General features: G+C 71.1%; 50 protein-coding genes, 1 tRNA gene, 1 pseudogene and 1 riboswitch (1 of these 53 running past the window's edge). Of the genes and pseudogenes, 20 read left to right on the top strand and 32 right to left on the bottom strand.

The window, feature by feature from the left end:
- The 3 genes from ACGFX9_RS03280 to ACGFX9_RS03270 form a co-directional block, all read right to left on the bottom strand.
- On the bottom strand, positions 1-486 hold the 5' portion of the coding sequence (locus ACGFX9_RS03280; protein ID WP_393463793.1) for a bifunctional 4-hydroxy-2-oxoglutarate aldolase/2-dehydro-3-deoxy-phosphogluconate aldolase. 177 nt of this gene lie to the left of the window's left edge; the window shows 486 of its 663 coding nt (coding positions 1-486); the start codon lies at positions 484-486; the stop codon falls past the left edge of the window.
- A gap of 24 nt (positions 487-510) precedes the next feature.
- A complete protein-coding gene (locus ACGFX9_RS03275) occupies positions 511-1,074 on the bottom strand; it encodes a DUF4383 domain-containing protein (protein ID WP_393463790.1) in 564 nt (187 codons plus the stop codon).
- An 82-nt stretch (positions 1,075-1,156) separates the two neighbouring features.
- Complete coding sequence (locus ACGFX9_RS03270) at positions 1,157-2,626, bottom strand: hypothetical protein (protein WP_393463787.1); 1,470 nt, start codon at positions 2,624-2,626, stop codon at positions 1,157-1,159.
- Positions 2,627-2,816: 190 nt separating this feature from the next.
- Here ACGFX9_RS03270 and ACGFX9_RS03265 point away from each other — a divergent pair.
- Positions 2,817-2,891: transfer RNA gene (locus ACGFX9_RS03265), tRNA-Val, on the top strand.
- Between the two features lie 103 nt (positions 2,892-2,994).
- On the opposite strand, the gene ACGFX9_RS03260 is transcribed toward ACGFX9_RS03265, so the two are convergent.
- Together ACGFX9_RS03260 and ACGFX9_RS03255 are read right to left on the bottom strand one after the other, a co-directional pair.
- Complete coding sequence (locus ACGFX9_RS03260; protein WP_393463784.1) at positions 2,995-3,732, bottom strand: helix-turn-helix domain-containing protein; 738 nt, start codon at positions 3,730-3,732, stop codon at positions 2,995-2,997.
- Positions 3,733-3,803: 71 nt separating this feature from the next.
- A complete protein-coding gene (locus tag ACGFX9_RS03255) occupies positions 3,804-3,983 on the bottom strand; it encodes a helix-turn-helix domain-containing protein (protein ID WP_393463781.1) in 180 nt (59 codons plus the stop codon).
- A gap of 1,527 nt (positions 3,984-5,510) precedes the next feature.
- Between ACGFX9_RS03255 and ACGFX9_RS03250 the strand changes: the two genes are divergently transcribed.
- Complete coding sequence (locus tag ACGFX9_RS03250; protein ID WP_393463778.1) at positions 5,511-5,708, top strand: antitoxin; 198 nt, start codon at positions 5,511-5,513, stop codon at positions 5,706-5,708.
- 99 nt (positions 5,709-5,807) lie between these two features.
- On the opposite strand, the gene ACGFX9_RS03245 is transcribed toward ACGFX9_RS03250, so the two are convergent.
- From ACGFX9_RS03245 to ACGFX9_RS03225, 5 genes are all read right to left on the bottom strand, one after another.
- On the bottom strand, positions 5,808-6,197 hold the full coding sequence (locus ACGFX9_RS03245) for a peptidase inhibitor family I36 protein (protein WP_393463775.1): 390 nt from the start codon (positions 6,195-6,197) through the stop codon (positions 5,808-5,810).
- Between the two features lie 45 nt (positions 6,198-6,242).
- The gene (locus ACGFX9_RS03240; RefSeq protein WP_393463772.1) at positions 6,243-6,764 is read right to left on the bottom strand and encodes a hypothetical protein; all 522 of its coding nucleotides are present in this window, start codon (positions 6,762-6,764) and stop codon (positions 6,243-6,245) included.
- 9 nt (positions 6,765-6,773) lie between these two features.
- Positions 6,774-7,160 carry a hypothetical protein gene (locus ACGFX9_RS03235; RefSeq protein WP_393463770.1) on the bottom strand — a complete coding sequence of 129 codons (387 nt, stop codon included), beginning with the start codon at positions 7,158-7,160 and terminating at the stop codon, positions 6,774-6,776.
- 144 nt (positions 7,161-7,304) lie between these two features.
- Positions 7,305-7,625: a hypothetical protein gene (locus ACGFX9_RS03230; protein ID WP_393463767.1), complete on the bottom strand. Its 321-nt coding sequence runs from the start codon at positions 7,623-7,625 to the stop codon at positions 7,305-7,307.
- 40 nt (positions 7,626-7,665) lie between these two features.
- Positions 7,666-8,013: a hypothetical protein gene (locus ACGFX9_RS03225; protein ID WP_393463764.1), complete on the bottom strand. Its 348-nt coding sequence runs from the start codon at positions 8,011-8,013 to the stop codon at positions 7,666-7,668.
- Between the two features lie 130 nt (positions 8,014-8,143).
- On the opposite strand from ACGFX9_RS03225, the gene ACGFX9_RS03220 reads away from it, so the two are divergent.
- Positions 8,144-8,434 (top strand): DUF2277 domain-containing protein, encoded by a 291-nt coding sequence (locus tag ACGFX9_RS03220; RefSeq protein WP_393463762.1) that lies wholly within the window; start codon positions 8,144-8,146, stop codon positions 8,432-8,434.
- On the opposite strand, the gene ACGFX9_RS03215 is transcribed toward ACGFX9_RS03220, so the two are convergent.
- Positions 8,431-9,075 carry a DedA family protein gene (locus ACGFX9_RS03215; protein WP_393463759.1) on the bottom strand — a complete coding sequence of 215 codons (645 nt, stop codon included), beginning with the start codon at positions 9,073-9,075 and terminating at the stop codon, positions 8,431-8,433. The two genes, ACGFX9_RS03220 and ACGFX9_RS03215, sit on opposite strands and share 4 nt — an antisense overlap.
- A 232-nt stretch (positions 9,076-9,307) precedes the next feature.
- On the opposite strand from ACGFX9_RS03215, the gene ACGFX9_RS03210 reads away from it, so the two are divergent.
- Entirely contained in the window at positions 9,308-9,880 is a 573-nt protein-coding gene (locus ACGFX9_RS03210) for a superoxide dismutase family protein (RefSeq protein WP_393463756.1), read from the top strand.
- Positions 9,881-9,972: 92 nt separating this feature from the next.
- Here ACGFX9_RS03210 and ACGFX9_RS03205 read toward each other — a convergent pair whose 3' ends face one another.
- The 4 genes from ACGFX9_RS03205 to ACGFX9_RS03190 all read right to left on the bottom strand — a co-directional run bounded on the left by ACGFX9_RS03205 (position 9,973) and on the right by ACGFX9_RS03190 (position 15,228).
- The gene (locus ACGFX9_RS03205; RefSeq protein ID WP_393463753.1) at positions 9,973-10,425 is read right to left on the bottom strand and encodes a DoxX family protein; all 453 of its coding nucleotides are present in this window, start codon (positions 10,423-10,425) and stop codon (positions 9,973-9,975) included.
- Between the two features lie 61 nt (positions 10,426-10,486).
- The gene (locus ACGFX9_RS03200) at positions 10,487-12,499 is read right to left on the bottom strand and encodes an FAD/NAD(P)-binding protein (protein ID WP_393463750.1); all 2,013 of its coding nucleotides are present in this window, start codon (positions 12,497-12,499) and stop codon (positions 10,487-10,489) included.
- A gap of 216 nt (positions 12,500-12,715) precedes the next feature.
- Entirely contained in the window at positions 12,716-14,437 is a 1,722-nt protein-coding gene (locus ACGFX9_RS03195; RefSeq protein WP_393463748.1) for an alkaline phosphatase D family protein, read from the bottom strand.
- Between the two features lie 143 nt (positions 14,438-14,580).
- Positions 14,581-15,228: an HNH endonuclease family protein gene (locus ACGFX9_RS03190; protein ID WP_393463745.1), complete on the bottom strand. Its 648-nt coding sequence runs from the start codon at positions 15,226-15,228 to the stop codon at positions 14,581-14,583.
- A 507-nt stretch (positions 15,229-15,735) separates the two neighbouring features.
- Between ACGFX9_RS03190 and ACGFX9_RS03185 the strand changes: the two genes are divergently transcribed.
- Both ACGFX9_RS03185 and ACGFX9_RS03180 read left to right on the top strand, forming a co-directional pair.
- The gene (locus tag ACGFX9_RS03185) at positions 15,736-16,314 is read left to right on the top strand and encodes a TMEM165/GDT1 family protein (protein ID WP_393463742.1); all 579 of its coding nucleotides are present in this window, start codon (positions 15,736-15,738) and stop codon (positions 16,312-16,314) included.
- Between the two features lie 165 nt (positions 16,315-16,479).
- Complete coding sequence (locus ACGFX9_RS03180) at positions 16,480-17,145, top strand: HAD-IA family hydrolase (protein ID WP_393463739.1); 666 nt, start codon at positions 16,480-16,482, stop codon at positions 17,143-17,145.
- An 81-nt stretch (positions 17,146-17,226) separates the two neighbouring features.
- Here the strand turns inward: ACGFX9_RS03180 and ACGFX9_RS03175 are convergent, their stop codons facing one another.
- Complete coding sequence (locus tag ACGFX9_RS03175) at positions 17,227-18,231, bottom strand: peptidoglycan-binding protein (protein ID WP_393463736.1); 1,005 nt, start codon at positions 18,229-18,231, stop codon at positions 17,227-17,229.
- Between the two features lie 133 nt (positions 18,232-18,364).
- On the opposite strand from ACGFX9_RS03175, the gene ACGFX9_RS03170 reads away from it, so the two are divergent.
- Positions 18,365-20,434 (top strand): DHA2 family efflux MFS transporter permease subunit, encoded by a 2,070-nt coding sequence (locus ACGFX9_RS03170; RefSeq protein ID WP_393463733.1) that lies wholly within the window; start codon positions 18,365-18,367, stop codon positions 20,432-20,434.
- Positions 20,435-20,469: 35 nt separating this feature from the next.
- On the opposite strand, the gene ACGFX9_RS03165 is transcribed toward ACGFX9_RS03170, so the two are convergent.
- The 3 genes from ACGFX9_RS03165 to ACGFX9_RS03155 form a co-directional block, all read right to left on the bottom strand.
- Positions 20,470-21,021, bottom strand: a complete 552-nt coding sequence (locus tag ACGFX9_RS03165; RefSeq protein WP_393463731.1) for a GNAT family N-acetyltransferase — start codon at positions 21,019-21,021, stop codon at positions 20,470-20,472.
- Positions 21,018-21,728, bottom strand: coding sequence for a LysE family translocator (locus ACGFX9_RS03160; RefSeq protein ID WP_393463728.1), 711 nt, complete (start codon positions 21,726-21,728; stop codon positions 21,018-21,020). The genes ACGFX9_RS03165 and ACGFX9_RS03160 overlap by 4 nt, the downstream gene beginning before the upstream one ends.
- A gap of 68 nt (positions 21,729-21,796) precedes the next feature.
- Complete coding sequence (locus ACGFX9_RS03155) at positions 21,797-22,123, bottom strand: antibiotic biosynthesis monooxygenase family protein (protein WP_393463725.1); 327 nt, start codon at positions 22,121-22,123, stop codon at positions 21,797-21,799.
- Between the two features lie 208 nt (positions 22,124-22,331).
- On the opposite strand from ACGFX9_RS03155, the gene ACGFX9_RS03150 reads away from it, so the two are divergent.
- Positions 22,332-22,724: a hypothetical protein gene (locus ACGFX9_RS03150; protein WP_393463722.1), complete on the top strand. Its 393-nt coding sequence runs from the start codon at positions 22,332-22,334 to the stop codon at positions 22,722-22,724.
- 83 nt (positions 22,725-22,807) lie between these two features.
- Here ACGFX9_RS03150 and ACGFX9_RS03145 read toward each other — a convergent pair whose 3' ends face one another.
- Positions 22,808-23,476: an O-methyltransferase gene (locus ACGFX9_RS03145; protein WP_393463719.1), complete on the bottom strand. Its 669-nt coding sequence runs from the start codon at positions 23,474-23,476 to the stop codon at positions 22,808-22,810.
- 136 nt (positions 23,477-23,612) lie between these two features.
- On the opposite strand from ACGFX9_RS03145, the gene ACGFX9_RS03140 reads away from it, so the two are divergent.
- Entirely contained in the window at positions 23,613-24,713 is a 1,101-nt protein-coding gene (locus ACGFX9_RS03140; RefSeq protein ID WP_393463716.1) for a serpin family protein, read from the top strand.
- 502 nt (positions 24,714-25,215) lie between these two features.
- Here ACGFX9_RS03140 and proP read toward each other — a convergent pair.
- On the bottom strand, positions 25,216-26,565 hold the full coding sequence (proP, locus tag ACGFX9_RS03135; RefSeq protein WP_393463713.1) for a glycine betaine/L-proline transporter ProP: 1,350 nt from the start codon (positions 26,563-26,565) through the stop codon (positions 25,216-25,218).
- 578 nt (positions 26,566-27,143) lie between these two features.
- Here proP and ACGFX9_RS03130 point away from each other — a divergent pair.
- Positions 27,144-29,210, top strand: a complete 2,067-nt coding sequence (locus tag ACGFX9_RS03130) for a bifunctional glycosyltransferase 87/phosphatase PAP2 family protein (RefSeq protein ID WP_393463710.1) — start codon at positions 27,144-27,146, stop codon at positions 29,208-29,210.
- Here ACGFX9_RS03130 and ACGFX9_RS03125 read toward each other — a convergent pair.
- Positions 29,164-30,789 carry a hypothetical protein gene (locus tag ACGFX9_RS03125; RefSeq protein WP_393463707.1) on the bottom strand — a complete coding sequence of 542 codons (1,626 nt, stop codon included), beginning with the start codon at positions 30,787-30,789 and terminating at the stop codon, positions 29,164-29,166. The two genes, ACGFX9_RS03130 and ACGFX9_RS03125, sit on opposite strands and share 47 nt — an antisense overlap.
- A gap of 164 nt (positions 30,790-30,953) precedes the next feature.
- Positions 30,954-32,198 (bottom strand): cytochrome P450, encoded by a 1,245-nt coding sequence (locus ACGFX9_RS03120; RefSeq protein ID WP_393463704.1) that lies wholly within the window; start codon positions 32,196-32,198, stop codon positions 30,954-30,956.
- 282 nt (positions 32,199-32,480) lie between these two features.
- On the opposite strand from ACGFX9_RS03120, the gene ACGFX9_RS03115 reads away from it, so the two are divergent.
- Positions 32,481-33,650 carry a steroid 3-ketoacyl-CoA thiolase gene (locus ACGFX9_RS03115; RefSeq protein WP_393463701.1) on the top strand — a complete coding sequence of 390 codons (1,170 nt, stop codon included), beginning with the start codon at positions 32,481-32,483 and terminating at the stop codon, positions 33,648-33,650.
- A gap of 80 nt (positions 33,651-33,730) precedes the next feature.
- On the opposite strand, the gene ACGFX9_RS03110 is transcribed toward ACGFX9_RS03115, so the two are convergent.
- The 7 genes from ACGFX9_RS03110 to ACGFX9_RS03080 form a co-directional block, all read right to left on the bottom strand.
- The gene (locus ACGFX9_RS03110) at positions 33,731-34,186 is read right to left on the bottom strand and encodes a transglycosylase SLT domain-containing protein (protein ID WP_393463698.1); all 456 of its coding nucleotides are present in this window, start codon (positions 34,184-34,186) and stop codon (positions 33,731-33,733) included.
- 348 nt (positions 34,187-34,534) lie between these two features.
- Entirely contained in the window at positions 34,535-35,368 is an 834-nt protein-coding gene (locus tag ACGFX9_RS03105) for an ECF transporter S component (protein WP_393463696.1), read from the bottom strand.
- Positions 35,365-37,050 carry an ABC transporter ATP-binding protein gene (locus ACGFX9_RS03100; RefSeq protein ID WP_393463693.1) on the bottom strand — a complete coding sequence of 562 codons (1,686 nt, stop codon included), beginning with the start codon at positions 37,048-37,050 and terminating at the stop codon, positions 35,365-35,367. The genes ACGFX9_RS03105 and ACGFX9_RS03100 overlap by 4 nt, the downstream gene beginning before the upstream one ends.
- Entirely contained in the window at positions 37,047-38,231 is a 1,185-nt protein-coding gene (locus ACGFX9_RS03095; protein WP_393463690.1) for an energy-coupling factor transporter transmembrane component T, read from the bottom strand. Before ACGFX9_RS03095 ends, ACGFX9_RS03100 begins: the two co-directional genes overlap by 4 nt.
- 8 nt (positions 38,232-38,239) lie before the next feature.
- On the bottom strand, positions 38,240-38,914 hold the full coding sequence (locus ACGFX9_RS03090; protein WP_393463687.1) for an SCO2322 family protein: 675 nt from the start codon (positions 38,912-38,914) through the stop codon (positions 38,240-38,242).
- Complete coding sequence (locus ACGFX9_RS03085) at positions 38,911-40,128, bottom strand: prenyltransferase/squalene oxidase repeat-containing protein (RefSeq protein WP_393463684.1); 1,218 nt, start codon at positions 40,126-40,128, stop codon at positions 38,911-38,913. The genes ACGFX9_RS03090 and ACGFX9_RS03085 overlap by 4 nt, the downstream gene beginning before the upstream one ends.
- A gap of 144 nt (positions 40,129-40,272) precedes the next feature.
- A riboswitch (cobalamin riboswitch) is annotated at positions 40,273-40,343 on the bottom strand.
- Positions 40,344-40,423: 80 nt separating this feature from the next.
- Complete coding sequence (locus tag ACGFX9_RS03080; protein ID WP_393463681.1) at positions 40,424-41,473, bottom strand: MBL fold metallo-hydrolase; 1,050 nt, start codon at positions 41,471-41,473, stop codon at positions 40,424-40,426.
- Between the two features lie 217 nt (positions 41,474-41,690).
- Between ACGFX9_RS03080 and ACGFX9_RS03075 the strand changes: the two genes are divergently transcribed.
- The 6 genes from ACGFX9_RS03075 (at position 41,691) to ACGFX9_RS03050 (ending at position 50,224) form a co-directional block, all read left to right on the top strand.
- Positions 41,691-43,157 carry an aldehyde dehydrogenase gene (locus ACGFX9_RS03075; protein WP_393463678.1) on the top strand — a complete coding sequence of 489 codons (1,467 nt, stop codon included), beginning with the start codon at positions 41,691-41,693 and terminating at the stop codon, positions 43,155-43,157.
- Entirely contained in the window at positions 43,157-43,387 is a 231-nt protein-coding gene (locus tag ACGFX9_RS03070; protein WP_393463675.1) for a ferredoxin, read from the top strand. Before ACGFX9_RS03075 ends, ACGFX9_RS03070 begins: the two co-directional genes overlap by 1 nt.
- Positions 43,388-43,595: 208 nt before the next feature.
- Positions 43,596-46,232, top strand: a complete 2,637-nt coding sequence (lanKC, locus tag ACGFX9_RS03065) for a class III lanthionine synthetase LanKC (RefSeq protein ID WP_393463673.1) — start codon at positions 43,596-43,598, stop codon at positions 46,230-46,232.
- 49 nt (positions 46,233-46,281) lie between these two features.
- Entirely contained in the window at positions 46,282-46,407 is a 126-nt protein-coding gene (locus tag ACGFX9_RS03060; protein ID WP_135335021.1) for a SapB/AmfS family lanthipeptide, read from the top strand.
- A 167-nt stretch (positions 46,408-46,574) separates the two neighbouring features.
- A complete protein-coding gene (locus tag ACGFX9_RS03055; protein ID WP_393463671.1) occupies positions 46,575-48,338 on the top strand; it encodes an ABC transporter ATP-binding protein in 1,764 nt (587 codons plus the stop codon).
- Positions 48,335-50,224: an ATP-binding cassette domain-containing protein gene (locus ACGFX9_RS03050; protein ID WP_393463670.1), complete on the top strand. Its 1,890-nt coding sequence runs from the start codon at positions 48,335-48,337 to the stop codon at positions 50,222-50,224. The genes ACGFX9_RS03055 and ACGFX9_RS03050 overlap by 4 nt, the downstream gene beginning before the upstream one ends.
- On the opposite strand, the pseudogene ACGFX9_RS03045 reads toward ACGFX9_RS03050, so the two are convergent.
- Together ACGFX9_RS03045 and ACGFX9_RS03040 are read right to left on the bottom strand one after the other, a co-directional pair.
- A pseudogene (locus ACGFX9_RS03045) lies at positions 50,150-50,392 on the bottom strand (LuxR C-terminal-related transcriptional regulator); the annotation flags it as partial. The gene ACGFX9_RS03050 and the pseudogene ACGFX9_RS03045 overlap by 75 nt on opposite strands.
- Positions 50,393-50,976: 584 nt before the next feature.
- The gene (locus tag ACGFX9_RS03040; RefSeq protein ID WP_393463668.1) at positions 50,977-51,615 is read right to left on the bottom strand and encodes a TetR family transcriptional regulator; all 639 of its coding nucleotides are present in this window, start codon (positions 51,613-51,615) and stop codon (positions 50,977-50,979) included.
- Between the two features lie 221 nt (positions 51,616-51,836).
- Here ACGFX9_RS03040 and ACGFX9_RS03035 point away from each other — a divergent pair, with 221 nt between their 5' ends.
- From ACGFX9_RS03035 to ACGFX9_RS03025, 3 genes are read left to right on the top strand one after another with little or no spacing between them, the layout of a single operon-like run.
- Positions 51,837-53,198, top strand: a complete 1,362-nt coding sequence (locus tag ACGFX9_RS03035) for a glycosyltransferase family 4 protein (RefSeq protein WP_393463666.1) — start codon at positions 51,837-51,839, stop codon at positions 53,196-53,198.
- Entirely contained in the window at positions 53,198-53,956 is a 759-nt protein-coding gene (locus ACGFX9_RS03030) for a methyltransferase domain-containing protein (protein WP_393463664.1), read from the top strand. Before ACGFX9_RS03035 ends, ACGFX9_RS03030 begins: the two co-directional genes overlap by 1 nt.
- Complete coding sequence (locus ACGFX9_RS03025; protein ID WP_393463662.1) at positions 53,953-55,041, top strand: prenyltransferase/squalene oxidase repeat-containing protein; 1,089 nt, start codon at positions 53,953-53,955, stop codon at positions 55,039-55,041. The genes ACGFX9_RS03030 and ACGFX9_RS03025 overlap by 4 nt, the downstream gene beginning before the upstream one ends.
- Positions 55,042-55,124: the final 83 nt, after the last annotated feature.

Below are 55,124 nucleotides of genomic sequence, written 5' to 3'. Positions count from 1 at the left end.
GCCCACCGGCACGAAGGGCAGGTCGGGGAAGGGGGCGCGCAGGGCCTTGAGATAGGCGGGGCCGCCCATCGCCGAAGCGGGGAAGATCTTCAGCGCGGTCGCGCCCGCCGCGCTCGCCGCGATGACGTCGGTGGGGGTCAACACCCCGGCGGCGACGGGAAGTTCACGCCGCAGGGCCTCGTCCACCCCGGCGCCGAGACCGGGCGTCACGATGAGATTCGCCCCCGCGTCGGCGGCTCGCCGGGCATCGTCCGCGGTGAGTACCGTGCCGGCGCCGAGCCATGCCTCGCCGCCCAGCTCGGCGCGCGCCCGGCGCAGGACGCCCAGCGCGTCGGCGCCGCTGAGGGAGACCTCGACGAGCGGGACACCGGACTCGACGAGCGCCATCACCGTCCGGAAGGAGGCCTCGGCGTCGGCGCCGCGCACGATGGCGACCAGGCGCTGGGCCCGCAGATCGGTACTGAAGGCAGTGGTGAGGTCCGACATGCCCTCAAGGCTCGCACAGGGGGTTCAGCGTGCCTGTTCAGGGTGGCGGGCCCGGTGCCCGCGCTCGGCGTGCCGCGTCTCCTGGGGGTGGCGTGACTTCCAGTAGGGGTTGTCGTGTGGCAGGGCCGAGCCGACCCGCCCGTACATCCCGAAGATCATCAGCAGGATGCCCACCACAAAGCTGAACAGCACGTTCGGGATGCGGAAGGCGAGGAAGTTGAGGCTGGTGTCCAGCAGGGCGAGGTTGACGAAGCCGCTGAGGACGAAGGCGCAGCCGAGGACCATGTTCAGCGTCGAGGCGAAGTTGCCGCCGATGACCATGCCGACGAAGAGGAGCAGTCCTACGCAGATCGACAGGACGCTGAGCGCGCCGTTGGTGTTCAGCCCGGCGACGGTGTCACCGCCGGTGTCGAAGAAGCCGACCTTGTCGATCAGGCCCAGGATGCCGAACGCGAGCAGGACGAGGCCCATCAGACCGGCGCCGACGCGGTAGATCGTGCTGAGGTGGTGATCGACGGGCAGATGCTCGTCGAGGGAAACGCGCCGCCTGGGCCGCTTCGCCCCGGGGTGGAGTGCGTGCGTGGCCATGTCCGCCTCCCTCTGCGTACGTAACTCAAGGATCCGCCCGCGAGCCACGGACCGCCAACAGACGATGCCGCAGGGCCGCCGCTCAGGCCCCTTGCCCCCGCTCCTCCCGGATCTGGGTGACCACACGCGCCACGGTCTGCCGGACGGCTTCGGTCTCGGTCAGGAAATGCCAGTAGTCCGGGTGGCGGCCCTCAAGGGAGGCGACCGCGCGGTCCAGGCGGGCGACGGACTCGTCCAGGGGGCGGGCGTGCCGCTGCTCCGGGGTCTGGCGCCCCGCCATGGCCAGACGCTGGGCGTCACGGATGGCGAAGCGGGTGCGCTCGATCTCGTGCTGGGGGTCCTTCGCCACCGCGTTGAGCCGCTGCAGCCGGTCGCCGGCGGCCGAGACCGCCTCGTCCGTCGAGTTCAGCAGGGCGCGGACGGTCGAGAGGAGCGAGGTGGCGTCGGGCCAGCGCTGCTCGTCGCGCGCCTGCTTGGCCTCCTTGAGCTTGGTCTCGGCCTGCCGTACGTTCTCCGACGCCTGGTCCGGTACGTGCTGAAGGTCCTGCCAGCAGGCGACGGTGAAGCGCCGCCGCAGCTCGCTGAGGACGGGTTCGACCTGACCGCTGCGGGTGGTGAGCGCCTGCGCGCGCGTGCGCAGGGTGACGAGGCGCCGGTCTATCTCGGTGGCCCGCTCGGGCAGCCGCTCGGCCTCGGCCCGCACCGCTTCGGCGTCCCGCAGGACGCGGTCGGCGCGCTGCAGGGTCTCCGGTACGCCGTGCTGGCCCGCGCCTTGATTGAGCTTGGTCAGCTCAGGCCCGAGGGCGGCGAGGCGGGCGGCCAGATCATCGGCCTTGAGCCCGGCGCCCCGTACGGAATCGAGGGCGTTGCTGGCGGCGAGGAGGGTCTGCCGGGCGCGCTCGACGGCGGGGGCGAGCCGAGCGAGCTGGGTCTCCGCCTTGTCGAGCAGCGGTCCGAGGCCCTGCTGGAAGCGGTCCAGGTCCTGCTTGGCCTTGTCGAGCTCGCCCTTGGCCTCGGTGAGTTCGGTACGCGCGCGGGCGGCGACGGAAGCCTCGAGGTCGTCACGGTCCAGGTCGTGGGCGTCCACGGCGCCGATGTACTGACTGCTGGCCTCGTCGATCCGCCGCCCGATGGCCTCGAAGTCGGAGACGGCCCGCTGTGCGGCGGGCGTGGAGTCGACGGCGACGATGGTCTCGATGGAGATACGCAGATCCCGCTGGGCGGTGTCCAACTCGTAGAAGGCGGCCGCCGCCGCGTCCTTGGCGGCCTGGGCATCGGCCCGCACACTCTCTCCACGCCCACCGAACCACCGCCGGGTGCCGCCGCCGGCGAAGGCTGCGGGGAGGGTGAGGGCGAGAAGGGGAAGAGGCAGGAGAACCAGGGTCAGGGCGTCGCGCAGGGGCGCTACAGCACCGCGGAAGGGGGCCCGGCGGGGACGCGGCCGCACGCTCCCGCAGCGACGTACATCCTCATCCGGCACAACTGACATATCCGAGGTCTCTGACGTGCCCGACGTGTCCGGCGTGTACGGCTGCGAAGGTGTCGCCGTCACTATCCCTCTCCCGTGCTGTCATCCGCCTTGCCCGGTGTCACATTCTCCCACCGGTTAATGACGAACACACGGGCCGGTTAGTTCGCGCCGCGCGGGGTGACTTTGCCGCCTTCGCTACGGGCGGACACCGGCGACGTCTTACGGGTTTGTGAGGCGGCCCCACCGGCAGGGTAGGCTGTCGAAACATCCCGGGCGCGTAGCTCAGCGGTAGAGCGCTGCCCTTACAAGGCAGATGTCGGCGGTTCGAAACCGTCCGCGCCCACCAGGACGAAGACCCCCAGCCGATCAAGGCTGGGGGTCTTTGACATCCGGATCTGACATCAACGGCCATGGTCATCTGCGGTCGATCCGTCTTTTGGGCCTGCGGTCTATGTGGCTGCCCCCGCAGGGGTGGCCGTCTCGAAGATGTGGTCCAGCGCTGTCAGATACCCCGCCGTTAGTGGCGCCGGGCCGACGCGGCGCAGGTGGAGCACCGGAGACAGGGCTGGGGTGAGTCCATCCACAGGAGTGGTGACCAGCAGTTCGTCGTCGGCGCGATAGAGGTCGGCCCGTAGCCCAGGATGGGTTACCAGCTTGATCCCGGGGGTGTCTGCCAGCGAGGGGAAGACGTCCATCAGCGTCACGTGCTGGTCGGCACCGGCGGCAGGAGTGGCGATGCGAACCCGTACACCGGCCTCGGACTTCGCCACGAGCATCGCGTGCAGGTCGAAGACGGCGTTGGTCAAGAAGATCAGGTTCGAGATCGCGAGGTCGATCACGCTGGTTGCTTCGAGCAGCGTTCCACGCCACAGGCCGTGTGGAACGGCGCCGCGGCTCGGGTAGCAGGCCATGAGCTCGTCGCGTGGGCTCACACTGGAACGATGCCGCTCGTCGAGCATGGGCCACAAGTAGTACGGGTCGATGCGGAGCACCTTGGCCACCGCGTGCGCGTTCCGGGCGTGCGGGATGCGCGTTGTAGTGATCCACCGATCCACGCTCTTCGGGTCTATCCCCAAGTGGTCTGCCAGTCCTTCCGTAGTGACGTTGGCAGCGACCATCGCCGCTCGCAGACGCTCGTTCGCGAGCCCTTGATCTTCTGCCAGGATTGAAGGGGATCGATTCGGCATGGCTTCGACTCCTTCGAATCGGTCAGGCCGCGTCCGCTGCAATCGGGCGCGGCCCTCTTGTTTCCCGTCCGTCAGGCCCCAGGGTCGTGCTTGCCCCAGCGGGCGACAGTCGCACGGGAGATGTTCGTGAGCTCAGCGATGCGCCGGTAAGGGACGCCTGCATGGACGGCCTGGACGACAAGGGGGCGTAGAGCCGTGTCCAGTCGGTCCAACTCAGCTACGAGCCGCAGACGTTGCTCACCAGGAGTCATCAGCTCCCGCACGGCCTTGGCGCGAGCATCTTCAGGCGTCCCGGTGCGGGCATCGATAGAGGGCGTGGCGCCTACGGGAGACTGACGCTGCTGAACGCCCTTGCTGCGACTACGAGTTCGCCGAGTGGACATGGCTCCATAGTCCCGATTCGTCTCGCATGAGACAACCTGTCTTGCGGGACTCGCATATGCCAGTTCGGGACGGCATCAAACCAGCAGGTCATGAGGGACGCAGGCCAAACGAGCAGGCTGCGAGGCGAGCTGCGCGGTAGAACTTTCTCTACTTCATCAAGGCCCGCCCGCAACGCGGGCGTGCGCCGCCCTTCGCGCTTCCCGCCTCATGCCTTCGGCCCGGCGGTACGCGCAGGCGACGCGCCATATGCGCGCGGCGGGCCAGAGGGGGGATACCCGCTGCGGCTGGGGCGGTCGGCTCCACGGCTTTAGGCAGCCACCATGGGGCGAGCCTCGAAGATCATGGCCCCAACGTCGTGCTTTAACGGGCAGGTCCACAGACCGCCCGACTCGCCGGAAGCTTAAGGGGCCATGATCACTCGCCCCATGGCAGCTCCCGCCCAAAGCCGCTCCACCGACCTAAGCGTATTCGGGACCGCTTCTATTGATGTGAGCTTGGCCACAGCATAATATCGGTATTTTCAGCGTTATATCAGGTGGTTGCGCTTCGCGTGTGCACGCTAAGCTTTTTGCTGTAACCAGGGCACCACGGCGGTTGTGCTATGGAGAAGCTATGGAGAACGTATCTGTGCAGGTCCGGGGCATTTACCTCGCTGTACTATTACGCGCTTTAAACGCCTGTCCTGCTCGGTGGCGGTCCGCCAATTTCAAGAAATTCTCCGGCTTGGCAGTTGCTCACTTACATCTCCATCATGGGCGCACAGCAATGCCCACCCCGTCGCACAGGCTTCCCGGCGAGGCAACGAGGTGGGCTTGAACCCTTTGGAGGTCCAAGGATGAGTGTGTCCCTCAACCCGTGGGAATTGTCAAACACCAGCTTGCAATCACGAGTGATCGCGGTCCTGGTGATCATCGTGGTCCTGTGGGATGTAGCTGCCGATGTTGTTGGTGCGTACGTAGACGTCGCCACGGCCATCTCACTGTTCATCGCGCTCAGCAGTACAGCAGCGAAGTACCGCAACCTAAGCGATCGTCGACGAGCTACACCGTCCGTGTAGGGCGTTGACGCGCCTGCTCTGACCGCGTTCGACCGACCCACATAGAGCTACGGAATCAGAAGATGCCTGACATCCACGGCTGACATCAACAGTGGCGGATGTCGGCGACGTCGAGCGGTCAGCGACAGGGCCGGAGCCGCGGGCGGGAGCAGCGTCAGAGCCCGCCCGAAGGAACTTACAAGGCAGATGTCGGCGGTTCGAAACCGTCCGCGCCCACCGGTGCGAAGACCCCCCAGCCGATCAGGCTGGGGGGTCTTCGTATGCCTGCCTGCGGATGCAGCTTGGGGCGAGGGCGGCGATGCTGGGAGGGGCGGGAGATCCAGCTAGGAGGACTCGCATGTCTGTGATGGACAAGCTCAAGCAAATGCTGAAGGGCCACGAGGACCAAGCCGGAAAGGGCATCGACAAGGGTGGTGACTTCGTCGACGACAAGACCCAGGGCAAGTACAGCGGCCAGGTCGACACCGCCCAGGACCAGCTGAAGGATCGGTTCGGTGGCCAGGACCAGGGCCGGGACAATCCGCCTCGGCCGTAGGTATCCGGTGGAGGTGGAGGCGTAGTTGTCGGTGTCGGCGTGGGTCGGCCCGGGGTCCCTCAGGGGCCGCGGGCCGGCGCGCGTGTGGTCAGGTTGCGGCTAGCACTCCATCTTCCATGTGTGGGAGTCGCCGCTGTCGTTCGCCCATCCGCTGGGGGCGGCGATTTCCTGGCCGGGGGCCAGACAGACCGTGCCGAGGCCGACCAGGCCCGGGTTCTCGTAGACCTGGACGTGGTCCTTGATGCCGGGGCCGGAGATGCCGTGGTTGGCCCAGGAGGAGTCCTCGTCCTGGATGGGGTCCTCCCAGTCGTGGTCGTCGCCCGACCAGTTGGTGCGCTGGCCCCCGAAGTTCTCATCCGTCCAGGCGCAGAACTGGCCGCTCGGGCACTGGGCCGCCTGTGCGGCGGTCGAGGTGGTCATGGCCGTTCCGAGGGCCAGGAGCGTCGCGGTCACGGTCAGGATGGTGACGCGCTTGGGCTTCTTCAGCATGAGGGGCTTCTCCGTTGTGCGGGTATGACGGGGCAGTTGAGGGAGCTAGTGGTTCAGGATCGACGTCGCCCGGGTCAGGGCCCGCGCCCGTAGCCTGTGCCACGTCGTCAGTTCCTTACGGTGCTTCGCGCGGACCTCGGCGAGGGTGCGGTGCGTGTGTCTTGCCTCCGGCCCGAGGTTGTTGGCGATCGTCGAGACCTCGAACCAGCGCCGCTGGTCGCCGTAGAGGCTGCGCTGTGCTGAGGCCAGGCAGCCGTCCGTGTGCGCGCGCACGGTGTAGCCGGTGGGGAGTGCCAGGGAGAGCTCCGTGCGGCCCGTGCCGAACAGAGCCGCTGTCGTGTGTTCCCGCTCAGCCGGGGCGCCGGGCGCCGCCCCCGGTCGAGGCGGCGTCAGGCCCTGTCGCTTCAAGCAGGCGTCCGTCAGGCGTTGTTGGGCGGACCTGATGACGTCGCCCGGAGGGAGAACGCGTGCCCGCGGCGGCGACGGTGCGCACGCGACGCACGCGCCCAGGAGCAGCGCGGGGAGGAGGAGCAGGGCGGCCGTAAGGCGGCGTGGGCGGTGCTGCATCTACGTACGTCAGCCCTGTTCGCAGCCCATGGTGGAGTCACTCACGCCGTCCAGCTTTTTGGCCCAGGCCGTCCAGTTCTCGTCGTAGTCGTCCCTGCGGATCTCCCGGTGGAAGCAGCCGCCTCCGGGGCCGTAACTGATGGCGTAGACACTGCCGTTGACGCGCGACTCGAAGGAGTAGGCGTGGCGTTGTGTGCCGTTCTCCGCCTCCGCGTAGCCGGGCGGGCCGTAGCACCAGGCGTGGCCCATCATTCCCGGCTCGGACCAGAAGCAGACCTGCCCTGGGGCCGCGGCGGCGCGCGGCGGGGTGGCGTGGGGTGCGGCCGTGACCGAGGGGGAGGCCGCGGTCAGGAGGGCCGCTAGGGCGGCGGTGGCCGCGGCGTGGGTGAAGCGCATACGGGCGGGCTCCCGGAGGTCGTCGATGCGTTGTGCATGACCTCAATCCCCACCGTCTGCGCAGGTAAGCGCCCTGTCACCCGGGAGGGTGACAAGTCATATCGGCGCGTACGGGGGCGGTCGCCTCTCGGCGGCCGTCCCCGCTCAGCGACCTGACCCCGGGTGTGTCCGGCGGTACCTGCGGTCCCAGCGCTCCTGGCGTTCCTTGCGGATGCGGTAGTCGCGGTAGGTCTTGGGGAGGCCTCCGCCTCCACCTCCGCCGCCGCTCCCGGCCCCGCCGCCACCACCGCCACCCGCGCTTCCGCCCGCGCCGCTCCCGCTGCCGCCGCCGCCTCGCTTCGAGCCCCCACGGTCGTACTGCTGGACCATTAGGAAGATGATTGCCGCGGCCGCGAGCCACAGAAGTGGCTGGGTGAAACCCAGGCCGACCAGGGCAAGGAGCAGGACGACCAGTAGACCGTTCATGGCTGCACCTCCTCGGCGTAGAGGGAGTCAACGCCCGCTCTCACCCGGTGTCAATGGATTTCTCGTGTACGTGTTTGAGCCGTGCGCGGGCCGCCACGACGTCGGGGCCCGTCACCTGGTCCCAGAAGCGATGGCAGGTGACGAAAACCGCCAACTCCCGTTCCCGCTCACGGAGTTTCTCCACCTCCGCCTGCTCGTCGGGAGTCCAGCCGGGGGACGCGGGGCGCTCCACCCTGCGCCAGCCGTGGTCGTCGCTGAAGGCGTCGAGGGGCGTGACCGACCAGGGGAGCCGCTTCAGCAGGGCCAGGAGTTCGGACCGGACCTGGTGCAGTTCCTCCTGGCCCGCGAGGAGGTCGCTCGGGAAGTCGTATGCAGGGGTAGCAGGCACAACATAATGCTACTCCTGTTCGAATTTCGAGAGCGAGAGCAACCACGAAGCGAATACGGCCGCCACGAAGCGATCACGGTCGCCACGAAGCCACTTCCCGTCCGCGCCCCCTTCGCGGCAAGCTGTAAGCATGTGCCGCAGCATCAAGACGCTCCGTCCGCCCGCCATCCCCGAAGACGCCACCGAGGAGGAGATCCGGGCCGCCGCGCTCCAGTACGTCCGCAAGATCTCGGGGTTCCGCGCCCCCGCCGCGCACAACCGCGAGGTCTTCGACCGCGCCGTGGACGCCGTCGCCGAAGCCACCGCCGAACTGCTCGCCGGTATCGAGGTGCGCGGGGCCAAGCCGAAGACGGCCGAGCCGAAGACGGCCGAGCTGAAGGCGGCCGAAGAGGAGTCGGCCGAAGAGGAGTCGGCGGCCTAGCTCGTCGCCGTACGCGGACGCCGCACCAGGAACGCCGCCCCCGCGCCCGCCGCGAACAGGGCGATCAGAGAGACGCCCGTGGCCAGCCACGACGCGCCGAGCCACTGCCCGCCGAAGTAGCCGAGCGCGACGCTGTACCCGGCCCACGCCACGCCCGCCAGTGCCGACCAGGGCAGGAACTCACGCACCTTGCGGTGGGCCGCGCCCGCCGCGAGCGAGACGATCGAGCGGCCCGCCGGGGCGAAGCGCGCGATGACGACGAGCGCGCCGCCGCCCCGGGAGAGCGCCGTACCGAGACGTTCCTGCGCGGTGGTGAGGCGGCGCGAGCGGGCGATGGCGCGGTCCAGGCGATCGCCGCCGCGCCAGGCGATGCGGTAGACGGCGAGGTCGCCCAGGACCGAGGCGGTGGCCGCGCAGAGCATGAGGACCAGGATGTCGGGGACCTCGTGCGGGACGCTTCCCGCGCCGGTGCCCGTACCCGTGCCTGTACCGGCCGCGGCGGCCGCGGTGGCCGCGGTGATGACGAGGACGCCGCTCGGCAGCACGGGTACGACGATGTCGAAGAGCACGGAGAGTGCCACTACCGCGTAGATCCATGGGCTGCTGGTCAGTGAGCCGACTGAGCCCAGATTCTCAAGCACCGAAATCCCCGTAACTCCCCGGCCGACGACGTGACTGCCGCGACGTCGCGGGGGAGCGGCAGGGGCGGCTTGTGACAGCTGTACAGCGTACGCCGCGCCCTCCGCCGGAGATCCACGGGGGGCTCATATGTTCGCTACGTCACGTTCACCCGGCTGCCGCCTCCGACGGGGCGTTCCGTGCCGATCTCCCGTACGAACAGAGGAAGGCAAAAGGTACGGAAGGAGCGGGGCGATGGTGGCAGGGATGCTCGCGGGCGCGGTGGCGACGGCGGTGCTCGCCGCGGGTGGCGGCGTGGTCGGCGGCGCGGTCGGCGGTGACGCGGCGCACGGGTACCGGGTGCGGGAGGAGGCGCGGTTCGCACCGCCCTCCGCCTTCGTGCCCTCGTCGGCGGTCACGTACGACAAGAAGCTCGTTCCCGCTTCGTCGTGGATCGAGGTCGAACAGCGCGGCGGGCCGGGCGGCATGTCCGTCACGGTGCGGGTGAAGGGGCTGAAGGCGGGCCACGCGTACGGCGCGCACGTGCACCAGAAGCCGTGCGGGGCCGAGCCGGCCGACGCCGGCGGGCACTATCAGGACCACGAGGACGCGGTACAGCCCTCGGAGAATCCGGACTATGTGAACCCGGACAACGAGGTGTGGCTGGACTTCACCGCGCGCCGGGACGGCTCCGGCGCGGCGAGCGCGCGCCACGGCTGGGAGTTCCGGCCGGGCGGGGCCGCCTCTGTCGTACTGCACCGCGAGCAGGGCGGCGCGGGGGACCGGCTGGCGTGCTTCACGGTGCCGTTCGCTCCCACCGGCCACTGAGTGTGGCGGCGCTTCTGCAACGTGGCGGCGCCCCCTCCTTCGTACGCACAAGCGCACGAGGGAGGGGGCGCCGTCACGCAGACGCGTATCCGTCAGGCCGCCACCGGCGTCCGCTTCTCCGGCGACGTGTTGTCGGCGCCCTCGCCGCGTGAGGCGAAGAGGCGGTCGAGGCCGAGCGCGCCCGAGCCGGTGAAGACGAGGAGAAGCATGGCCCAGCAGAAGATCGCCGAGGCCTCTCCGCCGTTCTGCATCGGCCACAGGGCCTCCGGCTGGTGCACCTTGAAGTAGGCGTACGCCATCGAACCGGACGAGATGAACGCCGCGGCGCGGGTGCCGAGGCCGAGGGCGACCAGGCCGCCGCCGACGAGCTGGATGACGGCCGCGTACCAGCCGGGCCAGGTGCCCGCGTCGACCGTTCCGCCGCCCGCCGCGCCACCGAGCACGCCGAAGAGCGAGGCGGCGCCGTGGCAGGCGAAGAGCAGGCCGATGACTATGCGGAACAGCCCGAGGGCGTAGGGCTGGGCGCTGTTGAGACGTCCAGTCATGTGGGGGACTCCTTCGGTTTTTGGGGACGGTAACCGAGCGGAGGCCCAAGGTTAGGGGAACCTAATCGATGCTTGCAAGTTCAACATTTGGCCATTCGGGCGATTCCACTTCCGGCCCGGAGGGCGCCGCTCCCCTCGCGGACGGGATCCCCGCCACGCCCGCCGCCGCCCGCAGTACGGCCCGCGCCACCGCGTCCGCGTCCGACAACGTCACCGAGTCGACGCCCGGCCTGGCGCCCGCGGCCGTCACCCAGTGCACGCCTTCCGTGGGCACTCCGAACGCGAACCGCCTTGCGTGCGGCCGACCTTGACGGTCGATCAGGTGATAGGGGCGGGCCGTGACGTCGAGGCCTCCGGTTTCGTGGCCGTCGACGACATGGGGACGGCACTGCCTCGTCCGCAGGAGCCGGCCGAGCAACTCGTCCGCGGTCTGCCGCACATCCGGTTCGGGCAGCCGCGCCTCGATGAGTGTGGTGACGCGCACATCGGAACCCGGTACATCGGGCGAGTGCGCGAGATACGACCCGTCCGGCGCGGCCCGCACGTCCAGACGCGGGCCGAGCACCTCGACGACGCCCGCCTCGATCAGCGCGGTCATCTCCTCGATACGGCGCCGGGGCGGGCCGATGGACAGGAACGCGTTGAGCGGGGTGTACCAGCGGTCCAGATGCTCGCGGCGGGACGTGCCGGTGAGGCCGCCGTGGTCGACGATCAGGCGGAGTTCGTTGCGCAGGTCGCGCAGCACGTCCAGGGCGGACTTCAGCGGGCTCGCGACATTGCCGAGCGCGGCCTGCGCGGTGTCCTCGCGCAGATACGCGAGCAGCCAGGCACGGAAGTCGTCCGGGGAGTGGAACGTATGCCCGGAGTACGGCTGCGACAGCCGGTCCCAGGACCAGCGCGCCGCTTCGGGGAACCCGAACTCGTCAAGCACCACGCCCTCTTGGCGGCTGCGGTGGGGCGCCGCGAGGTAGGCGTCACGGAACTGAGCTGCCCGTCCGGCGGGTTGGAGGAGCGCCGCGTAGTAGACCGTCTCCACCTCCTTGGCGACCAGCGGCCATATCTCGTCGAGGAAGTCCGGGGCGTCACCGCTGTCGGCGCGCTTGCGGAAGCGGGATATGACATCGGCGGTGAGGACGGCCGGTTCGTGCCTCCCGTACGGCCCCTTCGCGTTGTCGCCGCGTGCTTGGTACGGGACACCGCGCCGCGACCCGGCGTACAGCTTCGGCTCGTGCCCGGACGGCTGGTAGCGCAGACCGCCCGCGGTGTCCCGGGTGAAGCGTCCGCCGCGGCCCTGCGTCAGGAGCGCCATGTGGTCGAAGAAGTTCAGGCCGAGGCCGCGCAGCAGGACGCGCTCGCCGGGGGCGATGGCCGAGAGGTCGACGTCGGCGGGGTTGGCGGGCGGTATGTGGCGCAGGCCGTGCCGCGCGGCGTGCGCGGCGAGGTGCTGCTGTCCCTGGCCGCTGAGCGCGGGGAGGTGGCCCTGCGCGAGGACGACGGCGCTGAGCCCGGAGAGTTCGCGGCCGTCGTCGAGTACGAGGATCTGGGCGCCGTCGCGCGCGCCGTCCCCCGCGTCATCCCCCGCGTCATCCGTGGAGCTGGTGAAATCCTCCGAGTCCAGCCGCACGGCCCGCGCCCCATGCACCTCGACGCGGACCGTGCCGGGGGCGCCGCGCAGGGTCTCGGCGAAGACCCACTCCAGGTAGCGGCCGTAACAGGCGCGCGTCGGGTAGTCGTCCGGGCCGAGCCCCGGGGCGTGACCGGCGGCGGCCCACGCGTACAGGCTCGGCCCCGGCCGGATCGGCCCGGCGCAGTCGAGGCTCTCGTCGGTGAAGAGGGTCACCTGTGAGGCGACCGTGTTCATGAGCAGCTCGGCCGGCTGGGCGGTACGCCAGACGCGTCCCGGACCCGGTGGCGAGGGATCGACGACGTGGACCGTCAGCCGGGTCCCGGGCGGCAGGAGTTCGGCGGCCGACGCGCAGAGGCGTTCCAGGACACTCGTGCCGCGGGGCCCCGCGCCGACGACGGCGACAGCAACGTCATGTTCCGGTGCGGTCGCTGCGGATGGTGCGGACAAAGGCGTGACTCCCGGGCATAGGGGACGCTGGAAGCGGACGGTCCGCCTCATCATGCCGCCGGAAGCCCGGAAGGCGAACCCCGGAACGGGAGATCACCATCGGGGTGTGGGGTGTGTCACGTGACACACCGCCGGACGCCGGTCACCTTTGCGGGGCTATGAGAACTACGGGCTGCGGGAAGGGCCGCGGGAAGAGCCACGGGGCAAGCGGCGGGGTCACGAAAGCCGGGACTCCTCCTTCGTCTCAAGGCGCACCCCGACCCCCTTCACCACCCGAGCCTGCTCGAGCCGAACCTCCGCCGAACGCCCCCGCAGCGTCAGCGTCATGAGCTGGTTGCCGAACCAGGGCCCGCCCGTCTTGCGCCAGTTGATGGCGGCCCGCGCCGTCCTGCCGTGCCGTACGAACCGGCGGCCGAGGGCGCGGCCCGCCTTGCTCCAGCCGAAGTGGAAGCCCAGCTTGATCGACGCGGGGATGGAGTTGTGTATGGGGGAGCAGGTCAGCTGGAGGACGCGGGCGTCGGGGCCGCCGCCGTCCGGCCAGGTCGGTTCCGCGATGTACGCGTGGTGGACGTCGCCGGACAGCACGCACACCGTCGCCGGGGCGTCGGCCCCCCTGCCCGCTTCGGCGATCAGGTCGGTCAGCGCGTCGAAGGACGAGGGGAACGCCGCCCAGTGCTCCAAGTCCGAACGCCTGCGCAGGTCTTCGCCGAAACGCGCCCAGCGCTCGCCCCGCTCTCCACGGCACAGCGCGGCGTTCCAGCCCTCGGCGTCGTGGATGAGGTGGGGCAGCAGCCAGGGCAGCGAGGTGCCGATCAGAAGATGGTCGAAGCCGCCAGGTCCACCTGTTCCGCCCGGTCCGCCCGGCACCCCTGTTCCGCCTGTTCCGCCCGGTCCGTCCGCGCCGCCCCCGCCGTCCAGCACCTGCTCGCGCAGCCAGCGTGCCTCCTCCGGGTCGACCATCGCGCGGTCCTGCTCGTCGAGGACCCGCGCCGCCCGCGTATCGATCATGAGCAGGCGTACGCGGCCGAAGTCCCGGCGGTAGCTCCACCGGGTCGCCGTGGCGTCGGAGTCCGACGCGGCGGCGAAGGCGCGCAGTACGTCCGTGCCGTCGGGCGCGGCGCGCACCGCGGCGTACAGCTTGTCCTGGTCGAGTTCGGCGGGCGGCATGTTGCCGAGGTGCTGGTAGACCCAGTACGACATCAGGCCGCTCAGCACCCGCTCGCGCCACCAGGGCGTCGCGCGCATCTCGGCGAGCCAGGCCGCGCTGGTGTTCCAATCATCGATCAGGTCGTGATCGTCGAAGATCATGCAACTGGGCACGGTGGACAGCAGCCACCGCACCTCGGGGTCGAGCCACGATTCGTAGTAAAGGTGGGTGTACTCCTCGTAGTCCGCGACCTGGTTGCCCGGGGGCTCGTCCAGGTCCCGGCGGGAGGCGAGCCAGCGGCGGGTCGCCTCGGAGGTGTTGTCCGCGTAGACCTGGTCGCCGAGGAGAAGCAGGACGTCGGGGCGTCCGGCGGCCGTGTCCGTCGCGATCCGGGCGGCGAGGGTGTCCAGGGCGTCGGGCCCGACCGGGTCGTGCTCATCGGCGGGCGGGGCCGCCCACCGGCAGGAGCCGAAGGTGACCCGGAGCGGTTCGTCGTCGCCCTCGCCCGGCGTGCGGATGGTGCTCGGCGGGAAGGGTGAGCCCGGCAACGGCCACACGGGAGCCTCGCTGTCGCCCAGCCGCACCTCGTACGCGGTCTCCGTGCCCGGCCGCAGTCCCGTGACCGGCACGAGCGCGTAGTGGTGGCCCGCGATCTGGAAGGTGTGCGCCGTGCCCTTGGCGCCGTCCGCGCAGCGCACTTCGGCGGTGCAGGGACGGTCGGCCTCGACCCAGACCGTCGCCGTCGAGCCGTCGACATACCTCAGCAGTGGACCCAGGCGCAGCCGTGCCACGATGATCACTCTCCTCCGTCGCCCCGTACGGTACGGAACGACGGAGGGCAGTGGGGAGGTTCCGCGGATTCCCGCTGGTTACGGGCCGGTGACCTCAGCAGCGGTGGAGGCCGGTGACCTCGGCGCCCGTTGGGGCCGGTGATTCAGCAGCGGTTGAGGATCGTGGAAAGGGCGCTCTTCTCCTCGGGGTTCACCGTGAGCTTGTAGTAGTGCTTCACGTCCACCCACATCCGCGCGTACACGCAGTGGTACGACGCGGTGGGCGGCAGCCATTCGGCCGGGTCCTGGTCGCCCTTGCTCTGGTTGACGTTGTCGGTGACGGCGATCAGCTGGGGGCGGGTCAGGTCGTTGGCGAAACCTTTGCGCTGGTCGGTGGTCCAGCCGCTCGCCCCAGACTTCCAGGCTTCGGAGAGCGGCACGACGTGGTCGATGTCCAGATCGGACGCGACGGTCCACGTGGCACCGTCGTACGCGGACTTCCACGTCCCCGAAGTGGCCGCGCAGCTGGCGTCCTGCTGGACGTTCGTGCCGTCGCGCTTGAGGACGACCTCGCGGGTGTTGCAGGTGCCCGACTGGGTGCTCCAGTGCGGGAACTTGTCGCGGCTGTAGCCGTCGGACGAGCCCTCGGCCCGCTCGGTGAGCTGGCCGAGGTAGGTGCGGGCGGTGGCGGCGGAGACCGGGTCCGGGGGAGCGGCCTGGGCGGGGGCGCCTGTGAGGAAGGTCGCGGCGGAGGCCAGTGCGGTCAGGGCGGTGAGGGTGGCGAGGCGTCGACGCGCGTAGACAGCGGACATACGAACTCCCTTGATGTGGGGGGATGTTGACCGTCAGGGCGGCCATGCTGGCGCGGTGGGGTTTCCGGTGGATGTGCGCTGAGTGACAGGGTCGCGTCAATCAGGTGTTCAGTTCAAGAGTTCTGGCGCCGTGTCATGTCCGGGCATGTGTGCGGGAGTTGGAATTACGTGACGCGGGTCACACGTGAAAAGGTCGAGAAAGGTCGAGAGGGGGCCGAAAGGCCCTGGTCCGGGGCGTGCGGACATCCCGTACGATGGATGGCGCAGAAGGGGAGTAGCTCTTCGCCGGACCGTCGACATACTGCTCAGCTCGTCTGAGCCGGCGCCCGGAGGCAGGCTTCGTCATCGATGTGATCGATCGCGATGGACGGGGCCGGCCAGCGAGACCTTCGGCAAGCAGTGCCCGACGTACATGACCGTGTACGTCTGTGTGTGCTGCCGTGCCGAGGTGTCGTACGCGACGTACAGAACGCTCTCGGTGGGGCAGCCCCGACCGATTGAGGAACCTTGATCAGCATCAGCGTGATGGCGCTCGTCTTCGGCGTCGTCTTCCTTGCCGAACTCCCGGACAAGACAGCGCTGGCCGGGCTCGTCCTCGGGACGCGCTACCGTGCCTCGTACGTCTTCGTCGGGGTCGCGGCAGCCTTCGTCGTCCATGTCGTGCTCGCCGTGGCGGCGGGCAGCGTACTGACGCTCCTGCCGCAGCAGTTGCTGCACGCGCTCACCGGTGTGCTCTTCCTCTGCGGGGCGGCGATGCTGCTCCTGAAGGGCGGCGAGGACGAGGAAGCGGTCCGCGAGCCCAAGGACCAGAGCTTCTGGAAGGTGTCCGGAGCGGGCTTCATGCTGATCCTCGTCGCGGAGTTCGGCGATCTGACGCAGATCATGACCGCGAACCTGGCCGCCCGCTACGACGACCCGCTCTCCGTGGGTCTGGGCGCGGTGCTCGCGCTGTGGGCGGTCGCCGGTATCGGGATCGTCGGCGGAAAGGCGCTGATGAAGCGCGTGCCGCTCTCGCTCATCACCAAGATCGCGGCGCTGCTGATGCTGGCACTGGGGCTGTGGAGTCTTTACGAGGCGATCGCCTGAGGCGTCCCGCGACCACCGTGACCTGCGGTGCTGGCGTCCGGCGGCCCCTTTTTGTATCGTGGAGGAACAAAGTGGCTCCGCCCGTGTTCCCTGACCGGCGGGCGGGGCTGCCTTGATTCTTTCTCCGGCATTTTTTTCTTCGCGGAATCCCTGAGGAGTACGCCGATGACGGCCGAGACCGCCCCCGTTCTGACCGCCCGGGCCCTCCTCCTGGACATGGACGGCACCCTCGTCAACTCCGACGCGGTGGTCGAGCGCTGCTGGCGGCGCTGGACCGAGCGGCACGGACTCGACTTCGACGAGGTCATCAAGGTCGTCCACGGCCGCCAGGGGTACGCGTCCATGGCGGTGCTGCTCCCGGAGCGGCCCATGGAGGAGAACTACGCGGAGAACCGCGAGATGCTGGCCGCGGAGACCGCGGACATGGAGGGTGTCGTTCCCGTGCCGGGGGCTGCTGCCTTTCTGGCCTCGCTCGAGGGGCTGCCGCATGCGCTCGTGACGTCCGCGGACGTGCCCCTGTCCACCGGGCGGATGGCTGCGGCCGGGCTGCCGCTTCCCGCGGTGCGGGTCACCGCGGAGAGCGTGGGCGCGAGCAAGCCCGACCCCGAGGGTTTCCTCAAGGGCGCCGCGGAGCTGGGCTTCGACCCCGCTGACTGTGTGGTGTTCGAGGACTCCGGGGCGGGGATCGCCGCGGGGCTCGCGGCGGGCATGCGGGTCGTCGGGATCGGTCCCCGCGCGGGGGAGTACGGGCCCACCGTCCATGTTCCGGACCTGACGCGGGTGCGGGTCGAGGCGGTTGCCGAGGGCGGGCTTCGGCTGACGTTCGGCTGAGGCGGGGCTCCTTCGGCTCTGCGCCCACCACCCGGCTCTGCGCCCACCATCCGCCTCGGCGCCCACCACCCGCCGCCCGGGCTAAGGCTCCGAGGTTTCCGCCTCCAGGGCCGCCCGGGTCGCCTCCCCGTAGACGCCCTGCCCGTCCCGCTGCGTGCCGCGGGCCCACTGGAAGCGGGTCACGGCGTCCACGACCGGGGTGTTGTAGTGGCCGTTGGCCTCGCCCAGGTACAGGTAGAGCTGGTGCAGGCGCTGCTGCAGTTCCTTGACCTCGGGGCCTCTGTCGCCCTGGCGCAGCACCCCGCCGGAGGACGGCGCCGTCGATTTCACCGAGCCCGTCGCCCGCGCCGTCGAGCGGCTGGGTGACGGGGTGGGGTCCCGCTCGGCGGAGGCCGTCGGGGACGGTGACGCGCTCGCGCTACGTGACGCGGACGTGGACGTGGATGTGGACGGTGACGGGGGCCGGGACGCCGAGGGGGACGGTGAGGCCGTCGTCGGCGCCGGATCCCTGGCGGAGCCGGACGGGGCGTGCACGGCCCGCGTCGGCACGTCCGGCAGCGCCTGCTCCCGCTGCGGCTTGTCGGGCGCGAGCAGGGCCGCGGCGAGCGCCGCGCCGGCCACCACTGCCACCACCGCGCCGATCCCCGCGTACAGCGCGGTGCGGCGGCGCCGGGGCTCGGGTTCGTCGGCGTACGGCTCCGCGTCGTCGTACGACTCGGAGGGCGCGGCCGGCCGCGGGCCCTCGCCCGGCAGCTCCCCGTCCGCCGCGCCCCTCCTGAACAGACCCACATCCGCCGTCCGAGGCGTGGCCACCGCCTCCGGTGGCAGAACAGGGGAAACGGAAGGGGACGCGGGCCCCGGCTCCGGCAGCGTCACGTACGGCCGGATCCGCAGCGGATCGAAGTCCTCCACGGCGGCGGCGTCCGCGGACCTCGTGTCCCGCGCGGCGTCGGCGGCCCGCTCCGTACAGCCGCAGGCGGGCGCGCTGCCCGCCTCCCGCGACGTACCGCACTCGGGACAACGCTGACCGCCCGGGCCGTCATGGCCGCCCTGGGCGCCGCTCACAGGTCTCTCCGTGCTGCTCACGCTTCGTACCCCACCCCTAGAGAACTCCAGCGATTATGCAGACCGCCGGTTCAACAGGCCATAACGGGTCACACGGACCACGATGGAGAGGGAGAGGCCCCTCAGGACACACAGGAGCCCTCAGGAGGTGTCCATGACCCAGGACGTCAGCGCCCGCCCCGCGGAGCAGGGGCCCGAACCAACGCCCGGACGGCCGGACCAGCACGCGCACGGCGGTGTACTGATCTCCATCGGGGCGCTGCTGCTCGGCATGCTGCTCGCCGCCCTCGACCAGACCATCGTCTCGACCGCGCTGCCGACCATCGTCAGCGAGCTGGGCGGCATGGAACACCTGTCCTGGGTCGTCACCGCGTATCTGCTCGCCGCGACGGCCGCGACGCCGCTCTGGGGCAAGCTGGGCGACCAGTACGGCCGCAAGAAGCTGTTCCAGCTCGCCATCGTCATCTTCCTGGTCAGCTCCGCGCTCTGCGGCATGGCGCAGAACATGCCGCAGCTCATCGGCTTCCGCGCGCTCCAGGGAATCGGTGGTGGCGGACTGATGGTCCTGTCGATGGCGATCGTCGGCGACATCGTCTCGCCGCGCGAACGAGGCAAGTACCAGGGCCTGTTCGGCGCGGTCTTCGGCGCGACGAGTGTCCTCGGACCGCTGCTCGGCGGCCTGTTCACCGAGCATCTCAGCTGGCGCTGGGTCTTCTACATCAACCTTCCCATCGGCGTCGTCGCGCTCGTCGTCATCGCCGCCGCCCTGCACATCCCGGTGCGTTCGACGAAGCACACCATCGACTACCTCGGAACCTTCCTGATCGCGGCCGTCGCCACCTGCCTCGTCCTCGTCGCCTCGCTCGGCGGCACCACCTGGGGCTGGGGCTCGCCGCAGATCATCGTCCTCGCGGTGCTCGGGGTCGCGCTCGCCGTCGTCTTCGTGACGGTCGAGCGCAGGGCGGCCGAACCGGTCCTGCCGATGAAACTGTTCCGGGTCAGGACGTTCACGCTCGCCGCGATCATCAGCTTCGTGGTCGGCTTCGCGATGTTCGGCGCGATGACCTATCTGCCGACGTTCCTCCAGGTCGTCCAGGGTGTCTCGCCGACCATGTCGGGCGTGCACATGCTGCCGATGGTGCTCGGCATGCTGATCTCGTCGACCGGCTCCGGCCAGATCGTCAGCCGTACGGGCCGCTGGAAGGTGTTCCCCATCGCGGGCACCGGCGTCACCGCCCTCGGCCTTCTCCTGCTCCACCAGCTCGACGAGCACAGCGGCACGGGCGAGATGAGCGCCTTCTTCTTCGTCTTCGGCTTCGGGCTCGGCCTTGTCATGCAGGTCCTGGTGCTCATCGTGCAGAACGCGGTGCCGTACGGGGACCTGGGCGTCGCCACCTCCGGCGCGACGTTCTTCCGCTCGATCGGCGCCTCGTTCGGTGTCGCCATCTTCGGCACGATCTTCACCAACCGGCTCGTCACCAACCTCTCCGCCGCCGTCGCGGGGCAGCAACTGCCGCCCGGCGCCAGCGCGGACTCACTCCGGTCGGACCCGCGCGGCATCGCCGAACTCCCCGCGGCTCTGCGGCCCGATGTCGTGCACGCCTACGCCTCGTCCATCACGGACGTCTTCCTGTACGCGGCACCGGTCGCCCTGGTCGCGTTCCTCCTGGCCTGGTTCCTGCGCGAGGACAAACTGCGCGGCTCGGTCACGGCGCCCGATCCGACGCAGACGCTCGCCAGCAACCCCGTCGAACGTTCGTCGTACGACGAGGTGGCGAGGGCGCTCTCGGTCCTCGGCACACGCGAGGGGCGCCGCGAGATCTACGTACGGATCACCGAGCGCGCGGGCTACGACCTGCTGCCCGCCGCCAGCTGGCTCCTCCTGCGGATCAGCCGCCACGGCCACGTCGAACCGGCGGCGCTCGCCGCGCGCAGCACCGTACCGCTGAACGTGATCACGGCGGCGTCCCGGCAGGTCGAGGAGCGCCGGCTCGCCCGGCGCGAGGGCATGGGCCTGACCCTGACCGACGAGGGGCGGGCGGCTGTCGTCAGGCTGGCCAGGGCCCGTGAGGAGTCCCTGTCCGAGCTGCTCGGCGACTGGTGGGGCCCGGACCGGCCCACCGACCTGGTCAAGCTGGTCGAGGAGCTCGGCGCGGAGATGTGCGGTTCGGACGCCGAACGGCCGCACAACGGCAGGCCACCACAGCGCGGGGTGGCGGCCTGAGCGGCGCCGCCACCTCGCTTCGGCCTCAACCGCCCTCAACCGCCCGCCGGTGCCAGCTTCTTGGCGTACCAGCACTCGGCGTACATCCGCTCGGTGAGCGGCTCGCTCTCCTCGTAACCGTGTCGCGCGTACAGCGCCCTGGCCTCGACCAGATCGAGGCGTGTGTCGAGGATGATCTGCCCCGCGCCGAGCGCGCGGGCCGCGTCCTCTGCGGCGGCGAGGAGGAGGGCGGCGCCGCCCTTGCCGCGCATGTCCTCGCGGAGGAAGACCCGCTTGAGCTCGGCGATAGGGGTGCCCTTCATGTCGCCCATCAGCCGCACTCCGGCCGTCCCCGCGGGCTCGCTCCCGTACCGGGCCACAAGGAGTACGCCGTTGGGCGGGCGGAGGTCGTCCCCGGTCTCCGCTGCGACCTCGCGCTCCAGCTCGTCGGGTGCGGTTTTGCGCCCCTCGTGGAGGAGGTAATACCGGTCGCTGACCTCCGTGTAGTACGCGCGCCAGAGCGCGGCGGCGACAGGGGAGCCGACGGCTTCGGGGGTGATGGTCCAGGAGGAGGCGGTCCGCGGGGTGCGGATCTCGGTGTGGGTCATGGGGGCCATTGTCGGGAGGGAACTGCCATGCTCCGCAAGCGAATTAGGGGGCCGCGGTCCCTCCCGGGGCAGTCCTTGCGCCCGGTCGCGGCAACGCTGACCCCGAGCCCGATCATCGTGAGCCCGCCGACGCCGCCGATCATCGAGAGCCGCCGCGGTGAGTGCGCGAACCAGCCTCGCGCGGTGGCCGCGACCAGGCCCCACACACTGTCGGAGGCCACGGCGATGACGTTGAAGACGAGGCCGAGGAGCAGCATCTGCAGCATGACGTGGCCCTGCTCGCGGTCGACGAACTGCGGCAGCACGGCGGCGAAGAAGACGATGGTCTTGGGGTTGGCCACGCCGACCGCGAACCCTTCCCACAACGTACGCAGCCCACCGTGCGCGGGGCCGCCGCCGGTGAACGCCGCGTGCAAAGACCGGCGTTGGCGCACGGCCTTGACACCCAGGTAGACCAGGTAAGCGGCGCCGACCAGCTTCAGCGCGGTGAAGACGACGACCGAGCGCTCGACGACGGACCCGACGCCGAGCGCCACGGCGACGACGAGTACGTAGGCGCCGATCGTGTTCCCCACGACCGACGTCAGCGCGGCACGACGCCCCTGGGCCAGCGCCCGCCCGATCACGAACAGGACGCTGGGCCCAGGGATCACGATCAGCAGGAACGACATCGCCGCGAAGGCGAGTACCCGGTCGGTGGACATCATGGGGTCATCGCACCATGGGGCGGGCGCGAGCCGATACCGTTTTTCCGCGCACCTGGACCGGCGTGGGCCTAGCTCTTGGGGGCGGCCTGCTGCACGACTTCGAAGGACCACACCGCGGCGCTGCTCGAAGCGGGCTTGGGCCGCTCCCCGCCACCTTCGCCACCGCCCTGGTGCGCGGCCTTCATCGGGCCTTCCATCCACGCCTGGAAGGACTCCTCGTCGCGCCAACGGGTGTAGACCAGGTAGTCGTCGGTGCCTTCGATGGGGCGGAGGAGCTCGAACCACTCGAAGCCGTCGGAGTTCTCGACGGCGCCTGCGCGGGAGGCGAAGCGCTTCTCCAGGACCTCGCGCTGCTCGGCAGGCACTTGCAGGACATTGATTTTCACGATGCTCATGGGCCCATCCTCGCGCACGCCGGGGCGTCGGGCCCAGCGGCGATGACTTCGTCGGCCTCCTTGCGGGGTCCATTGTTCCTGGCGGCCGTGCTTTCGCGTCGGGCGCGCCTTAAGATGCGGCGGCGCGGGGCGTGTGCGTGGGTGTGTGCGGCTGCCGCGTGTTCTGCCGCTGAGAGCTGGTTCTGACCGCTGAGAGCTGGGGGCGTACGTGCTTGAGCTGACCATGGCCTGTGTGTCAGGGGCGGACGCGGGGGCCACCGCGGGCATGCTCATGGCCGACGCGCCGAGCGCGCCGGGTGCTGTGCTGCGGGTGGGGCGCGATCGCGGTGTGTGCCGCCTTGTACCGCCGGACGACTGGCTGTTCGTATCGCGTACGCATCTTGAGTTCCGCTGCGGGGCCGACGGGGTCTGGCTCCTCAGCTGGCTGCGGGGGTCGCATCCCGAGCCCGCCTCCGAGGTGCGGCTGACGGTGGGCGGGGTGACGTCGCCTCTTGAGTACGGGGGGTCGGCGCCGCTGCCGCGGGACGGGTCCGGCGATGTGGTCATCCTGGACCGGGCCGGGCCCCGCAGTGTGAACGTCGGTTTCTATCAGGAGAGTTGAGGGGCTGACTCCTCCCCGGACTGCTCTCCGGACTCCACTCCGGCCTTCTCTTCGGCCCGCGCCTGCTGCCCGCCACCGGGTGTTCAGTCCAGCACGCGGGCCAGCGCGAAGCCGTCGTAACCCTTCGTGCCCACCGTCTGCAGCGCCGTGCCGGCCAACTTCGGGTGCCGTGCGATGAGTTCGAGCGCGGCGCGGGTGCCCTGTACGGCGGCATCGGTGGTGGCGGCGTCGGCCACCCGGCCGCTCCGTACGACGTTGTCGACGATGATCAGGCTGCCGGGGCGGGTGAGCTTGATCGACCACTCCACGTAGTGGGGGTTGTTGGCCTTGTCCGCGTCGATGAAGACCAGGTCGAAGGGGGCGGCACCCTCGTCGACGAGTTCGGCGAGCGAGTCGAGGGCGGGGCCCACGCGGACCTCGGTGAGCTTGTCGAGCCCGGCGCGGGCGAGGTTGCCGCGGGCCACGTCGGCGTGGACCGGGGAGTACTCCAGAGTGACGAGGTGGCCGTCGGCGGGCAGGGCGCGGGCCAGCCAGATCGTGCTGTAGCCGCCGAGCGTGCCGATCTCCAGGATGCGGTGCGCGCCCTGGACCTGGGCGAGGAGCTGGAGCAGCTTGCCCTGGTTCGGGGCGACGCTGATCTGCGGCAGACCTGCGGCGTCGCTGTCCCTCAGGGCCGCGGTCAGCACCTCGTCGGCGGGGGCGAGGAGTTCGGTGAGGTAGGTGTCCACTGCGGTCCACTGCTGCTGGGTCATGGGGGCCTCTCCGAGTGTTCGTTAGGTTCGCTAACGATGTTAGTGGGGTGGGGGTCGATTGTCAGTGGTGACTCGCATACTGGGGTGGTCGGGCTGCGCAGGCGGGATGCGTGGCCGCGGGCCGCGGGGGTTTGAGATGACGTACGGGACCGGGCAGGTGCTGCCTTCGGCTGAGATCCGGGGGCTTGCCGATCGGTGGCTGCCGCTGATGGCTTCGCCGGGTGCGGGGGACTTCGTCTGCTCGCCCGCGGGGCTGTGGCTCGCGCTTGCGGCCGTAGCGGTGGGCGCGCGGGAGGAAACCGCCGGGGAGCTGCGGGAGTTGCTCGGCGTCGGGGGAGAAGGGGCAGCGGGTGCGGTGGCGGGAGCCGCGCGGGTGCTGGCCGATACGGACGCGGTGGCCGTCGCCACCCGGGTATGGAGCCGGGTTCCGGTGTACCGGGCCTATCGGGAGGCGTTGCCGGAGGTGGGGTTCGGGCCGATGGACCCGGACGGCATCGACGCGTGGGTGCGGGAGGCCACGGGCGGGCTTGTCGAGCGGCTGCCGGTGGTGATCACTCCGGATGTGCTCCTCCTTCTGGTCAACGCCCTCGCGCTCAAGGCGCGTTGGGAGGTCCCCTTCGAAGGCGCGGGCACGCATGACCAGGACTTCACGGACGCACTCGGGGTGCGGCACCGGGTGCCCACCATGCATCGGCCCGTTCCGCTGAACTGCGCCTGGACGGTGGGCGGCGCGAGCGTCGTGGAGCTGAAGTGCCGCGCCGGGGGCGGGCGGGCGCCGGCCCGCGTGCGGTTCGTGCTCGGGGAGCCGGGCGCGGGGGCCGCCGAGGTGCTGCCGCTGGCGTGGGCACCGGAGGGGCGGTGGACCGGGATCGACGCGGAGCAGATCAACATGGCACTGCCGCGGATGTCCTTGCGGACGCGGGTCGACGCGACGGAGCAGTTGGCCGCACTGGGCGTGCGGTGGGCCATGAGCGTGGGGGCCGACTTCTCCGGGATGTCGCCGGAGAAGCTCGCGATATCGCAGGTGGTGCAGGAGGCGGTGCTGAAGATCGCGGAGGAGGGGGTGGAGGCGGCGGCGGTCACCGCGGTGCCAATGGCTCCTGGCGGGGCGCCTTACCGGCCACCCCGGCGAATCGAGTGGATCGCCTTCAACCGCCCGTTCGGGGTTGTGGTGCTTGACGGCACGGGCGAGGTGCCGTTGTTCGCCGCTTGGCAGGGGGGTGTGCCGGGGTTGTGATGAAGCCCGGAGCGCGGAGGGAGCTGCGGCGGCGGGGCGTGGGCAGCAAGTGGGGACGCCCGCACCTGCGGAAGCGAGGCGTGGTCAGAGGGGGAACGGTGGAGAGAACCACACTCGCGGAAGGGAAGGCACAACCCGGCAGCGGCGGATAGCCATTGACCCCCTCCGCCCCCACTGCCGGGGGTGACCCCGCGGCGGCGGTACTGGTCGGCCCTCACCGCACCGCGGACGTCCCCCGCCACCCCCGCCGGGGGTGATGGCCCCGCGGCGGCGGTAGTCGTCGGCCCTCACCGCACCGCGGACGCCCCCCGCCACGACTGCCAGGGGTGACCCCGCGGCGGCAGCAGTCGTCGGCCCTCGCCGCACCGCGGATGCAGTCCCCGCCACCCCGGCCGGGGGGCGGCCCCGCGGCGGCGGTACTGGTTGGCCCTCACCGCACCGCTGACGCAGTCCCCGCCACCCCCGCCGGAGGCGACCCCGCGGCGGCAGCAGTCGTCGGGCCTCACCGCACCGCGGACGTAGTCCCCGCCTCCACCGCCGGGGGCGAACCCGGCAGTGGCCTGCCCGCGCTCTCGTTCATGAACCAGACCGCGACGCCGCCCACCACCGCCGCCGCCATCATGTAATACGCGGGCATCATCATGTTCCCCGTCGCTCCGATCAGCGCCGTCACCACCAGCGGTGTCGTGCCTCCGAAGATCGACACGGAGATGTTGAAGCCGATGGAGAGCGAGCCGTAGCGGACCTTCGTCGGGAACAGGGCGGGGAGCGTCGACGGCATCGACGCCGTGAAGCAGACCAGGAGCAGGCCGAGCGCCGCCATGCCCAGGCCGATCGCCCAGAGCGAGCCCTGGCGGATCAGGAGCAGGGCCGGGACCGAGAGGAGAAGGAAGCCCGCGCAGCCCGCCGCGATCACCGGGCGGCGGCCCACCCGGTCGGTCAGCGCGCCCGCGAACGGCTGGACGCACATCATCAGCGCCATCACGGCGAGCACGACGAGCAGCCCGTGCGTCGCGTCGTACTTCAGTTCGCTCGTCAGATAGCTCGGCATGTACGAGAGCAGCATGTAGTCCGTGACGTTGAAGACCAGGACCAGGCCCATGCACAGGAGCAGCGACTTCCACTGTCCCGTGACCATGTCGCGCAGCCGCACCTTCGGCCGGGACTGCTCGTCCTTGTGCGCCTTCGCCAGCTCCGCCGCGAACGCCGGGGTCTCCTCGAGCCTCATCCGCAGATACAGGCCGATCAGACCCATCGGGCCCGCGATCAGGAACGGGATGCGCCAGCCCCAGGAGAGCAGGTCCTCCGAGGAGAGCAGGGCCGTCATCAGGGTCACGAGGCCCGCGCCGCCGATGTAGCCCGCCAGTGTGCCGAACTCCAGCCAGCTGCCGAGGAAGCCCCGCTTCTTGTCGGGGGCGTACTCGGCGATGAAGGTGGACGCGCCCGCGTACTCGCCGCCCGTCGAGAAGCCCTGCACCAGGCGGGCGAGCAGAAGCAGGATCGGGGCGCCCACGCCGATCGTCGCGTAGGAGGGGATCAGGCCGATGGCGAACGTGCCCGCGGCCATCATGATCATGGTGAGGGCGAGGACCTTCTGGCGGCCGACGCGGTCGCCGAGCGGCCCGAAGACCATGCCCCCGAGCGGGCGGATCAGGAACGCCGCGGCGAAGGCGCCGAAGGTGGAGAGCAGCTGGGCCGTGGGGTTGCCCGAGGGGAAGAAGACCTTGCCGAGCGTCACGGCGATGTAGCTGTAGACGCCGAAGTCGAACCACTCCATCGCGTTCCCGAGCGCTGCCGCCTTCACCGCACGCTTGACCAGCGCGGGGTCGACCACAGTGGCACCCTCGGGCATCTCCGGAGGCTCCGACGACCGCGCGGATGGCGGGGCCTGGGTCCTGGGGGCGACGGCTGCGTTGGGAGCGACGGCTGCGGCGGTCGGCAAGGGTTCGCTCGCCTGCCTCTCGGTTGACGACAAGGACAGAGCCGCCCGGCGAGGGGCGGCCCGCAAGCGACCATAGGTGTAGGTGGCATCATTACGGGCGGTGTCCGGTCAGTCGCATACGGGCCCTAAAGTGCCGTTATCCAGGGCAAATGGATCTCCTTCCGACGGCGCCGACCAGGTGTGTTTGTGATCTATGTCGCGCCTTGTGCCGGGAACCGCGCCCCCCGGTTGCGGCGGTCATCCCATGGAGGGGCGATGGTGGAGTGATGGACACTCTGTGGAGGCCTGAGGGCCGTACGGCCGAAACCCCGGTTAGGTAGTCCGCCCGAATGCCGATAGAAAGCTGTGGCGAGCTCTCTGTGGCTGCCAGGTGAAATGGGGGTTGCGCGCGTCCTGTTGAAGGGCGCGGCCCCTCGGTTCCGACCAGGTGATCGGACCGGCGACGGGACAGAGCTGAGATGACGAGCGGGCGGGAGGGCGGACGGCGCGTGGCGAATGTCGAGCACAGGGGACCGGGACCGGGAGATGCCTTTGGAGCGGGGGCGTCCGGTACGCCGAAGGAGCGGATCGCGGCGGTCCGCGTAGCCCTCTGGCTGATCGCGGCCGTCCTCGCCGCGAGACAGGCGGCCGCCGTGCTGCGTACGCCGAAGGGTGACCGACTCATCGACCTGGAGACCTGGATAGGGCCGGACGGCGTCCTGCACGTGAACGGCTCTCTGTACGACGCGGACAAGTTCTCCGGCACCCCCTTCGCCGGACTCGTGCTCAAGCCGTTCTCGCGCGCCGCCGAGCAAGCACTCGGCTGGGGCTGGACGTTCGGCACGCTGCTCCTCGTCGTCATCCTCGGCCTCGTCGCCGCCCGCGCCCTGCCGCAGCCCGTGTCCCGGCGCACCTCCCTGCTCGCCGCGCCCGTCGCGATCAGCCTCCTGATGCTGTCGCTCCCGGTGCGCAACACCCTGTACCTCGGCCAGACCAGCATCCTTCCCGTACTGCTCGTCCTGCTCGGATGCTTCGCGGTCCGCGGGGAGCGCGGCAGCGGCATCCTCATCGGCATCGGGGCCGCGCTGCAGCCCGCCGTGCTGCTCTTCGCCGCCCTGTTCTGGTTCACCGGCCGCAGGCGCGCCGCACTCTCCACCGGCGCCACCTTCCTCGCCTGCACCGCGCTGGCCTGGGCCGCGATGCCGCACGACTCCTGGACGTACTGGGTGCACCATCTGGCAGGCGCGGGCCTGGGCGCGCGCCCGGACGGCCTCGCCAACCAGTCGCTGCACGGCGCGCTGCTGCGGTTCGGCCTCCAAGGCCCGCTGGAGATCGGCCTCTTCCTGGTCCTCGGCGCGGGCGTCGTGTACCTGGGCCTGCGCCGCGCCGTCCGCTACGCCAAGGACGGACAGCTGCTGCTCGCCGTCGCGATCACCGGCTGCGTCGCCGTCGCGGTCTCCCCGACGACCTGGCAGCACCAGCTCCTGTGGGTGCTGCTCGCGGTGGTCGGCCGGGTCGGCAAGAAGCAGTCCGACCGCTACATGTGGCCGGTGGCCGTCCTCCTCGTGTCGACGCTGCCGGCGAAGATGATGCTGCCGAACATGCCGGTCGTGGAGCCGATCCGCGACAACGTCGTACTGATCGCCGCGCTCGCCGCCGCCACCGTCGTGCCGTTCCTCTCCCGTACGGCCCCTCAGTACCAGGCGCCCATCCCCACCGACTACGCGGCGCCCGCGCCCGCGCGCTGGAGCTGGGTGCCGCTGCTTCCGTTCTGGCGCCGGGTCACCACCCGGCCGAACCTGCTCCTCGAACTCCTCCTGATCCGCGTCGGCTACTCCGCCTACCAGCAGGCACGCCTCGCTGCGACCGGCGGCACCAACTCGGGCGGCCGTGCCACCGCCGAGCACCACGGCGACCAGATCTACTCGATCGAGCGGTTCCTGCACATCGACATCGAGCACTGGGTCAACCACGCGGTGGTGAAGGTCGACTGGCTGGAGGAGTTCTTCAACTTCTACTACACGTCGTTCCACTTCGTGGTGCCGCTGAGCGTCCTCGCCGTCCTCTACCTCCGGCGCCCCGCCGACTACCGCTGGGCACGCTCGGCCCTCGGCTTCGCGACGCTCCTCGCACTCGTCGGGTTCTGGCTCTACCCGCTGGCGCCGCCGCGTCTGATGCCGGGCCTCGGCTTCATCGACACCGTGCACGGCGTGCAGGACTTCAGCCAGCCTGACTACGGCACGCTGACCGCGCTCACCAACCAGTACGCGGCGATGCCCTCGCTGCACTTCGGCTGGTCGCTGTGGTGCGGTGTGGTGATCGTGATCTTCGCGCCGAAGTGGTGGATGAAGGCGCTCGGCCTGCTGCACCCGCTGTTCACGGTCTCCGCGATCGTCGCCACCGGAAACCACTGGGTCATGGACGCGGTGGGCGGCGCGACCGTCGTAGGCGCGGGCTTCGGCCTCGCCTACGTCCTGGCAGGACCGCGGGTGAGACGCCCCTCGGAGGTGGAGGTGGAGGCGGAGCCGGTCATCGACATGTCGAAGGACTCGGCGAAGGACCGTACCCCGAGTTGATCTTGTAGGTCCCGGGTGCGGTCACCGTAAGACGGGTGAACTCGCCGTGCCGCTTCAGGCAGGCTCCCTCTGCCCGAAGCCACGGCGAGTACACCAGGCGCAGCGTCACCGGCTCGCGTGTGGGCACGCGGACCGTCAGGTCCGAGCCGGTGGCCCGCACGACGGACGCGGGCGCCGACACCATCGGCACCGCGTCGCGCACCTTGAACACCTGCCAGTTCGCGTCCCGCCACACCGGATCGAGCCACGTGGGACCACTGGCGACCAGCGCCGCCTCTTCCTCGGCGAACCCGTCCGGCTTGCCCGAGGGCAGCACCACGTAGCCGACCGCCCACTTGTCCAGCCACGCCCGGTAGGTGGCTGCCGAGAAGGACCCGTCGTAGAAGAGGCGGCCACGCTCGATGTCGAGCTGCCGGTTCCAGCCGCGCGCCATGTTCACGTACGGGGCGAGGGCCGTGGCCTCGCGGTGATTGCGCGCCGGGACCACCTCCACGCGCCCCCGGTCGGCTCCAAGACGCTCCAGTTCCTCCACCACACCCTGGGTGTCGGCGGCCCACTTGGGCACGGTCGTCGAGACCGTCAGGTCGTCGGCCGTCTTCTGTGTCACCCAGGCCGTGGACAGCACGAGCGCGGTGATGAGCACGATGCGCCGTACGCGGTGCAGAGCGGGCGTGGACAAGGCGGCGAGCAGCGCGGCGGGCGCGAAGAGCTCGGCGAGACGCTCGACGTTCGTGCCGATCGGGGACGGGACGATATACGTCAGGACCGTACCGGCCGCGTACACGGCGGACCCCCACCGCAGCACCCGCCACTCGCGCGGAGCCGCCACGATGAGCGCCAGGCCGAACAACACCGGCGGAAAGACACGGTCGAACGGCATCAGCTGCTCGCCCCTGAACGGGAAGAGCACGGTCGTCGCCCCCACGACCACCACCGGCGGCACGAGCAGCGCCGCGCCCCGCCCCCAGTCTCGTACGAGGAAATACCCGGCGCCCGCCACCACCAGAAAGAGCCCCGCCACCGGACTGGACATGGCGGCGAGCGCCCCGCACACCACGGCGGCCCCCACGCGCCGCTCCCGCACGAGCACCAGACACGCGGCGAGCCCGAAGGCGAGACCGAGCGCGAACGTAGTACGCCCCGAAGCGACGTTGCACCACACGGCGAGCGAGGCGAGAACGGCGGGCCACAGCGGACGCCGTATCCCGGTGCGCTCGATGAGCGCGGCGGCCAGCCAGGCGCCGGCGACGCCGGACACCACCGTCACCGTCTTCACGCCGACGGCGGCCATCAGGTAGGGGGAGATGAGGCTGTAGTTGGCGGTATGCATGCCGCCGTACCAGAAGAGCCCGTACGCGGAGGCGCCGTGCTCGGACGCGAACCGGGCCCAGGCCTCCTGCGCCGCCAGATCCCCGCCACCGGTGGCGAGGAAGGCCGCCCACACCGCGTACAGCGGCAGCGTGGGCAACGTGGCAAGGAGCGGAACCCTGCGCCGCCGCCAGAACGCGCGGAGGGTCCCCTTCCGCTCCGTGGGCGCGCCGCTGTCCGGTGGCGCGAGAGGAAGACCGGCGGAGACCACGGCGACCGTTTCCGTTCGAAGTCTTGGAGGAGCAAGGCTTGCTTCTCCAGACGCGTCACGCAACGGAAACGTTGGCTCATGGCGCCCGATGGCTGGATATGCCACCCAGGAGGAGGCAGGGGCGGGGCGTAGGGGGGAGTTGCCCCTGCCTCCCTGGTAGCGGGTCAGCCGGTGCTGACCTGCAGTTCCTTGACGCCGTTCAGCCAGGCCGAGCGGAGTCTGCGGGGGTCGGAGACCAGACGCAGGTCCGGCAGTGCGTCCGCTATCGCGTTGAAGATGAGGTTGATCTCCAGGACCGCCAGCGACTTGCCGAGGCAGAAGTGCGGGCCTCCGCCGCCGAAGCCCAGGTGGGGGTTCGGGTCGCGGGTGATGTCGAACCGCAGTGGCTCGTCGAAGACCTCCGGGTCGTTGTTGGCCGAGGAGTAGAAGATGCCGACCCGGTCGCCCTTCTTGATCTTCGCTTCGCCGAGCTCGGTGTCCTGGGTCGCGGTGCGCTGGAAGGAGACGACGGGAGTCGCCCAGCGCACGATCTCCTCGGCGGTGGTCTCGGGGCGCTCGCGCTTGAAGAGCTCCCACTGCTCGGGGTGGGTGAGGAAGGCGTGCATGCCGTGGGTGATGGCGTTGCGGGTCGTCTCGTTGCCGGCCACCGCCAGCAGGATGACGAAGAAGCCGAACTCGTCGGAGGAGAGGTTGCCCTCGTCCTCCGCCGCCACCAGCTGGCTGACGATGTCCTTGGCCGGGCACTCCTTGCGGGCCGCCGCGAGGTTCATCGCGTACGAGACGATCTCCATGGCCGCCTCGGCGCCGATCTCCTCGGTGATGGCGTACTCCGGATCGTCGTACGCCGCCATCTTGTTGGACCAGTCGAAGATCTTGGAGCGGTCGTCCTGGGGGACGCCGATCAGTTCGGCGATGGCCTGGAGGGGGAGCTCGACGGCGACGTTCGTGACGAAGTCGAAGGAGCCGTCGGGGGCGGCGTTCGCCCGGGCCGTCTCGACGATCGATCCTGCGCGGTTACGCAGGGCGTCCTCCAGAGAGCGTATGGCGCGGGGCGTGAAGCCGCGCTGCACGATCTGGCGCACCCGGGTGTGCTCGGGCGGGTCCATGTTGAGCATGATCATCTTCTGGACCTCGATCTGGTCCCGGCTGATCGACTCGTTGAAGCGGATGACCGCCGTGTTGAGGTTGGAGGAGAACAACTCCGGGTGCGTGGAGACGTACTTGACGTCCTCGTGCCGCGTGACGGCCCAGTAGCCCGAGTCGTCGAAGCCGGAGATGCGCGGCGGCTGGGTGATCCAGCGCACCGGTTCCGTCTGCCGCAGCTGGGCGAACTCCGGGTGGGGTACGCGCTCTTGGAGCAGGTCGGGGTCGGTGAAGTCGAACCCGTCGGGCAGCGCTGGACAGGGCATCGGCAACTCCAGGAGTTTCAGTTCTGGCAGCTCTGTGGATGGAGCGGTAGCAGTAGCTGTCCTGACGGTCCATCAGGAGATGTCCCGCAAGGTAGTAACGGGTTCTACAAGAGGCAAGGCCCGCGCCCGGGTTGCTTTCGTGCACGTCCTGCGCAAGGTGCGTGCACGACCCTTGCGGCGGTGGGGTCGGGCTCAGCAGACTGCATACAGAACTAGAACGCGTACTAGTTCTCCGTGTGGGTGCCGGGACATCCACGCGGGATGTGGATGGAGAGGACGCCCATGGCCGCGGAACCTGTCATCGTCGAAGCCGTACGCACCCCCATAGGTAAGCGCGGCGGCGCGCTCGCCAATCTCCACCCCGCCTATCTGCTCGGCGAGACCTACCGCGAACTCCTCGGCCGTACGGGCATCCACGCCGACTGTGTGGAACAGATCGTCGGCGGGACGGTGACCCATGCCGGGGAGCAGTCCATGAATCCGGCGCGCACGGCCTGGCTCACCATGGGCCTTCCGTACGAGACAGCGGCGACGACGGTGGACTGTCAGTGCGGTTCGTCGCAGCAGGCCAGCCACATGGTCGCCAACATGGTCGCGGCCGGCGTCATCGACGTCGGCATCAGCTGCGGCGTCGAGGCGATGTCGCGGGTGCCGCTGGGGTCGGGCTCCAAGCACGGTCCTGGCAAGCCCTTCCCCGAGGAGTGGAACGTCGACCTGCCCAACCAGTTCGAGGCGGCCGAGCGGATCGCCCGCAACCGGGGGCTCACGCGGGAGAACGTCGACTCGCTCGGCCTCATCTCGCAGGAGCGCGCCGCCATCGCGTGGGCCGAGGAGCGCTTCAAACGCGAGACCTTCGCCGTCCAGGTCCCGACTACGGAGGAGGAGCAGGGCGCCGGGCACGGCATGTGGCGGCTCGTCGACCGGGACGAGGGCCTGCGGGACACGACGATGGAGGGCCTTGAGCGGCTCAAGCCGGTGATGCCGACCGCCGTGCACACGGCGGGCAACTCCTCGCAGATCTCGGACGGCGCGGCGGCGATCATGTGGGCGTCCAAGCGGATGGCCCGCGCCCTGAAGCTGAAGCCGCGGGCGCGGATCGTCGCGCAGGCGCTGGTGGGTGCCGACCCGCACTTCCACCTGGACGGACCCATCGACGCGACGCGGGCGGTGCTCGGCAAGGCGGGGATGTCCCTGAAGGACATCGACCTCGTGGAGATCAACGAGGCCTTCGCGTCCGTGGTGCTGAGCTGGGCGCAGGTCTTCGAGCAGGACCTGGAGAAGGTGAATGTGAACGGGGGTGCGATCGCGTTGGGGCATCCCGTGGGGGCGACCGGGGCTCGGCTCATCACGACCGCCCTGCATGAACTGGAGCGCCGCGACAAGGAGTTCGCGCTGATCACGATGTGCGCGGGCGGGGCGGTGGCTACGGGGACGATCATTCAGCGGCTGTAGACGAAACGCCGGGGCGGGCTGGAGGTTTCCAGCCCGCCCCGGCGGGGTCAAAGCTTCAGTTCAGGCGGCTGCCCTCAGGCTCAATAGGAGCCGTTGGCCTGCCAGTGGTTCCACGCGCCGACCGGGCTGCCGTAGCGGTCGTTCATGTAGTCGAGGCCCCACTTGATCTGGGTCTCGGGGTTGGTCTTCCAGTCCGAGCCCGCCGACGCCATCTTCGTGGCGGGCAGGGCCTGGACCAGGCCGTAGGCGCCGGAGGAGGAGTTGGTGGCCTTGGGGTTCCAGCCGCTCTCGTGCTCCACGATCTTGCTGAACGCCTTGTACTGAGCGGGGTCCGGGATCATCTTCTTCGCGATCGCCTTGGCCGAGGAGGGCGCCGCGGCGGGAGCGGCGGCCGGAGCCGCGGTCTTCGCCGCCGTGGGGGTCGCGGCCTGGGCCGCGCCCGCGCTGAACACCATGCCGGTCGTGGCGACGGCCACGGCGGCACCGGCGAGGGCCTTCTTCGGGGTGGCGATGCGGCGGAGGAGCGAGGCGGACAAAGCGTGACCTTCCGTGGGGGACATGGTGTCGCGGGCATGCCGTGGGCCACGGGGGTGTGGCTGGAGGAATGCGTCGGCGCCGGGGGGCCTTGCGACCGGTGGCGCCGTGCGACTCGTTCCAGAGAAACAGGGCTGCCGCGCCTCCGCAATGACCCCTTTTACTAGTGGATGTCGCATGTAAGTAAAAGGTCCTGCGTGTGACGTGGCTCTCAATCCGCAGGTCAGGGGCCATATCGTCGCGTACGCGTCAAGCGAGTCGCGCTACTAGCCGCCTTCGTAGAGGACGAAAGTCCTGTGGGCCGCCTCACCACGGAAGGACCCCCGCCGTCACGGAGAGCCAGCGACCGCCTACGCCTCGGGCCCCTCGAATGTGACCTGGGCCTCGAAGGCGGCGCGGCGCGTGGCCCGGCGCAGCGCCTTCAGGACGGCGGGGCCCAGAGCGAGGCTCAGCAGTACGGTGACGACGGCGCGGGGCAGGTCCCAGCCGAGGGACGTGGCCAGGCAGTACGCGATGAAGCGGCCGAGGTTGTCGCCGACGGGGTCGCCGGGCACGAAGGAGACTCCGGTCGCCAGGCCGCCGAGGTAGGGCCAGCCCTGGAGGTTCATGACCGTGCCGTACAGGACGGACGAGACGGCTCCGTAGGCGGCGAGCAGCCACAGCTCGCGGCGCCCGCGCAAGGCGTTGGCGCCCGGAAGCAGCCCCGCGCCCATGCAGACCCACCCCATGGACAGCATCTGGAAGGGCATCCACGGCCCGACGCCCCCGGTCAGGAGCGCGGAGGCGAACATGGACACCGCCCCGAGCACGAACCCGAAGCCTGGCCCGAGCACCCGGCCGCTGAGCACCATCAGGAAGAACATCGGCTCGATCCCGGCGGTCCCGGCTCCCAGCGGACGCAGCGCGGCCCCGGCGGCGGCGAGCACCCCGAGCATCGCGATGGCCTTCGCGTCGAGACCGACGTCGGCGATGGTCGCCACGACGACGGCGAGCAGGAGCGGCAGCAGGGCCGCGAACAGCCAGGGCGCGTCCTGCGCGTGCGCGCTGAGCCCCGACGTACCGCCCGCGATCAACGGCCACCCGAAGGCGACGACGCCGACGGCGCTGACCAGCGCGAGAGCGGCGATGGACCGGGGGCCCAGGCGGATGGGGCGGGCCTGACGAGGCACGGGGGAGTGGCTCACGCGGTCCCGCCCCCGGCGCCGAGCGCCTCCCGTACCTCCGCCACCGTCAGCCACTTCTGCGGTGCCAGGATCTTGGTGGTCTGCGGCGCGAAGGAGGGGGAGGCGACCACGATCTCCGGGGTCGGGCCGTCCGCGACGATCTCGCCGTCGGCCAGGATCGCCACGCGGTGGGCCAGTTCCGCCGCCAGTTCCACGTCGTGCGTGGCGAGGACGATCGCGTGGCCCTCGGCGGCCAGGCCGCGCAGGAGCGTGACCAGACGGGCCTTGGCCGCGTAGTCGAGGCCACGGGTCGGTTCGTCCAGGAGGAGAAGGGGAGGGCGCGCCGTCAGGACGATCGCCAGGGCCAGGGTGAGGCGCTGGCCCTCGGAGAGGTCGCGGGGGTGGGTGTCGTCCGCGATGCCCGGAAGCAGCTGGGAGACCAGGGCGCGACAGGTGCCCGGCGTCGCGCCCGCGTCGTGGTCCGCCGCCGTGCACTCCGCGGCCACCGTGTCCGCGTACAGGAGGTCCCGCGGTTCCTGGGGGACCAGGCCCACGTGCCGGATGAGCTCGCGCGGGCCTGTGCGGTGCGGGACGGCGCCGCCGACGCGGACCGTGCCCGACGACGGTTCGAGCAGGCCGACCAGTGTCGAGAGGAGCGTGGACTTCCCGGCTCCGTTCCTGCCCATCAAGGCCACCGTCTCGCCCGCCCGGACGGTGAGGTCCACGCGGCGCAGGGCCTCCACCCGGCCCCGGCGCACGGCCAGCTCGGAGACCACGGCGGCGGGTGCTTCCCCGGTCCCGGACTTCGTACGTCCACGGAGCCGGGCCCAGCCGGTCGAAACGGGCCGTTCCGCGGGGCGGGGGGCCGCGGGATGCCGGGGCTCGGCCCCGGCGAGCCGCTCCCGCAGCGCCCCCGCCCGCCGCCGCGCGTCCCGCACCGTCAGCGGCAGGGGCGACCACCCCGCGAGGCGGCCGAGGCCGACCACGGGCGGGTAGACCGGCGAGACGGCCATCAGCGCCGCGGGATCTCCGAGGACCGGAGCCTCGCCCGGCGCCGCGAGCAGCAGCACCTGGTCCGCGTACTGCACGACCCGTTCGAGGCGGTGCTCGGCCATCAGGACCGTCGTACCCAGGTCGTGGACGAGGCGCTGCAGTACGGCGAGTACTTCCTCGGCGGCGGCCGGGTCGAGCGCGGACGTCGGTTCGTCGAGGACGAGTATCTGGGGGTGCGGGGTGAGGACCGAGCCGATCGCCACCCGCTGCTGCTGGCCTCCGGAGAGCGTGGCGATGGGCCGGTCGCGCAGGTCGGCGAGGCCGAGCAGATCGAGGGTCTCCTCGACGCGGCGGCGCATCACGGCGGGCGCCAGCCCGAGCGACTCCATCCCGTAGGCCAGCTCGTCCTCGACGGTGTCCGTGACGAAGTGCGAGAGCGGGTCCTGCCCCACGGTGCCGACGACATCGGCGAGTTCACGCGGCTTGTGCGTACGGGTGTCACGCCCCGCCACCGTCACACGGCCGCGCAGCGTGCCGCCGGTGAAGTGCGGCACGAGCCCGCTCACCGTGCCGAGGAGCGTGGACTTGCCGACCCCGGAGGGGCCGACGAGGAGCACCAACTCGCCCTCGGGTACGGCGAGATCGACCCCGCGCACGGTGGGCTCTGCGACCCCTTCGTACGTCACGGAGACATCCTCGAAGCGGATCATGAGGGCTCCTTGGGACGAACGGGGGTGGCGGAAGCGGTGGAACCCGCGGAGTCGGACGGCACCGGCGCCACGAACGCGGGCAGCAGCCCGATCAGTGCCGCCGCCGCGGGCCACAGCGGCAGCGTGGGCGCGGTCAGCGGAACCACCCCGGGGTGCAGGGCGGCAGCGTCGTACGAGGAGGCCCAGATCATCAGGCCCGCCACCGCCACCCCCGACCCGGCTACGAGCCAGGCGCGGACACCCCACGGGTCGGGGCGGTAGCGGGTGCGTACGGAGCGGCGGCCACCGAGGCGCAGTCCCACGAGGGCCGCGACCAGTCCGGCGGCCAGGACCGGCAGGCCGTAGCGCGTGCCGTCCGCGGTGAGCAGGCCGTACGTTCCCGCGCAGACGCCCATCAGGCCGCCGAGCGTCAGTACCGCCGTCGCCCTGCGCACCCCGGCGGGGACCGGCGCGCTGCGGCCGAAACCCCGCGCGTCCATCGCGGCGGCCAGGGCCACCGACCGCTCAAGGGCGCCCTCGAGGACCGGGAGCCCGACCTGGAGCAGCCCCCGGATGCCCTTGTCGGCGCGCCCGCGAAGGCGCCGCGCGGCGCGCAGGCGCTGCACATCGGTGATCAGGTTCGGCGCGAAGGTCATCGCCACGACGATGGCGACCCCCACCTCGTACAGCGCGCCCGGCAGCGACTTGAGCAGCCGGGACGGGCTGGCGAGCGCGTTGGCGGCGCCGACGCAGATGAGGAGACCGGCGAGGCGTACGCCGTCGTAGAGCGCGAAGAGCAGACCCTCGGCCGTCACCCGGCCACCGATCCGTACCCCCTTCGCCCAGTCGGGCAGCGGTACTTCGGGGAGCGTCACCAGGACATGCGTGCCGGGGATCGGCGAGCCGAGGATGACCGCGAAGACGAGCCGGATCGCGATCACGACGAGGCCGAGCTTCACGAACGCGCCGTACGACCGCGCCCACGGAGCCGACGTCCTGCGCGCCGCGACGACATAGCCCGCGACCCCGATGAGCAGCCCGATCAGCAGGGGATTGGTGGTGCGGGACGCGGCGACGCCGAGGCCGAGCGCCCACACCCACCAGGCGCCCGGGTGCAGCGCGTTGCTCCGGTGCGCTTCGGGTGCGAGGCGGGCGAGGCGCCGCCGCAGCGCACCGGGTGCGGTGCTCGGGTGATCGGTCATCGCACGGTTCAGCCGCGTCGGCGGCGTGCCTGCCATACGGCGGCGGCGCCGAGCAGCGCGATGGCGGCCACGCCCGCGACAAGCCCGACGGAGGGACCGCCGGAGTCGCTGTCCGTCTTGTCGGCCTCGCCCGCGGTCGGCTTCTTCCCGGAGGACTGTCCGTCGCCCGAGACCTGCTCGCCGCAGCCCGACTTGGGGTAGTTGGTGATGGCGCACAGCAGGGCGTTGCTGTCGTAGCGAAGGGGCTTGGCGACGGCGGCGAGTGCTTCCGCGCTCGTCGCGTCGTCCGACACCTGAGCGCAGGCGGTACGCGGCTTCGGCGGGGTCTCGCCGCCGGGGGCGTCACCCGGCGTACCGAAGTCGATGACCAGGGCGACCCGCTTGCGGTCGTCCTTTGCGGGGGTCTTGGCGCAGATCGCGGCGAAGTCCGCGGCGCCGCGCGGCTTCGCGGCGTCCTTCGAGTCCTCGGACACGGAGAACCGGAAGCCCTGGACGGCCCCGTCGTCGGGGCGCGCGCTGCCGGGGCCCTGACTCGCGTACGTCCACGTGGCGCCGTCCCGGTCCCAGAAGGACCAGTAGCGGTAGCCGGCGGCCTGGGCGGGGGCGGCGGCGAGGACACCGAGCAGGGCGGCGAGGAGCGCCCCGATCAGCAGGCGCCCGCACCGCACGCGACCCCGCGTCACAGCTGCTGCTTCTTCCTGTTGCCGCTGTAGAGGAAGCCGATGCCGATGCCCGCGACCAGGCCGACGCCGATGATCCACCAGATGCTCACGCCGCCGTCGTCGCTGTCCTTCTTCTCGTCGGCGGCCTTCTCGGTCGCCTGCGGGGCAGGTCCCTGCGCGTTGAGCTGCTTGACCAGGTCCGTGCCGCCGAAGTCGCGCGGGTCCATGCCCGCGGCGTGGGCGGCGAAGATCAGCTGGGCGTAGGCGGCGGGGCCGGACTTCTTGGCCCAGTCCGCGGAGTTCTTCGACAGCCACTCGGCCGACTTCTTGGCCTGCTCCTGCTGACCGGCCGCGGCGAGCGCGAGCACGGCGTCCGCGGTGTTCCCCAGGTCGGGCATGTTCTTGGCGCCGGCCATCGACGACATCAGGTGGTCGTCGCCCTTGGCGAGGGTCTTCAGGAGGTAGCCGGTGCCGTTCGACGCGGCCTGCTCGGCGGTGTCGGCCTTCGCGCACTTCGGGGCGGCGGACTGCTTCTTGGCGGCGTCGACGACCAGGCCCTTGCCGTGGCCGCCGAGGACGCCGGCCGCCGTGGCGTCCGCGTTCGGGGAGAGCTTGCCCGACTTGACGTCCGCGAGACCGAAGGCGCCGCCGTCCTTGCCGCAGCTCATCGAGAGGGCGGGCAGCGCGCTGTACGCCGTCTTGCCGCTCTGGGCCTTCACGCCCTCCGGCTTCTCGCCCGCCGCGACGAGGGCGCCGATGACGATGCCGGTGGAGTTGGCGTCGGAGTCCATGCCGGGGGTGTAGCCCCAGCCGCCGTCCTTGTTCTGCACCGACCTCAGCCAGCCGACGGCCTTGTCGACCGTCTTCTTCTGACCGCCGAGCGCGGCGAGCGCCTGGACGGCGGACGCGGTCGCGTTGCTGTCGAACATGGTCTTGGAGTCGCACGGCTCGGTCGCGTCGGCGCGGTACGCGGCGAAGCCGCCGCTGTCGCACTGCTGCCCGGCGAGCCAGTCGACGGCCTTCGCGGCGGGCTTCACTCCGGCCGAATTCTGGGCGAGGAGGGCGTACGACTGCCGGAAGACCCCGTCGAACTTGGGGTCCTCGTCGCCGTACAGACCGGAGGGAAGGGCCGCGGAGGGCGAGGGCTTCGCGGTGTCCGCGAAGGCGGCCGGGGCGGCGACCGAACCGAACACGGCTACGGCGGCCAGGACCGCTGCGCTGCGGCGAACGTTCATGATGCGGCGGGTGCCTCTCCCTGCGGGGAGCGGGGCAGCACGGGCACGTAACGGGCACGGGCACCGGGCGGCTCCGGCTCCGTATACCTCGACGGTGCCGTTCATCGGGGGCCCCGATGAAGCGAGCCGGTCATGGTCCGTACCGGGCATTCCGGCTTACCGCTCGGGTGCGGTATACGGCTGCGGGTCAGCGCCGGATTCGCACCGGCTTCCCCCCGTACGGGCATGATGACGACGGGGGCCACTCTACCGGCCCGTAGCGGAAGCACCCCGGGGCGCCCGCCCCGGCGGGAGGTCACACCGCCCGGTACCGCACCGGATCGCTGCCCACCGCCTCCGCGCGCCCCAGCTTCACCAGGCGCCGCACATGCGCCTCGGCCTCGGAGACGGCGATGTTGCGCGAGCCGTGGCGGATCTCGGCCCAGGGGCGGTTCCACTCCATGCGCTCGGCGAGCTGCCAGGGGGTGAGGGGCTCGGCGAGGAGAGCGGCCAGGTCGGTGAGGCGCTCCTCGTGGTGGGCCAGGATCTCCCGGACGCGGGCCGGGGCGTCCGTGAACGCGTACTGGTGGGCCGGAAGGACCTCCGCGGGGCCCAGGCGGCCGACGCGCTCCAGGGAGTCGAGGTAGTCACCCAGGGGGTCGGTGACCGTGTCGTCGTCAGGGTCCTCGTACAGGCCGATGTGCGGGGTGATGCCCGGGAGCAGATGGTCCCCGGAGAACAGGCGTCCGTGGCCCGGGAGTTGGGCCGGGTGCTCCTCCTCCAGGTGCAGGCAGACGTGGCCGGGGGTGTGGCCGGGGGTCCAGATCGCGCGGAGCCTGCGCCCCGGCAGGTCGATCAGCTCGCCGGGTGTGATGCCGAGGTCGGGCAGTGCGGGGGCCAGACCCGGCAGCTTGGGCATGCGGCCGGCCTCGCGGGCGGCGAGCAGCGGTGCCAGATGGTCGGCGGGGGCGCCCGCGGCCGTCAGCTTCTCCACCATGTAGTCGAGCCAGCGCCGCGGACGGCTCGACCTCGTCCGCCGTACGACCGCCGCGTCCGCCTCGTGCATCGCGATCCACGCGCCCGAGGCCTCGCGGACCTTGGCCGACAGGCCGTGGTGGTCGGGGTGATGGTGGGTGATGACGACGCCGTGCACGGCGTCGGCGGACGTGCCGCAGGCGGCGAGGCCGGTGGTGAGGGCGTCCCAGGAGGTGGGGTCGTCCCAGCCGGTGTCGATGAGGACCGGGCCGCTGTCGGTGTCCAGTAGGTGGACGAGCGTGAAGCCCAGGGGGTTGTCCGGGATCGGGACCTTGATGCTCCATACGCCCCCGCCGTGCTCGGTCACCTGCGGATCGGTCACCTGCGTCATCGGGCGCCCTCATCTCTCGTCGGCTGCGGGCCTGCCCGCCAGCGTAACTAGAACTAGTTCCAATGATCGCCCAAGTCGACCGTTCGCTCAGGCTACTTGAGCCTTGCCCTCCGTGGACTACTGGAACTAGAACTGGTATCAGTTCTGCATCAGTGAGTCCTGAGACAGCGTCAGAAAGTGTGCCGCGCAGGCGGAATCCCGCAGGAGGCAGTCAGCCATGACCGAGCTCGTGGAACACGGACAGCTTTTCATCGGCGGGGAGTTGGTGGATCCCCTCGGCAAGGACGTCATCGAGGTGGTGTCGCCGCACACCGGTCAGGTCTTCGCGCGGGTGCCGCACGCGGCGCCCGCCGACGTCGACCGGGCCGTCGCCACCGCGCGCAAGGCGTTCGACGAGGGGCCCTGGCCCCGGATGACGCTCGACGAGCGGATCGAGGTCATCACCAAGATCAAGGACGCTTTCGCCGTACGGCACGAGGAGATCGCCCGCGTCATCAGCTCCCAGAACGGCACCCCCTACACCTCCAGCGTGATGGTGCAGGCCCTCGCCGCGATGATGGTCTGGGACTCGGCGCTCACGGTCGCGAAGAACTTCACGTACGAGGAAGCGCGCGACGGCGCCCTCGGCAAGATCCTCGTCCGGCGCGAACCGGTCGGCGTCGTGGCGGCCGTCGTCCCGTGGAACGTCCCGCAGTTCACCGCGGCGGCCAAACTCGCGCCCGCGCTGCTCGCCGGATGCCCGGTCATCCTCAAGACCTCGCCGGAGACGCCGCTCGACGCCTACATCCTCGCCGAGATCGCCGTCGAGGCCGGGCTTCCGCGGGGCGTGCTCTCGATCATCTCGGCGGACCGTGAGGTCAGCGAGTATCTCGTCGGTCACCCCGGCATAGACAAGGTGTCCTTCACCGGCTCCGTCGGCGCGGGCAAGCGCGTCATGGAGGTCGCCGCGCGCAACCTCACCCGCGTCACCCTGGAGTTGGGCGGCAAGTCGGCCGCGGTGATCCTGCCGGACGCCGACGCGGCGGGCGCGGTCGCCGGGATCGTCCCCTTCGCCTGGATGATCAACGGCCAGGCGTGCGTGGCCCAGACCCGCATCCTCGTGCCCCGCTCGCGCTACGACGAGTTCGCCGACGCCTTCGCCGCGGCGGCCTCCGCGCTCAAGGTCGGCGACCCGCTCGACCCGGCGACCGAACTCGGCCCGCTGGTGGCCAAGCGCCAGCAGCAGCGCTCGCTCGACTACATCCGCATCGGCCAGGAGGAAGGCGCCAAGATCCTGACGGGCGGCGGACGCCCGGCCGGGTTCGACGAGGGCTGGTACGTCGAGCCGACGCTCTTCGGCGGCGTGGACAACTCCATGCGCGTCGCCCGCGAGGAGATCTTCGGCCCGGTCATCTGCCTTCTTCCGTACGGCGACGAGAGCGAGGCCGTCAAGATCGCCAACGACTCGGAGTACGGGCTCAGCGGCAGCGTGTGGACGGCGGACGTGGAGCGCGGCATCGACATCGCCCGCCGGGTGCGCACCGGAACGTACTCGGTGAACACCTTCAGTCTCGACATGCTCGGCCCGTTCGGCGGCTACAAGAACTCCGGCCTTGGACGGGAGTTCGGGCCCGAGGGGTACGGCGAGTACTTCGAGCACAAGATGATCCACCTCCCCGCCGGCTATGAGGGAGCGGGTGCCTAATGGGTGACCGCTGGCACGTCGAGGTGGACCGGTCCGTGTGCATCGGCTCCGGGATGTGCGTGATCACGGCGCCGGGCGGCTTCTCGCTCGACTCCGCCCGCCAGTCGCATCCCGTGGACCCCGAGACCGACGCCAACGAGAAGGTGCTCGAAGCGGCCGAGGGGTGCCCGGTCGAGGCGATCACGATCACGCTGACCAGTGGGGAGGTCGTTTTTCCGCCGGAAGAATAGCCCTGTTCGCCGCCGCGTGCGCCGAATTCACTTCCGTGACGGCGCCCGCGGAACCCGGCGAGCGAGGTGTGTATTTTATGTGCGCTCGAACGTGTGCGAACAGGACTTTACGCATGCGTTCCGCATGGTGTTCCGGTGACATCCGTGACTGTCCGTCCCCTTTGCGGTCTGGAAATCTCTCCATCACACCGCAGAGAGAGGGGGCACCGTGGACAAGCGGTACGAGGTCTACTGCCTGGCCGACAGGCACTTCTACGAGACTCCGGACCGCATGCCCGTGGGCGGGGCCGCCCCTGAGTTCAAGACGGCCGGTCGCGCTGTCCCGGCGGGATGGCGGTCGGGCCGCGAGGGGGACTGGCTCACCGTCGTCCCGGTCGACGAGGCCGGGCAGGCGCGGCCGGCTCCCCAACAGGGCTGGAAGATCCATGTGTCCGCCACGCTGGAGAACGCGGACCGGATAGCCGCGGCGGTCTGGGACCACTGCGTGCCGCGTGCCGTGCCCTTCAAGTTCATCGCGGGACGGCATCTGCTGCACCTGCGCAACAGCAAGTACGCGGGGCGCGACGGCAGCGGGAAGTTCGTGACGATCTACCCGGCCGACGAGGAGCAACTGCACTCGCTCCTGAGAGAGTTGGGCACGCTCCTCGAAGGCTTCGAAGGTCCCTACATCCTCACCGACCTGCGCTGGCGGGAAGGCCCGCTGTACGTCAGGTACGGCGCCTTCACCCGCCGCATGTGCGTCAACGACCGCGGCGCCCTCGTCCCCGCGATCGAGGACGACCACGGCACGCTCGTCCCCGACCCGCGCGACCCCGCCTTCAAGGTCCCCGCCTGGGTGACGCTGCCGCCTTTCCTCGAACCGCAGCTGGCGGCCCGCAACAAGACGACGGTCTCCGACCTGCCGTACCGCATGGAGAAGGCGCTGCACTTCTCCAACGGCGGCGGCGTCTACGTGGGAACCGACACTCGTGACGGCCGCAAGGTCGTCCTGAAGGAGGGCCGGCCGCACGCCGGTCTGGCATCCGACGGGGCCGACGCCGTGGCCCGCCTGGAGCGCGAGCGGGCCGCGCTGGAGTGTCTGGCGGGTCTCGGTGTCGCACCCGAGGTGCGCGACTGGTTCGAACTCGGCGGCCACCGCTTCCTCGTCATGGACTTCCTGGAGGGCCGCACCCTCAATTCCTTCTTCGCCGAGCGCCATCCGCTGTGCGTCAGCGAACCGGACCCCGCGGCGATATCCGCGTACACGGCCTGGGCGCTGCGCATCCACCGCGCCGTCGAGGAAGCCGTCGCCGCCGTGCACGGGCGGGGCGTCGTCTTCAACGACCTGCACATGTTCAACATCATGGTCGCGCCCGACGAACAGTCCGTCTCCCTCCTCGACTTCGAGGCGGCGGGACGAGTGGGTGACGGCGGACGCCAGGTCGTGGCCCACCCCGGGTTCATCGCTCCCGCGGACCGCGAGGGAGTGGACGTCGACCTCTACGCCCTCGCCTGTCTGCGCCTCGCCCTCTTCCTGCCGGTCACCACCCTTCTCGCCGTCGACCGCGGCAAGGCGGCGCACCTCGCGACGGTGATTGCCGCCGAATTCCCGGAGGTTCCGCGGGAGTTCCTCGCCGAAGCCGTGGCGGAGATCGAACGCGGCGGGCGGCGTGAGGTTGCCACGGCGGGCGGGGTCGGCGCCATCGGGCCGGTGACGGGGGCCGCCTCGCCACTCGTGGACATCGCCGACTGGCCCAGCAGCCGGGACTCCATGGTCAAGGCCATCCTCGCCTCGGCCACCCCGGAGCGCGACGACCGGCTCTTCCCGGGCGACATCGCGCAGTTCGCCGAGGGCGGCGGGCTGGGCCTCGCACACGGCGCGGCCGGAGTGCTGCTCGCCCTCGCCGAGAGCGGCGCCGAACGCTATGAGGAGGGCGAGCGCTGGCTTCTCAAGCACACCGAAGCCCTCGCCCCCGGTACGCCGATGGGCCTTGAGCACGGTCTCGCGGGCATCGTCCACGTGCTGGACCGGCTCGGCCACCGCACACGCGCCCTCGACCTGGCGGAGCTCATCCTCAAGGAGAACTGGCAGCGGCTCCCCTCCGACCTGGACGGCGGCCTCGCAGGCCTCGGCCTGGTCTTCGACTCCCTCGCACGCAGCACAGGGGAGCAAGCCTTCGGCCAACACGCGTTGCGCGCCGCCGAGTTGCTCGGCGAGCGGCTGACCGCGGAAGGTCCGCCCAACGAGCGGCGCAGGGCCGGCCTGCTGCACGGGGCCACCGGCTCCGCGCTCCTCTTCCTGCGGCTCTACGAACAGAGCGGCGACCCCACGCTCCTCGACCTGGCGGCGCGCGCCCTGCGCTCGGACCTCGACCGGTGCGTGGCGCGGGAGGACGGCAGCCTCGCGGTGGACGAGGGCTGGCGCACCATGCCCTACCTCGGCGACGGGAGCGTCGGCATCGGCATGGTCATCGACGACTACCTCGCGCACCGGGACGACGCCGGGTTCGAGGCGGCGCGGCCAGGAATCCTGGCCTCCGCACGCTCGCGCTTCTGCGTGCAGCCCGGCCTGTACCAGGGGCGGGCAGGACTGCTCCTGCACGTCAACCGCAGCACCACGCCCGGCATCACCCCCGAGGACGTCGCCGCGCAGATCGAGGGCCTCGGCTGGTTCGCCATGCCGTACGCGGGCCAACTCGCCTTCCCCGGCGATCAGATGTTGCGCCTCTCCATGGACCTGAACACCGGAACGGCGGGCTGTCTCCTCGCCCTCGCCGCCGCACTCGGGGACACCGGAGCGCACGTCCCCTTCCTGCCGCACACGCGGCGGGCCCAGAGCCGGTCCCGCGACGCCGCGGGGTCGTGACAACACCCCACAAGGACAGCAGCAACGTCCCCAAATGAGAGGCAGTTCCATGGCACTTCTCGACCTGCAGAGCATGGAGTCCGACGAGATGACCGGTGGCGGCGGCGGTGGCGGCGGCAGCCAGGTAAGCCTCCTCCTCTGCTGGAGCGCCGCCAGCGTTCTGCTCTGTCTGTGACTCCACTGCGCGCCTGAGCAGCACGGTTGACGGACCGGGCGGGTCTCCTAGCGGAGGCCCGCCCGGACCCAACCACCGCCACGCCACTGACACGTACAGCGCCACCGACACGTACAGCGCCACCGCCACTCCGCCACGGACACGAGGACTGCGAGGACCCGGACCGCATGGCGACCACGACCCCCCGCCCGCGTCGGCAACCCGCTGAAACCCCGGCTGAACATGGACCCCGACCCGGCCGCGCCGCAGGACTGCTGCGTGCGGCGGCCCGGTACAGTGCCGCCCGCTGCGTGGTCCTCGCGCTGTGCATCGTCGCGGGCGCGGGTGCGAGCCTCCTTTTGCCGTACGCCATCGGGCGCGCCCTGGACGCCGTCCTGTCCGGCCACGCGTCGGGCCACGTCGGCGCCGACGCCACCCGCTGGATCCTGGTCTGCGCCGCGCTCATCGGCGCGAGCGCGGTCCTCGACGCCGTCGACAGCGTGCTCACCGGCACCACCAACGCCCGCACCACGGCCTGGCTGCGCGGTCGTGTCGGGCGCCATGTGCTCGCCGTCGGGCCACGCGCCACCGCCCGTTTCGCCCCCGGCGACCTGGTGGCCCGCCTCATCGACAACGCGGCCCACGCGGGCGTCGCGCCCGCGACGTCCGCCGCGCTCCTGGCCGCCCTGGTCGCACCCGTCGGCGCCGTGGTGGCGCTCGCCCTGATCGACGGCTGGCTCGCCGTGGTGTTCGTCGCGGGCGCGCCCGTCCTCGTCCTGCTCCTGCGGGCGTTCGTGCGCGTCTCCTCCGACTGCGTGGCCCGCTACCAGCAGGTCCAGGGCGACATCGCGGGCCGCCTCAGCGAGGCGATCGGCGGCGCGAGGACCATCGCCGCGGCGCACACCGAGGACAAGGAGGCGGCGCGCGTTCTCGGGGCGCTGCCCGAACTCTCCCGCCAGGGCCACCGGATGTGGCACGTGCAGGGCCGCTCCCAGGCCCAGGCGGTGGCCGTCGCGCCGCTCCTGCAGATCGGCGTCGTCGTGGTCGCGGGCCATCTGCTGATCGAGCACCGCATCACCGTCGGCGAGCTCCTCGCCGCCTCCCGGTACGCGGTGCTCGCCACCGGCATCGGCGTCCTCGTGGGGCAGTTGGGCGCCCTGGTGCGGGCCAGGGGAGCCGCCCGGCGCCTGGAGGAAGTGCTCGCGGAACCCGCCACCGTGTACGGCGACTCGGAACTCCCGCCCGGCGAAGGCTTGTTGGAGCTACGTGGGATCAAGGTGGCCCGCGGTGGACGCACCGTGCTCGACGGGATCGACCTGACGGTGCCCGCGGGCGGCACCCTTGCCGTGGTCGGCCGCTCCGGCGCGGGCAAGTCGCTGCTCGCCTCCCTCGCGGGACGGCTCGCCGACCCCGACGAAGGGGACGTACGTCTCGACGGCGTCCCCCTGCGCTCGCTCGGCCGGGATGAGCTGCGCCGCGAGGTCGGCTACGCCTTCGAGCGGCCCGCCCTGCTCGGCGCGACCCTGGAGGACACCATCGGCTTCGGATCCCCGCGCCCTGCGCCCTCCCGCATCCGCGAGGCGGCCGGCGCCGCCCGCGCCACCCCCTTCATCACCCGCCTCCCCGACGGCTACGCCACCCGCTGCGAAGACGCGCCCCTCTCCGGAGGCGAGGCCCAACGCCTCGGCCTGGCACGGGCGTTGGCACGAGGTGGGCGGCTCCTGATCCTGGACGACGCCATGTCGAGCCTCGACACGGTGACCGAACACCACATAGCCGAGGCCCTGCTCCACCACTCCGCGCACGGCAGCCGCCTGATCATCGCCCACCGCGCGGCGACCGCGGCCCGTGCCGACGCGGTGGCCTGGCTGCACGACGGCCGGATCCGGGCGGTGGGCACGCACGCGGAACTGTGGGAGCGGCCGGAGTACCGGGAGGTGTTCGGCGCGTGAGGCTCATTTCCGGTGAGGGGCGGCGGGATCCGCAGGGTCCCTACCGCCGGGGTGTCCGCTTCCTGTGGCGCCGGTGGCCGGTGGTCCTGCGGCTCGCCCTGTGGTCCGTACTGGAGACCGGGCAGACCTTCCTGACCGGGTTCGCCCTCGCCCGCGCCCTGGACGACGGCTTCCTCGCGGGGCACGAGGCGGTCGGCCTCGGGTGGCTCGGCGCGGCGGGGCTCGGCGTGGTGGTCGCCGCGTACGGCACGGGGCGGGTGTACCGCACGGTCGCCGACCTGGTGGAGCCGCTGCGGGACACCCTGGTCCGGCAGGTCGTCGGCCGGGGGCTTCGGGACGCGGAAGGCGCCGCGGTGTCCCGGCTCACCCAGCAGGTGGAGATCGCAAGGGACACCTTCGCGGGCCTGGTCCTGGTGTCACGCTCCTTCGTCTTCACGGCCGCCGGCGCGCTGGTCGGCCTGTTCTCGCTCGACCCCCTCCTCCTCCTGGTCGTGGCGCCGCCGCTCATCGCGGGCGTCGGCCTGTTCGTGGCGACACTGCGTCCGCTGGCCAGGCGCCAGGAGGAGTTCCTCGTCGCCGACGAGGGCATCGCGGGCCAACTGGGCGCGCTGGCCCCGGGGTTGCGGGACGTGGCGGCGGCGGGCGCGGAACGGGACGCGGCCGCCGACCTGGACCGGGGCGTCGCCACGGAGTACGCGGCGGCCCGCGGTCTCGCCCGCTGGGGCATCCTGCGCACGGCGGCCCTGGCGACCGGCGGCCAGCTCCCGCTGGTCCTGCTCCTCGTCACCGCCCCCTGGCTCCTGGACAACGGAGTGACACCCGGCGCACTGGTCGGAGCCCTCGCCTACGTCACGCAGGCCCTGCTCCCGGCCCTGCACAACCTGATCCACGGCCTGGGCGCGAGCGGCTCCCGCCTCGCCATCGTCCTGCACCGCCTGACGTGGACCCCACCGCAGACGCCACCGGAGCAGCCCGAGACGGTCACCGCCCCCGCCCCCGACGCGCCCCCGCCCCCCGCCCTCCACCTCTCCTCCGTCACCTTCGCCTACGGGCCCCGCGCCGAGCCCGTCGTACGCGATCTCTCGCTCACCGTCCCGCGCGGTGGCCACCTGGCCGTCGTCGGGCCCAGCGGCATCGGGAAGTCGACGCTGGCCGGGCTCGTGGCGGGGCTGCTCGAACCCGGGGGCGGGGTCGTCCTGGTGGATGGGCGGGCGGTGCGGGGGCAAGGGGCCGCCGGGCGCAGGGTGTTGATACCGCAGGAGGCGTACGTCTTCAGCGGGACGGTGCGGGAGAACCTGGAGTATCTGCGGGCGGACGCCGTGAGCGGGGCGGAACTGCTCTCCGCCGCCGGGGCCGTCGGGCTCAGTGGCCTGATCGAGCGGCTCGGCGGGCTCGCCGCCGCGCTCGACCCCGCCGCGCTCTCCGCCGGTGAGCGCCAGCTCGTCGCGCTGACCCGCGCCTATGTCTCGTACGCGCCCCTCGCCCTGCTCGACGAGGCCACCTGCCACCTCGACCCGGTGGCGGAGGCGCGCGCCGAGCGGGCGTTCGCGGCCCGGCCCGGCGGCACCCTCGTGGTGATCGCCCACCGCATCAGCTCGGCCCGCCGCGCCGACCGGATCCTGGTGATGGACGGACAGCACACCCTGTGCGGCGGTCATGAGGAGCTGCTCGAACGCTCCTCGCTCTACCGGGATCTCGCCGGGAACTGGGGCCCGGCGAACGGCAGTTCACACCCAGCCCTCCCCGCGCGAGATGCGTATGGCGTCGATCCTGTTGCGGGCGCCGGTCTTGCGGGTGATGGCGGCCATGTAGTTGCGCACCGTGCCGTTGGTCAGATGCAGACGGTGCGCGATCTCGGCGACAGGGGCGCCCCCGGCGGCGAGTGACAGGACCAGTAACTCCCGGTGGGTGAGCGGCATCTGAGAGGCCTTCAGAAAGCCGAAGCCCAGTGACTCGTCGACGAACCGCTGCCCGGCCGCCACCTGTCTTATCCCGGTGAGCAGCCGGTCCGGCGGGCTCGCCTTGTCCACATAGCCGAGGGCGCCCGCCTCCATGCAGCGCCGCAGCAGCCCCGGCCGGTTCCCGGAGACCAGGACGAGGAGCGGGCTGCCGAGTCCCCCGGCCGCCGGATGGGACTGTTCGCCGAACTCGGCGGACGCGTACGCGGCGTCGCCGTCCGGGTCGACCACGCAGAGGTCGGGCCGCATCGCGCCCGTACGGTCGCGGGCGCCGTGCCACGGCGCATGGAACACCTCCAGGTCCGGCTCACGGGCGAGACGCTCCGCCAGAGCCGATCGCAGCAGACAGGCATCGTGCACGAGAAGTACCCGGATCACGTTCCGATCCCCCAGCTTCCCGCTGTCGGTATTCCGGCAGTTTCCGGCAGTTTCCGGTTGCCTCGGTCAAGTACGTCACCATTCATAGCGGCGCCGACCGCTCGCGCGGACCCGGAGATCTGGCCAAGAGGGATCAGGAGGGGCTCAGGGGCGCAATTGCCACGCGCCTGTGCGCCCCCTGTGCACCGCATGCAGCGGGACAGGGGTTGCGGGATCGCGTGATCCGGGGGACGCGTGAGAGGCGAGGGCCGGGGGAGCGTTACGCCTTCTCGGGCGACGTCAGGTCGACTTCTCGGGCGACGTCAGGCCGATTTCTCGGGCGACGTCAGGTCGATCAGGCGGCACACCATCTCGATGTCGATCTTGACCTGCGCGATCGACGCCCGCCCCGAGAGCCAGGTGATCAGCGCCGAGTGCCAGGTGTGCTCGATGACGCGCACCGCCGAGAGCTGTTCGGGGGTCGGGGCGTCCTCCAGGCCCATCGCGTCCAGGATGATCACCGTGGTCAGCCGCGAGACCGTGTCCACCTCGGGGCTCACCGAGCGGTCGGCGAAGGTCAGGGCCCGCACCATCGCGTCCGCGAGGTGCGGTTCGCGCTGCAGGGCGCGGAAGGCCCGCATCAGCGTCTCCGCGACCCGCTCGGCGGGCGTCTCGCCGGCCGGCGGGCGCTTACGGATCGTCGAGTGCATGTGCCCCAGCTGGTCCTGCATGGTGGCGACCAGGAGATGCACCTTGGAGGGGAAGTAGCGGTAGAGCGTGCCGAGCGCGACGCTGGAGGACTCGGCGACCTCGCGCATCTGCACCGCGTCGAACCCGCCCCTGCTCGCGAGTTGGGCGCTGGCGTGCAGGATGCGGCGGCGGCGCGCCTCCTGCCGTTCGGTGAGGGGCGGCGACGCCGGATCAGCTGCTGCGACTTCCGCTGGCTTGGCTTCCGCTGTCATATGTCCCGTTGTTCCGTTGTCCCGTTCCGGATACGTGGTCGGCCAGCATGGCAGGGGACCCGCCGTGGCGCGAATCACCTGATCCGGGCCTTACAGCGCGGCTACCTGCCGGTAGATTCAAAGCTCGTTCAGCGATCATTCAACGATCAAGTCTGAAACTTGTTCTAGATTACCGTCCCGGCGTAACCTCGCGGACAACCGCAGGGAGAAGGGGGCCGAGAGTGACCGCTGAGGCCATGGAGGCGGGCCCCCGGACGGGGCCGGACGCCGATGGTGACCGTCCGTTGCGCATCGCTCTCCTCACGTACAAAGGGAACCCGTTCTGCGGGGGACAAGGCGTCTACGTACGTCATCTCTCGCGCGAGCTGTCCCGCCTCGGCCACAGCGTCGAGGTGATCGGCGCGCAGCCCTACCCCGTCCTTGACGAGGGCCTTGAGGGCCTGACCCTCACCGAGCTGCCGAGCCTCGACCTCTACCGCTCGCCCGACCCCTTCCGCACCCCCAAGCGCGACGAGTACCGCGACTGGGTCGACGCGCTCGAAGTGGCGACGATGTGGACCGGCGGCTTCCCCGAGCCAGCGACCTTCAGCCTGCGCGCCCGTCGCCATCTGCGGGCCAGGCGCGGCGAGTTCGACGTCGTGCACGACAACCAGACCCTCGGCTACGGCCTGTTGGGCGACCTCGGCGCGCCGCTCGTCTCGACGATCCATCACCCCATCACCGTGGACCGTCAGTTGGAGCTGGACGCGGCGCCCGGCTGGCGGCGGCGCATGTCCGTGCGCCGCTGGTACGCGTTCACGCGCATGCAGAAGCGCGTGGCGCGCCGCCTGCCCTCCGTGCTCACCGTCTCCGGCACCTCGCGCCAGGAGATCATCGAGCACCTCGGCGTACGTGAGGACCGCATCGACGTCGTGCACATCGGCGCCGACACCGACCTCTTCTCACCGGACCCGGCGATCCCCGAGGTCCCTGGCCGGATCGTCACGACCTCCAGCGCGGACGTCCCGCTCAAGGGCCTCATCCACCTCGTCGAGGCGCTGGCCAAGGTCCGCGCCGAGAACCCCGCAGCCCACCTCGTCGTCGTCGGCAGGCGCGCCGAGGACGGTCCCGTGGCGCAGGCGATCGAGCGGTACGGCCTCGAGGACGCCATCGAGTTCGTCAAGGGCATCACCGACGCCGAGCTCGTCGACCTGGTCCGCTCGGCGCAGGTCGCCTGCGTCCCTTCTCTCTACGAGGGGTTCTCGCTGCCCGCGGCGGAGGCCATGGCGACGGGAACGCCGCTGCTCGCGACGACCGGCGGCGCGATCCCGGAGGTCGCGGGCCCGGACGGCGAGACGTGCCTCGCCGTGCCGCCCGCCGACCCCGGCGCGCTCGCCGCCGGGCTGAGCCGGCTGCTCGGCGACCGTGAGCTGCGCGCCCGGCTCGGCGCGGCCGGACGTGAGCGGGTTCTCGCCAAATTCACCTGGGCCCGCGCCGCCCAGGGCACCGCAGAGCTGTACCGCGCGGCGATCGCCCGCAACAACCAAGCCCCGCAATCCGGCCGCCCCGCCGCCACCCCGACGTACTCCGGGAGCCCTCGCTGATGCTGACCGTCGACTTCACCCGCTTCCCGCTCGCCGCGGGCGACCGCGTCCTGGATCTGGGCTGCGGCGCGGGCCGGCACGCCTTCGAGTGCTATCGGCGGGGGGCCCAGGTGGTGGCCCTCGACCAGAACGGCGAGGAGATCCGTGAGGTCGCCAAGTGGTTCGCCGCGATGAAGGAGGCGGGCGAGGCGCCCGCCGGCGCGACGGCCACCGCGATGGAGGGTGACGCGCTCAACCTGCCCTTTCCCGACGCCTCGTTCGACGTCGTGATCATCTCCGAGGTGATGGAGCACATCCCCGACGACAAGGGCGTACTCGCGGAGATGGTCCGCGTGCTCAAGCCCGGCGGCCGCATCGCGGTGACGGTCCCGCGCTACGGCCCGGAGAAGATCTGCTGGGCCCTGTCGGACGCGTACCACGAGGTCGAGGGCGGGCACATCCGCATCTACAAGGCGGACGAACTGCTCGGCAGGATGCGGGAAGCGGGCCTGAAGCCGTACGGCACGCACCACGCGCACGCCCTGCACGCGCCCTACTGGTGGCTGAAGTGCGCCTTCGGCGTGGACAACGACAAGGCCCTGCCGGTGCGGGCGTACCACAAGCTCCTGGTCTGGGACATCATGAAGAAGCCGCTGGCCACGAAGGTGGCGGAGCAGTTGCTCAACCCGATTGTGGGCAAGAGTTTCGTGGCGTACGCGACGAAGCCGCATCTGCCGAAGACGGACGCGAAGACCGACGACGCGAAGACCGACGCGTGACGAGCCCGGAGCGGACGGAACACCTGGTCCTGCCCGGCGTCCTGACGGCCGACGAGGCCGTCGTGACGGTACGCGGGATCCTCGCCGTCCAGCGCGAGGACGGCGCGATCCCGTGGTTCCGCGGCCACCACCTGGATCCGTGGGACCACACCGAGGCAGCCATGGCCCTGGACGCCGCGGGCGAGCACGCGGCGGCGGGCCGCGCCTACGACTGGCTGGCGCGGCACCAGAATCCGGACGGCTCCTGGTACGCGGCGTACGTCGACGGGGATCCGTACGACGTGAGCGACCGGGGCCGCGAGACGAACTTCTGCGCGTACGTCGCCGTGGGCGTCTGGCACCACTACCTCTCGACCGGCGACGACACGTTCCTCGACCGCCTGTGGCCGACGGTGGTGGGGGCGGTGGAGTTCGTCCTCGCGCTGCAGCAGCCGGGCGGCCAGATCGGCTGGAAGCGGGAGGCGGACGGGACGCCGGTCAACGACGCGCTCCTTACCGGCAGTTCATCGATCCACCAGGCGCTGCGCTGCGCCCTGGCGATCGCCGAGCAGCGGGAGGAGCCGCAGCCGGACTGGGAGCTGGCTACGGGCGCGCTGGCCCACGCGATACGCAGCCACCCCGAGCGGTTCCTCGACAAGGACCGCTACTCGATGGACTGGTACTACCCGGTCCTGGGCGGCGCGCTGAGCGGCCCCGAGGCCAAGTCCCGCATGGAGGACGGCTGGGACCGCTTCGTGGTGCCGGACCTCGGCGTGCGCTGCGTCATCCCCAACAACTGGGTGACGGGCGGCGAGAGCGCCGAACTGGCCCTGGCGCTCTGGATCCTGGGCGAGTCGGACCGCGCCCTGGAGATCCTCCAGTCGATCCAGCACCTGCGCGACCCGGAGTCCGGCCTCTACTGGACGGGCTACGTCTTCGACGACAAGGCGATCTGGCCCGAGGAACTGACAACGTGGACGGCGGGCTCCGTGCTCCTTGCGGTAGCGGCACTGGGCGGCGACGAGGCCACCTGCGCGGTGTTCTCAGGAGAACGCCTGCCGGTGGGCCTCGCGCCGGGGTGCTGCGGGGCGGGTACGGGTCAGTAGCGGCGGAGGCGGCCTGCTATGGCGTGGCCGACGAACATGTACACGAGCGCTGCGAGGCCGTAGCCGCAGACCACGCGGGCCCA

It is taken from the genome of Streptomyces sp. NPDC048436 (genome assembly GCF_043200355.1).
Lineage (GTDB): Bacteria > Actinomycetota > Actinomycetes > Streptomycetales > Streptomycetaceae > Streptomyces.
Note: the sequence above shows the minus strand (reverse complement) of the source record. Positions and strands in the feature narration are given on the sequence as shown.

What these genes read in the sequence shown, in the direction of transcription:
- ACGFX9_RS03275 (WP_393463790.1), bottom strand. Translation starts at nt 1,074, where the DNA reads ATGGCCACGCACGCACTCCACCCCGGGGCGAAGCGGCCCAGGCGGCGC.
- ACGFX9_RS03260 (WP_393463784.1), bottom strand. Translation starts at nt 3,732, where the DNA reads ATGCCGAATCGATCCCCTTCAATCCTGGCAGAAGATCAAGGGCTCGCG.
- ACGFX9_RS03255 (WP_393463781.1), bottom strand. Translation starts at nt 3,983, where the DNA reads ATGACTCCTGGTGAGCAACGTCTGCGGCTCGTAGCTGAGTTGGACCGA.
- ACGFX9_RS03250 (WP_393463778.1), top strand. Translation starts at nt 5,511, where the DNA reads ATGTCTGTGATGGACAAGCTCAAGCAAATGCTGAAGGGCCACGAGGAC.
- ACGFX9_RS03245 (WP_393463775.1), bottom strand. Translation starts at nt 6,197, where the DNA reads ATGCTGAAGAAGCCCAAGCGCGTCACCATCCTGACCGTGACCGCGACG.
- ACGFX9_RS03240 (WP_393463772.1), bottom strand. Translation starts at nt 6,764, where the DNA reads ATGCAGCACCGCCCACGCCGCCTTACGGCCGCCCTGCTCCTCCTCCCC.
- ACGFX9_RS03235 (WP_393463770.1), bottom strand. Translation starts at nt 7,160, where the DNA reads ATGCGCTTCACCCACGCCGCGGCCACCGCCGCCCTAGCGGCCCTCCTG.
- ACGFX9_RS03230 (WP_393463767.1), bottom strand. Translation starts at nt 7,625, where the DNA reads ATGAACGGTCTACTGGTCGTCCTGCTCCTTGCCCTGGTCGGCCTGGGT.
- ACGFX9_RS03220 (WP_393463762.1), top strand. Translation starts at nt 8,144, where the DNA reads ATGTGCCGCAGCATCAAGACGCTCCGTCCGCCCGCCATCCCCGAAGAC.
- ACGFX9_RS03210 (WP_393463756.1), top strand. Translation starts at nt 9,308, where the DNA reads ATGGTGGCAGGGATGCTCGCGGGCGCGGTGGCGACGGCGGTGCTCGCC.
- ACGFX9_RS03205 (WP_393463753.1), bottom strand. Translation starts at nt 10,425, where the DNA reads ATGACTGGACGTCTCAACAGCGCCCAGCCCTACGCCCTCGGGCTGTTC.
- ACGFX9_RS03190 (WP_393463745.1), bottom strand. Translation starts at nt 15,228, where the DNA reads ATGTCCGCTGTCTACGCGCGTCGACGCCTCGCCACCCTCACCGCCCTG.
- ACGFX9_RS03180 (WP_393463739.1), top strand. Translation starts at nt 16,480, where the DNA reads ATGACGGCCGAGACCGCCCCCGTTCTGACCGCCCGGGCCCTCCTCCTG.
- ACGFX9_RS03170 (WP_393463733.1), top strand. Translation starts at nt 18,365, where the DNA reads ATGACCCAGGACGTCAGCGCCCGCCCCGCGGAGCAGGGGCCCGAACCA.
- ACGFX9_RS03165 (WP_393463731.1), bottom strand. Translation starts at nt 21,021, where the DNA reads ATGACCCACACCGAGATCCGCACCCCGCGGACCGCCTCCTCCTGGACC.
- ACGFX9_RS03160 (WP_393463728.1), bottom strand. Translation starts at nt 21,728, where the DNA reads ATGATGTCCACCGACCGGGTACTCGCCTTCGCGGCGATGTCGTTCCTG.
- ACGFX9_RS03155 (WP_393463725.1), bottom strand. Translation starts at nt 22,123, where the DNA reads ATGAGCATCGTGAAAATCAATGTCCTGCAAGTGCCTGCCGAGCAGCGC.
- ACGFX9_RS03145 (WP_393463719.1), bottom strand. Translation starts at nt 23,476, where the DNA reads ATGACCCAGCAGCAGTGGACCGCAGTGGACACCTACCTCACCGAACTC.
- ACGFX9_RS03140 (WP_393463716.1), top strand. Translation starts at nt 23,613, where the DNA reads ATGACGTACGGGACCGGGCAGGTGCTGCCTTCGGCTGAGATCCGGGGG.
- proP (WP_393463713.1), bottom strand. Translation starts at nt 26,565, where the DNA reads ATGCCCGAGGGTGCCACTGTGGTCGACCCCGCGCTGGTCAAGCGTGCG.
- ACGFX9_RS03120 (WP_393463704.1), bottom strand. Translation starts at nt 32,198, where the DNA reads ATGCCCTGTCCAGCGCTGCCCGACGGGTTCGACTTCACCGACCCCGAC.
- ACGFX9_RS03115 (WP_393463701.1), top strand. Translation starts at nt 32,481, where the DNA reads ATGGCCGCGGAACCTGTCATCGTCGAAGCCGTACGCACCCCCATAGGT.
- ACGFX9_RS03100 (WP_393463693.1), bottom strand. Translation starts at nt 37,050, where the DNA reads ATGATCCGCTTCGAGGATGTCTCCGTGACGTACGAAGGGGTCGCAGAG.
- ACGFX9_RS03095 (WP_393463690.1), bottom strand. Translation starts at nt 38,231, where the DNA reads ATGACCGATCACCCGAGCACCGCACCCGGTGCGCTGCGGCGGCGCCTC.
- ACGFX9_RS03085 (WP_393463684.1), bottom strand. Translation starts at nt 40,128, where the DNA reads ATGAACGTTCGCCGCAGCGCAGCGGTCCTGGCCGCCGTAGCCGTGTTC.
- ACGFX9_RS03080 (WP_393463681.1), bottom strand. Translation starts at nt 41,473, where the DNA reads ATGACGCAGGTGACCGATCCGCAGGTGACCGAGCACGGCGGGGGCGTA.
- ACGFX9_RS03075 (WP_393463678.1), top strand. Translation starts at nt 41,691, where the DNA reads ATGACCGAGCTCGTGGAACACGGACAGCTTTTCATCGGCGGGGAGTTG.
- ACGFX9_RS03070 (WP_393463675.1), top strand. Translation starts at nt 43,157, where the DNA reads ATGGGTGACCGCTGGCACGTCGAGGTGGACCGGTCCGTGTGCATCGGC.
- ACGFX9_RS03060 (WP_135335021.1), top strand. Translation starts at nt 46,282, where the DNA reads ATGGCACTTCTCGACCTGCAGAGCATGGAGTCCGACGAGATGACCGGT.
- ACGFX9_RS03055 (WP_393463671.1), top strand. Translation starts at nt 46,575, where the DNA reads ATGGCGACCACGACCCCCCGCCCGCGTCGGCAACCCGCTGAAACCCCG.
- ACGFX9_RS03040 (WP_393463668.1), bottom strand. Translation starts at nt 51,615, where the DNA reads ATGACAGCGGAAGCCAAGCCAGCGGAAGTCGCAGCAGCTGATCCGGCG.
- ACGFX9_RS03030 (WP_393463664.1), top strand. Translation starts at nt 53,198, where the DNA reads ATGCTGACCGTCGACTTCACCCGCTTCCCGCTCGCCGCGGGCGACCGC.